Annotated in this window: 62 protein-coding genes and 1 pseudogene (2 of these 63 running past the window's edge); 29 read left to right on the top strand and 34 right to left on the bottom strand. The window is 65.6% G+C overall.

Annotation, left to right across the window (positions count from 1 at the left end; translation table 11 throughout):
- From NDN01_RS25200 to NDN01_RS25220, 5 genes are all read left to right on the top strand, one after another.
- On the top strand, positions 1-323 hold the 3' portion of the coding sequence (locus NDN01_RS25200; RefSeq protein ID WP_272624966.1) for a DUF2946 family protein. 82 nt of this gene lie to the left of the window's left edge; only the last 323 of its 405 coding nucleotides appear in the window; its start codon lies beyond the left edge, outside the window; it ends in the stop codon at positions 321-323.
- Positions 324-391: 68 nt separating this feature from the next.
- Positions 392-2,746: a TonB-dependent receptor family protein gene (locus tag NDN01_RS25205; RefSeq protein ID WP_272624967.1), complete on the top strand. Its 2,355-nt coding sequence runs from the start codon at positions 392-394 to the stop codon at positions 2,744-2,746.
- Positions 2,747-2,759: 13 nt separating this feature from the next.
- Entirely contained in the window at positions 2,760-4,130 is a 1,371-nt protein-coding gene (locus tag NDN01_RS25210; RefSeq protein ID WP_272624968.1) for a PepSY-associated TM helix domain-containing protein, read from the top strand.
- Between the two features lie 233 nt (positions 4,131-4,363).
- Positions 4,364-4,627, top strand: coding sequence for a hypothetical protein (locus tag NDN01_RS25215; RefSeq protein WP_272624969.1), 264 nt, complete (start codon positions 4,364-4,366; stop codon positions 4,625-4,627).
- Between the two features lie 127 nt (positions 4,628-4,754).
- Complete coding sequence (locus NDN01_RS25220; RefSeq protein WP_272624970.1) at positions 4,755-4,901, top strand: hypothetical protein; 147 nt, start codon at positions 4,755-4,757, stop codon at positions 4,899-4,901.
- 404 nt (positions 4,902-5,305) lie between these two features.
- On the opposite strand, the gene NDN01_RS25225 is transcribed toward NDN01_RS25220, so the two are convergent.
- The 6 genes and pseudogenes from NDN01_RS25225 to NDN01_RS25250 form a co-directional block, all read right to left on the bottom strand.
- Complete coding sequence (locus NDN01_RS25225) at positions 5,306-5,989, bottom strand: hypothetical protein (protein WP_272624971.1); 684 nt, start codon at positions 5,987-5,989, stop codon at positions 5,306-5,308.
- Between the two features lie 93 nt (positions 5,990-6,082).
- Positions 6,083-7,810, bottom strand: a complete 1,728-nt coding sequence (locus NDN01_RS25230) for a M23 family metallopeptidase (protein ID WP_272624972.1) — start codon at positions 7,808-7,810, stop codon at positions 6,083-6,085.
- A 79-nt stretch (positions 7,811-7,889) separates the two neighbouring features.
- Positions 7,890-8,283 (bottom strand): annotated as a pseudogene (locus NDN01_RS25235) (AIM24 family protein); the annotation flags it as partial.
- A 134-nt stretch (positions 8,284-8,417) separates the two neighbouring features.
- Complete coding sequence (locus NDN01_RS25240; RefSeq protein ID WP_272624973.1) at positions 8,418-8,615, bottom strand: hypothetical protein; 198 nt, start codon at positions 8,613-8,615, stop codon at positions 8,418-8,420.
- Positions 8,616-9,042: 427 nt separating this feature from the next.
- Positions 9,043-9,744, bottom strand: a complete 702-nt coding sequence (locus NDN01_RS25245; RefSeq protein WP_272624974.1) for a DNA alkylation repair protein — start codon at positions 9,742-9,744, stop codon at positions 9,043-9,045.
- A 433-nt stretch (positions 9,745-10,177) separates the two neighbouring features.
- Positions 10,178-10,318 carry a hypothetical protein gene (locus NDN01_RS25250; protein WP_272624975.1) on the bottom strand — a complete coding sequence of 47 codons (141 nt, stop codon included), beginning with the start codon at positions 10,316-10,318 and terminating at the stop codon, positions 10,178-10,180.
- 471 nt (positions 10,319-10,789) lie between these two features.
- On the opposite strand from NDN01_RS25250, the gene NDN01_RS25255 reads away from it, so the two are divergent.
- The 3 genes from NDN01_RS25255 to NDN01_RS25265 all read left to right on the top strand — a co-directional run bounded on the left by NDN01_RS25255 (position 10,790) and on the right by NDN01_RS25265 (position 12,973).
- Positions 10,790-11,914, top strand: coding sequence for an aldose epimerase family protein (locus NDN01_RS25255; RefSeq protein WP_272624976.1), 1,125 nt, complete (start codon positions 10,790-10,792; stop codon positions 11,912-11,914).
- 512 nt (positions 11,915-12,426) lie between these two features.
- Positions 12,427-12,744, top strand: coding sequence for a PilZ domain-containing protein (locus tag NDN01_RS25260; protein ID WP_272624977.1), 318 nt, complete (start codon positions 12,427-12,429; stop codon positions 12,742-12,744).
- A gap of 94 nt (positions 12,745-12,838) precedes the next feature.
- The gene (locus NDN01_RS25265) at positions 12,839-12,973 is read left to right on the top strand and encodes a hypothetical protein (protein WP_272624978.1); all 135 of its coding nucleotides are present in this window, start codon (positions 12,839-12,841) and stop codon (positions 12,971-12,973) included.
- A 315-nt stretch (positions 12,974-13,288) separates the two neighbouring features.
- On the opposite strand, the gene NDN01_RS25270 is transcribed toward NDN01_RS25265, so the two are convergent.
- On the bottom strand, positions 13,289-13,687 hold the full coding sequence (locus NDN01_RS25270) for a MerR family transcriptional regulator (protein WP_272628417.1): 399 nt from the start codon (positions 13,685-13,687) through the stop codon (positions 13,289-13,291).
- 81 nt (positions 13,688-13,768) lie between these two features.
- On the opposite strand from NDN01_RS25270, the gene NDN01_RS25275 reads away from it, so the two are divergent.
- A complete protein-coding gene (locus NDN01_RS25275; RefSeq protein ID WP_272624979.1) occupies positions 13,769-14,533 on the top strand; it encodes a glutaredoxin family protein in 765 nt (254 codons plus the stop codon).
- A 24-nt stretch (positions 14,534-14,557) separates the two neighbouring features.
- Here NDN01_RS25275 and NDN01_RS25280 read toward each other — a convergent pair whose 3' ends face one another.
- The 3 genes from NDN01_RS25280 to NDN01_RS25290 all read right to left on the bottom strand — a co-directional run bounded on the left by NDN01_RS25280 (position 14,558) and on the right by NDN01_RS25290 (position 16,137).
- Complete coding sequence (locus NDN01_RS25280; protein WP_272624980.1) at positions 14,558-15,043, bottom strand: SRPBCC family protein; 486 nt, start codon at positions 15,041-15,043, stop codon at positions 14,558-14,560.
- Between the two features lie 119 nt (positions 15,044-15,162).
- Complete coding sequence (locus NDN01_RS25285; protein ID WP_272624981.1) at positions 15,163-15,792, bottom strand: retropepsin-like aspartic protease family protein; 630 nt, start codon at positions 15,790-15,792, stop codon at positions 15,163-15,165.
- A gap of 117 nt (positions 15,793-15,909) precedes the next feature.
- Positions 15,910-16,137: a hypothetical protein gene (locus tag NDN01_RS25290; protein WP_272624982.1), complete on the bottom strand. Its 228-nt coding sequence runs from the start codon at positions 16,135-16,137 to the stop codon at positions 15,910-15,912.
- 370 nt (positions 16,138-16,507) lie between these two features.
- Here NDN01_RS25290 and NDN01_RS25295 point away from each other — a divergent pair, with 370 nt between their 5' ends.
- Positions 16,508-16,696 (top strand): hypothetical protein, encoded by a 189-nt coding sequence (locus NDN01_RS25295; protein WP_272624983.1) that lies wholly within the window; start codon positions 16,508-16,510, stop codon positions 16,694-16,696.
- 61 nt (positions 16,697-16,757) lie between these two features.
- On the opposite strand, the gene NDN01_RS25300 is transcribed toward NDN01_RS25295, so the two are convergent.
- The 3 genes from NDN01_RS25300 to NDN01_RS25310 form a co-directional block, all read right to left on the bottom strand.
- Entirely contained in the window at positions 16,758-17,027 is a 270-nt protein-coding gene (locus NDN01_RS25300) for a GlsB/YeaQ/YmgE family stress response membrane protein (RefSeq protein WP_272624984.1), read from the bottom strand.
- Positions 17,028-17,139: 112 nt separating this feature from the next.
- Positions 17,140-17,343: a DUF6771 family protein gene (locus NDN01_RS25305; RefSeq protein WP_272624985.1), complete on the bottom strand. Its 204-nt coding sequence runs from the start codon at positions 17,341-17,343 to the stop codon at positions 17,140-17,142.
- Positions 17,344-17,410: 67 nt separating this feature from the next.
- Entirely contained in the window at positions 17,411-17,722 is a 312-nt protein-coding gene (locus NDN01_RS25310; RefSeq protein WP_272624986.1) for a hypothetical protein, read from the bottom strand.
- Positions 17,723-18,046: 324 nt separating this feature from the next.
- Between NDN01_RS25310 and NDN01_RS25315 the strand changes: the two genes are divergently transcribed.
- Both NDN01_RS25315 and NDN01_RS25320 read left to right on the top strand, forming a co-directional pair.
- A complete protein-coding gene (locus tag NDN01_RS25315) occupies positions 18,047-19,090 on the top strand; it encodes a potassium channel family protein (protein WP_272628419.1) in 1,044 nt (347 codons plus the stop codon).
- 317 nt (positions 19,091-19,407) lie between these two features.
- Positions 19,408-19,743 carry a hypothetical protein gene (locus NDN01_RS25320; RefSeq protein ID WP_272624987.1) on the top strand — a complete coding sequence of 112 codons (336 nt, stop codon included), beginning with the start codon at positions 19,408-19,410 and terminating at the stop codon, positions 19,741-19,743.
- Here NDN01_RS25320 and NDN01_RS25325 read toward each other — a convergent pair.
- Positions 19,676-20,233: a TIGR00645 family protein gene (locus tag NDN01_RS25325; protein WP_272624988.1), complete on the bottom strand. Its 558-nt coding sequence runs from the start codon at positions 20,231-20,233 to the stop codon at positions 19,676-19,678. The genes NDN01_RS25320 and NDN01_RS25325 overlap by 68 nt on opposite strands.
- A gap of 184 nt (positions 20,234-20,417) precedes the next feature.
- Between NDN01_RS25325 and rarD the strand changes: the two genes are divergently transcribed.
- Positions 20,418-21,353, top strand: a complete 936-nt coding sequence (gene rarD / locus NDN01_RS25330) for an EamA family transporter RarD (protein WP_272624989.1) — start codon at positions 20,418-20,420, stop codon at positions 21,351-21,353.
- A 183-nt stretch (positions 21,354-21,536) separates the two neighbouring features.
- On the opposite strand, the gene NDN01_RS25335 is transcribed toward rarD, so the two are convergent.
- Positions 21,537-22,718: a serine hydrolase domain-containing protein gene (locus NDN01_RS25335; protein ID WP_272624990.1), complete on the bottom strand. Its 1,182-nt coding sequence runs from the start codon at positions 22,716-22,718 to the stop codon at positions 21,537-21,539.
- A gap of 142 nt (positions 22,719-22,860) precedes the next feature.
- On the opposite strand from NDN01_RS25335, the gene NDN01_RS25340 reads away from it, so the two are divergent.
- Entirely contained in the window at positions 22,861-23,973 is a 1,113-nt protein-coding gene (locus tag NDN01_RS25340; RefSeq protein WP_272624991.1) for an extracellular catalytic domain type 1 short-chain-length polyhydroxyalkanoate depolymerase, read from the top strand.
- 16 nt (positions 23,974-23,989) lie between these two features.
- On the opposite strand, the gene NDN01_RS25345 is transcribed toward NDN01_RS25340, so the two are convergent.
- Positions 23,990-24,889 (bottom strand): LysR family transcriptional regulator ArgP, encoded by a 900-nt coding sequence (locus tag NDN01_RS25345; RefSeq protein WP_272624992.1) that lies wholly within the window; start codon positions 24,887-24,889, stop codon positions 23,990-23,992.
- A 73-nt stretch (positions 24,890-24,962) separates the two neighbouring features.
- Between NDN01_RS25345 and NDN01_RS25350 the strand changes: the two genes are divergently transcribed.
- Positions 24,963-25,592, top strand: a complete 630-nt coding sequence (locus NDN01_RS25350) for a LysE/ArgO family amino acid transporter (RefSeq protein WP_272624993.1) — start codon at positions 24,963-24,965, stop codon at positions 25,590-25,592.
- A gap of 42 nt (positions 25,593-25,634) precedes the next feature.
- Here NDN01_RS25350 and NDN01_RS25355 read toward each other — a convergent pair whose 3' ends face one another.
- On the bottom strand, positions 25,635-26,564 hold the full coding sequence (locus tag NDN01_RS25355) for a hypothetical protein (protein WP_272624994.1): 930 nt from the start codon (positions 26,562-26,564) through the stop codon (positions 25,635-25,637).
- A 278-nt stretch (positions 26,565-26,842) separates the two neighbouring features.
- On the opposite strand from NDN01_RS25355, the gene NDN01_RS25360 reads away from it, so the two are divergent.
- The gene (locus NDN01_RS25360) at positions 26,843-27,283 is read left to right on the top strand and encodes a VapA/VapB family virulence-associated protein (protein WP_272624995.1); all 441 of its coding nucleotides are present in this window, start codon (positions 26,843-26,845) and stop codon (positions 27,281-27,283) included.
- Between the two features lie 240 nt (positions 27,284-27,523).
- Complete coding sequence (locus NDN01_RS25365) at positions 27,524-29,107, top strand: Na+/H+ antiporter (RefSeq protein ID WP_272624996.1); 1,584 nt, start codon at positions 27,524-27,526, stop codon at positions 29,105-29,107.
- Positions 29,108-29,215: 108 nt separating this feature from the next.
- Here the strand turns inward: NDN01_RS25365 and NDN01_RS25370 are convergent, their stop codons facing one another.
- The 3 genes from NDN01_RS25370 to NDN01_RS25380 all read right to left on the bottom strand — a co-directional run bounded on the left by NDN01_RS25370 (position 29,216) and on the right by NDN01_RS25380 (position 31,104).
- Positions 29,216-29,476, bottom strand: a complete 261-nt coding sequence (locus NDN01_RS25370) for a hypothetical protein (RefSeq protein WP_272624997.1) — start codon at positions 29,474-29,476, stop codon at positions 29,216-29,218.
- A gap of 424 nt (positions 29,477-29,900) precedes the next feature.
- Complete coding sequence (locus NDN01_RS25375; protein ID WP_272624998.1) at positions 29,901-30,416, bottom strand: hypothetical protein; 516 nt, start codon at positions 30,414-30,416, stop codon at positions 29,901-29,903.
- Positions 30,417-30,495: 79 nt separating this feature from the next.
- Positions 30,496-31,104, bottom strand: a complete 609-nt coding sequence (locus tag NDN01_RS25380) for an FMN-dependent NADH-azoreductase (RefSeq protein ID WP_272624999.1) — start codon at positions 31,102-31,104, stop codon at positions 30,496-30,498.
- Positions 31,105-31,224: 120 nt separating this feature from the next.
- On the opposite strand from NDN01_RS25380, the gene NDN01_RS25385 reads away from it, so the two are divergent.
- Positions 31,225-32,139 carry a LysR family transcriptional regulator gene (locus NDN01_RS25385; protein WP_272625000.1) on the top strand — a complete coding sequence of 305 codons (915 nt, stop codon included), beginning with the start codon at positions 31,225-31,227 and terminating at the stop codon, positions 32,137-32,139.
- A gap of 4 nt (positions 32,140-32,143) precedes the next feature.
- Positions 32,144-32,542, top strand: a complete 399-nt coding sequence (locus tag NDN01_RS25390) for a thiol-disulfide oxidoreductase DCC family protein (protein ID WP_272625001.1) — start codon at positions 32,144-32,146, stop codon at positions 32,540-32,542.
- Positions 32,543-32,613: 71 nt separating this feature from the next.
- Here the strand turns inward: NDN01_RS25390 and NDN01_RS25395 are convergent, their stop codons facing one another.
- Positions 32,614-33,102 carry a protein-tyrosine phosphatase family protein gene (locus tag NDN01_RS25395; protein ID WP_272625002.1) on the bottom strand — a complete coding sequence of 163 codons (489 nt, stop codon included), beginning with the start codon at positions 33,100-33,102 and terminating at the stop codon, positions 32,614-32,616.
- Between the two features lie 29 nt (positions 33,103-33,131).
- Here NDN01_RS25395 and NDN01_RS25400 point away from each other — a divergent pair, with 29 nt between their 5' ends.
- A complete protein-coding gene (locus tag NDN01_RS25400; protein WP_272625003.1) occupies positions 33,132-34,811 on the top strand; it encodes an SDR family oxidoreductase in 1,680 nt (559 codons plus the stop codon).
- On the opposite strand, the gene NDN01_RS25405 is transcribed toward NDN01_RS25400, so the two are convergent.
- Positions 34,789-35,328 carry a GNAT family N-acetyltransferase gene (locus tag NDN01_RS25405; protein WP_272625004.1) on the bottom strand — a complete coding sequence of 180 codons (540 nt, stop codon included), beginning with the start codon at positions 35,326-35,328 and terminating at the stop codon, positions 34,789-34,791. The genes NDN01_RS25400 and NDN01_RS25405 overlap by 23 nt on opposite strands.
- Before the next feature lie 126 nt (positions 35,329-35,454).
- Here NDN01_RS25405 and NDN01_RS25410 point away from each other — a divergent pair, with 126 nt between their 5' ends.
- Positions 35,455-36,468, top strand: coding sequence for a M28 family peptidase (locus tag NDN01_RS25410; RefSeq protein WP_272625005.1), 1,014 nt, complete (start codon positions 35,455-35,457; stop codon positions 36,466-36,468).
- A 2-nt stretch (positions 36,469-36,470) separates the two neighbouring features.
- The gene (locus NDN01_RS25415; RefSeq protein ID WP_272625006.1) at positions 36,471-36,905 is read left to right on the top strand and encodes a nuclear transport factor 2 family protein; all 435 of its coding nucleotides are present in this window, start codon (positions 36,471-36,473) and stop codon (positions 36,903-36,905) included.
- An 88-nt stretch (positions 36,906-36,993) separates the two neighbouring features.
- On the opposite strand, the gene NDN01_RS25420 is transcribed toward NDN01_RS25415, so the two are convergent.
- The 3 genes from NDN01_RS25420 to NDN01_RS25430 form a co-directional block, all read right to left on the bottom strand.
- Positions 36,994-37,284, bottom strand: a complete 291-nt coding sequence (locus tag NDN01_RS25420) for a hypothetical protein (protein WP_272625007.1) — start codon at positions 37,282-37,284, stop codon at positions 36,994-36,996.
- 96 nt (positions 37,285-37,380) lie between these two features.
- The gene (locus NDN01_RS25425; RefSeq protein WP_272625008.1) at positions 37,381-37,599 is read right to left on the bottom strand and encodes a hypothetical protein; all 219 of its coding nucleotides are present in this window, start codon (positions 37,597-37,599) and stop codon (positions 37,381-37,383) included.
- An 85-nt stretch (positions 37,600-37,684) separates the two neighbouring features.
- Positions 37,685-37,969, bottom strand: coding sequence for a hypothetical protein (locus NDN01_RS25430; RefSeq protein ID WP_272625009.1), 285 nt, complete (start codon positions 37,967-37,969; stop codon positions 37,685-37,687).
- Positions 37,970-38,199: 230 nt separating this feature from the next.
- Here NDN01_RS25430 and NDN01_RS25435 point away from each other — a divergent pair, with 230 nt between their 5' ends.
- Together NDN01_RS25435 and NDN01_RS25440 are read left to right on the top strand one after the other, a co-directional pair.
- Complete coding sequence (locus tag NDN01_RS25435; RefSeq protein ID WP_272625010.1) at positions 38,200-38,655, top strand: hypothetical protein; 456 nt, start codon at positions 38,200-38,202, stop codon at positions 38,653-38,655.
- A 76-nt stretch (positions 38,656-38,731) separates the two neighbouring features.
- Positions 38,732-39,121, top strand: coding sequence for a hypothetical protein (locus tag NDN01_RS25440; RefSeq protein WP_272625011.1), 390 nt, complete (start codon positions 38,732-38,734; stop codon positions 39,119-39,121).
- A gap of 117 nt (positions 39,122-39,238) precedes the next feature.
- Here NDN01_RS25440 and NDN01_RS25445 read toward each other — a convergent pair whose 3' ends face one another.
- The 5 genes from NDN01_RS25445 to NDN01_RS25465 form a co-directional block, all read right to left on the bottom strand.
- Complete coding sequence (locus NDN01_RS25445) at positions 39,239-39,709, bottom strand: FKBP-type peptidyl-prolyl cis-trans isomerase (protein WP_272625012.1); 471 nt, start codon at positions 39,707-39,709, stop codon at positions 39,239-39,241.
- Between the two features lie 104 nt (positions 39,710-39,813).
- On the bottom strand, positions 39,814-40,182 hold the full coding sequence (locus NDN01_RS25450; protein ID WP_443025174.1) for a type II toxin-antitoxin system VapC family toxin: 369 nt from the start codon (positions 40,180-40,182) through the stop codon (positions 39,814-39,816).
- A gap of 23 nt (positions 40,183-40,205) precedes the next feature.
- Positions 40,206-40,463 carry a type II toxin-antitoxin system Phd/YefM family antitoxin gene (locus tag NDN01_RS25455; protein WP_272625014.1) on the bottom strand — a complete coding sequence of 86 codons (258 nt, stop codon included), beginning with the start codon at positions 40,461-40,463 and terminating at the stop codon, positions 40,206-40,208.
- Positions 40,464-40,597: 134 nt separating this feature from the next.
- Entirely contained in the window at positions 40,598-41,299 is a 702-nt protein-coding gene (locus NDN01_RS25460; protein WP_336298331.1) for a DUF4142 domain-containing protein, read from the bottom strand.
- A gap of 3 nt (positions 41,300-41,302) precedes the next feature.
- Positions 41,303-44,203, bottom strand: coding sequence for a sensor domain-containing protein (locus NDN01_RS25465; protein ID WP_272625015.1), 2,901 nt, complete (start codon positions 44,201-44,203; stop codon positions 41,303-41,305).
- Between the two features lie 375 nt (positions 44,204-44,578).
- Here NDN01_RS25465 and NDN01_RS25470 point away from each other — a divergent pair, with 375 nt between their 5' ends.
- The 5 genes from NDN01_RS25470 to NDN01_RS25490 all read left to right on the top strand — a co-directional run bounded on the left by NDN01_RS25470 (position 44,579) and on the right by NDN01_RS25490 (position 48,688).
- Complete coding sequence (locus NDN01_RS25470; protein ID WP_272625016.1) at positions 44,579-44,836, top strand: DUF6894 family protein; 258 nt, start codon at positions 44,579-44,581, stop codon at positions 44,834-44,836.
- Positions 44,837-44,920: 84 nt separating this feature from the next.
- A complete protein-coding gene (locus NDN01_RS25475) occupies positions 44,921-45,547 on the top strand; it encodes a YbhB/YbcL family Raf kinase inhibitor-like protein (protein ID WP_272625017.1) in 627 nt (208 codons plus the stop codon).
- Entirely contained in the window at positions 45,547-46,146 is a 600-nt protein-coding gene (locus NDN01_RS25480) for an alpha-ketoglutarate-dependent dioxygenase AlkB (protein ID WP_272625018.1), read from the top strand. Before NDN01_RS25475 ends, NDN01_RS25480 begins: the two co-directional genes overlap by 1 nt.
- Before the next feature lie 269 nt (positions 46,147-46,415).
- A complete protein-coding gene (locus NDN01_RS25485; RefSeq protein ID WP_272625019.1) occupies positions 46,416-46,805 on the top strand; it encodes a c-type cytochrome in 390 nt (129 codons plus the stop codon).
- An 80-nt stretch (positions 46,806-46,885) separates the two neighbouring features.
- On the top strand, positions 46,886-48,688 hold the full coding sequence (locus NDN01_RS25490) for a diguanylate cyclase (RefSeq protein WP_272625020.1): 1,803 nt from the start codon (positions 46,886-46,888) through the stop codon (positions 48,686-48,688).
- 110 nt (positions 48,689-48,798) lie between these two features.
- On the opposite strand, the gene NDN01_RS25495 is transcribed toward NDN01_RS25490, so the two are convergent.
- The 4 genes from NDN01_RS25495 to NDN01_RS25510 all read right to left on the bottom strand — a co-directional run.
- Positions 48,799-49,425 carry a 2-dehydro-3-deoxy-6-phosphogalactonate aldolase gene (locus NDN01_RS25495; RefSeq protein ID WP_272625021.1) on the bottom strand — a complete coding sequence of 209 codons (627 nt, stop codon included), beginning with the start codon at positions 49,423-49,425 and terminating at the stop codon, positions 48,799-48,801.
- A complete protein-coding gene (locus tag NDN01_RS25500; protein ID WP_336298332.1) occupies positions 49,415-50,296 on the bottom strand; it encodes a 2-dehydro-3-deoxygalactonokinase in 882 nt (293 codons plus the stop codon). Before NDN01_RS25500 ends, NDN01_RS25495 begins: the two co-directional genes overlap by 11 nt.
- 120 nt (positions 50,297-50,416) lie before the next feature.
- Positions 50,417-52,885: a DUF5117 domain-containing protein gene (locus NDN01_RS25505; RefSeq protein WP_272625023.1), complete on the bottom strand. Its 2,469-nt coding sequence runs from the start codon at positions 52,883-52,885 to the stop codon at positions 50,417-50,419.
- A 163-nt stretch (positions 52,886-53,048) separates the two neighbouring features.
- Positions 53,049-53,902, bottom strand: partial view of an amidohydrolase gene (locus NDN01_RS25510; RefSeq protein WP_443025269.1) — the 3' portion only. The gene runs 739 nt beyond the window's last position; only the last 854 of its 1,593 coding nucleotides appear in the window; its start codon lies beyond the right edge, outside the window; its stop codon occupies positions 53,049-53,051.

Raw genomic sequence — 53,902 nt, forward strand, 5'->3', positions numbered from 1 at the left:
TGGTTCCCGCCGGCTATATGCCCATGGCGTCGGGCGGCAGCATCATCATCCAGATCTGCTCCGGCTATGGCCCGATGACGATGGCCATGCCGATCCCGGGCAAGGAAGACCAGTCAGGTCAGGACGGACAGCAGGGCAAGGCTGAGATGCCCTGTGCCTTTTCGGGCCTGTCGACGCCCTCGCTCGCGGCCGCCGATCCGCTGCTTCTCGCCCTTGCCATCCTGTTCGTCATGGTCGCGGCGACGCGTGCCGTGGTTCCTGTTCCGACGGCACCGCCACCCCATCTGCGCCCGCCTCTTCGAGGACCGCCAATCACCGCCTGATCTCGTCATTTTATAGCGCGCTTCCGTCGACGCGACGGCGCGCGCGTGGATCAGGAAGACATATTCCCATGAAGAAGACCTTGATCGCGGCTGCGTCCGCCATCGCCTTCTCGTCTGTGGCATCGGCCCATACGAGTGCGCCCGAACAGCGCCGCGCCGAATTGCTGCGCCAGCGCGCCGACATCGACGCTCAACTGGCGCTGCTCGACCAGCCCCAGCCAGAACCGGCAGCGGCCATCGGCCGGACCGAACCGGCCACCGACGACATCGTCGTCACCGGCAAGGCCCTGTCGCTCACCACGCAGGTCATCGGCCAGACCGTCACCACCGTCGATGCCGCCGCCTTCCGCAACACCCCAGCGACGACGGTCGCCGATATCGTCAGGCTCTCGCCCGGCGTCGCTGTCATGCAGGGCAACGGCCCGCGCGATGTCAGCGTGTCGGTGCGCGGTTCCAACGCCCGCAACGGTTTCGGCGCGCGCAATATCCAGGTGTTCGAGGATGATTTCCCCGTCACTCAGCCCGACGGCCTGGCGCGCTTCGACCTTACCGATCCGCATGCCTATGGCGCGGTCGACGTAGTGCGCGGGCCATCGTCGGCGCGTTACGGTAATTATGCGCTGGGCGGCGCGGTCAATTTCCGTACCCGGCGCGGGCGCGACATCGACGGGGTTGAGGCGGGCGCCGATGTCGGCGGCGACGGCTATGCCAATCTCTACGCCACGATCGGCCATGCCGGCCCGGGCTATGACTATGCCGTGTTCGGCAGCTTCGTCCGCGCCGACGGCGCGACCGGCCACACCGGATATGAAACCGGCACGATCAACGCCTATGGCACTTTCGCGCTGGGCGACCGCGACCGGGTCGCCGCCAAGCTGATCTACAATGAAGGCGAATTCCGCCTGTCGACCCGCCTTTCCTACAACCAGTATCTCGCCAATCCCTATCAGCAGGGCTGCGTTGCGGCGGCGAGCGCATCGCCCGGTTGCGGTACGATCTCGGTGCTGGTCAACGGCGTCAACGGCGCGCGCGTCGCGCAGACCGCCGATGAAGGGGATCTGGCACGCAACGACCGCCGGACGATCGTCGGCGTGCGCTACGAACATGATTTCGGCCCGAATACGACCTGGCGGACCCAGGCCACTTTCGACAGCCGTGTTGTCAACCAGCCGACCAGCGCGACGCCGTTCAAGGGCACGCTGGACAGCTACAACATCACGTCCGACATCACCGATCGCGGCACGCTGTTCGGCATGGAAGCGACGAGCTTTGTCGGCCTGTTCTACAATTATCTCGATAACCAGAGCTTCAGCTTCAACAAGACTCGGGCCGGCCGCAACGGCTTCGGCGCGCTGACTCAGACGGTGTTCGGCGACATCCGCAACATGGGCGCGCGGGCGCGGGAAGAATTGCAACTCACCCCGCGGCTTCGCTTCGTCGCGGGGATCGGCGTCGAGCGCTCGATCATCGACGTCCGGCAGACCGCTTACGCCTATCCCGTCGACGCGACCCCGATTCTCGGCCTGATCCCGGCGGAACGCCACTTCTCCAACGTCGCGCCGGAGGCGGCGCTGTTCTGGCAGGCGATCGATGCCGTCCGGCTGCACGCCCGGATCGGTACCGGCTATGGCATTCCGCAGGCGGGTAACCTGTTCGTCACCGCGGCGGGCGTGCCGGGCAACAATGCTGGCCTCAAGTCGCAGCGGAACACCGGCGTCGACATCGGTGCCGAGATCGCGCTCGGCGGGAACCTGAAGGCTGAAGTGACGGGCTATTACGAATGGTTCTCCAACGAGCTGGTCTCCCAGTCGGCCGGGATCGACCTCCTTGCCTATACCTCGAACGTGCCCCGCTCGGTCCATCGCGGCGTCGAGATCGGGCTGAGCTGGCGGCCATTGCCGGGGTTGCTGCCGGGCGCGAAGCTGGAGGGCAGCTACAGCTATAACGACCACCATTATACCGATTTCAGCGAGCGCCTGAGCGCTGGCCGCTTTTCGACGCTGCTCGATCGCGACGGCAACGCCATCCCCGGCGTGGTCCCGACCTTCGTCAACGGGCGGGCCGGCTACGACCAGCCCGATGGCCCGTTGCGCGGCCTGGGCGGCTTTGCCGAGCTGACCTATCGCGGCCGCTATTTCATCGACAACAGCAACCTGCTCGCGATGCCAGGCTACACGCTGGTCAACCTCAACCTCCATTATGATCCTCCCCAAAGTGGGAACTGGTTGTCGCGATTCAGTCTCTATGCGTCGGTGCAGAACCTGTTCGACCGGACCTATGTCGGCTCCGCCTCGGTGATCTCCAACAGCCTCAATCCGGCGACGGGGCTCGAGAACCCGGCCTCGGCGCTCTCCGCCACGACGGGCACGATCTATGCCGGCCAGCCGCGCACGGTCTATGCCGGCGTGAAGGCGCGGTTCTAGGGGGATGCGAACGATGAATGATTCCGTCCGCCGCTGGCCGGGCTATAATGCCGTCTGGCGATGGCATTTCTATGCAGGGCTGTTCTGCATTCCTTTCGTACTGTGGCTGGCCGTCACCGGATCGATCTATCTGTTCAGGCCGCAGATCGAGGCGCTTCTCGATCGGCCTTATGCCCGTCTGACAGTCGATGGCCCTCCCGCCACCGCCGCCGCCCAGGTCGCCGCGGCGGTGCGGGCGGTGCCGGGGTCGGTGCTCCATCGCTACCAGCTTCCGGAGACGCCGACCCAGGCGGTGCAGGTGATCGTGGGGGCAGGAAAGGAGGAGACCCGCGTCTATGTGCATCCTCGCACCCTGGCGGTGCTGGCAAAGGTGGATGAGGACCAGCGCCCGATGCGCATCGTCTTCCGCCTGCATGGGGAACTCCTCGCGGGCACGCCCGGCTCCTATCTCGTCGAGCTGGCTGCCTCCTGGACGATCGTGATGATCCTGTCCGGCCTGTTCCTGTGGTGGCCGCGCGGTGGCGGGCTCGGTGGGGTCGTCTATCCCCGGCTTCGATCGGGGGGGCGGCGTTTCTGGCGCGACCTTCACGGCGTCACCGGTTTCTGGGTGTCGGCTTTCGCGCTGTTCATGCTGCTTTCCGGCCTGCCCTGGGCGAAGAGCTGGGGCGGCTATCTCAGGACGATCCGGACCGTCGCCGAGGGGCAGGCGGTCAGGCAGGACTGGACGACGGGTCGGTCAGAGGAACTGAAGGCGCGCGCCGCCGCCGACGCCGGCACCCGCGCGATGATGGGCGAGCACGCCGAGCATGGTGGCATGGCGATGGCGCATCCCGCGGGCTCCTACGCGCCGCTCGACCGGCTGGTCGCGACGGTGGCGCCGCTCGGCCTTGCCGCCCCGGTGCTGATCGCCCCGCCGACCGGCATGGGGGCGCCCTGGACCGCGAAATCGGACGCTGCCAATCGTCCGCTGCGCACCGACCTGACCCTCGACGGCGCAAGCGGCCGGATCCTGTCGCGACGGGATTTCGCCGAACGGCGGTTGGTCGATCGCGTCGTGGGTTATGGTGTCGCCGTGCATGAGGGGCAGTTGTTCGGCTGGCTGAACCAGTTGATGAACCTGGCGACCGCGCTCGGCCTGATCCTGCTGTCAGTCAGCAGCGTGGTGCTCTGGTGGCGGCGACGGCCCGGCGACGTACTGGGTGCGCCCCCTGCGCTGACGCGACGACCCGCTGCGATCGGTTTCTTCGCCCTGCTGATCGCGCTGGGCCTGTTCCTGCCGCTGCTCGGCGCCACGCTGGTTGCCGTCCTGTTGACCGAGTGGCTGGTGCTGCGCCGATTGCCGCGGGCGCGGCTCTGGCTCGGCCTGCCGGTTCGTCCGGCCTGATGTGCGAGGAAGCGGGGCCGTCGCGATCGGGCGACGGCACCGCTGGCTTCTGATGATCCGTCCTGAGCGGCAATCCGGTCGGCAGAGGAGTCCCAAATCGGGTATCGCACCCCATTGCAGGTCCTTCCTTTCGGCCGCATCTTCAGCGAAAGGAGTAGCATGTTCGTGCGTACCCACTTCCAGGCCGGGTCGAGTCGACCGGCCCTCTCTCCCCTCCTTCGGATGCCTGCGGCATGAGCGGCACTGATCGCAAGGCAGCCTCCGGCCGCGCCGCCGCCGAAGCCGATCTCGCAGCGCTGATCCGCGCCGCGCTCGCCATCGCCGACGACATGGGCCTTAGCGGCGTAGGGCTCAGGCTCGACCAGGCGCTGATCGAGCTGACCGGCGAGGGCTCGGCCCCGGACATGGACGACGCGTCGCTCGACGATATCGCGCCACTCACCGGCTTCCACCGCCCCGGCCCGGGCGGCAATGGCGAAAGCGCTCTGCTGGGCTGACGCCTGTCCGGTCGTCCGCCTAGAACGCGTTCGACCGGATCATCCGGCGCATCACGTCATCCAGCCGCGAAGCGCACCGAGGCACCGGATATTTGATGCAATCGGCATTGCGGATCGCTTCCCAGCGATGTGTGGCCGAGCGGGCGGTGATATCTCCATCGCCTGGTTTGCCGCCAGCCAGCCGAACATCGGTCGCGGCGATCGCCTGGTGATCTCCCGTACCGGTGTGGCTCCGGTCAGCACCGCGGCGCGGGCGATGGCGAAATCGGTATAGTGGGCGCTTATTGTCCCTGTGCCGCCAGCGCATCATGCCGCTCATCTTCCGGGGTCAGAATGACCGTCAACGGGTCGAAGATGTCGGAAAGCAGGTCGTTCAGGTGGTCGTTCTGAGCTGATAGGCGAAGCACCCTGTCGGTAGCCCGCGAAGCCTCGTTATTACAGGCCTGCAACTCGTTCGGGCCGTGGTAGGGGGGCGCACCCTGGCATTTCTCACGCTTCCAGCGAATGGCCGCGATGACGCGCGCGGCCCGTTGCGGCGTTGCGGCGCTGGTTTCGGAGGAAGTGGCTGTCTGGGTCTGCGCCGGCTCCGCTGAGGGTTCCGCTCGGATTCCCTCGGTGACGAATGGCAGGACGCGAGCCCCATGGTGATGCGCAGCGCGCTATGCCGGCCCGTTATTCTCAACCTTGGCTACCCTTCGTACAGTGATCGCGTTCCGGCTTCGGCTCCTCCGACGCCAGGAAGAAGACGACGGAGCCACTTTCGGTATAAGATGCTGAGCCATCCTTCTCCGCGATGAACGGCTTGCCGATGATGCGTTCGAAGACGGCGCGATCCATTGAGCAATAATAGGACGCATATTCGCGGCCATTCGCGATTCTGATGATCTCATATTCCGGAAGGCCGCTCTCTACTCCATGATAACCGAATATATCGATCGACCCAGGTGTCTTCCTGATACCAACATCATCGATAAAATTGGTGAAATTGGCAATTACCTTGCCTTTATCATTATTGATTTCGGCATATTGGGAATCGTCGTTCATGAAGACATCGATCTTATAATATCGGGAGGCCGAGTCCCCGGGAAAGCGAAACCACGTCATTCCCGGGGCAGGGATGGTGCCGTCCCCCGAATATGTGACCCACCCGTCGGCGCCCGGATTGGGATAGCGCTGGACGATGTCGCTTGTGGGTTTGCTGGCTTTCGGCCTGGGCGTCGCAGCCGCCGCAAGAGCTTTGTGCGCAGGCGGTACCGTCGCCGCTTTCGGGCCAGCCGCATTGCTCGAAGCACCGTCACCCCCACAGCCGGCACAGGCGAACAGCGCCGCTACCAGGATAAGACGGCCCAGCCCATGTTGCATGATTCAGCCCCCCGCGCGATGCGCCAATGCTCCCCTTTTGTTCTCACAAAGTCAACCTGTGTGTTCGGCCCCATTCGGTGGTGGGGCGCCTCGTCAGCGCCCGTGAGCGGGCAACTTCCCTGTGAGCCATAGAGCAGGATCATAGGTCTTCTTCATGTCGAGACTGCGAACCTCGAAATGAAGGTGGCTGCCTTTGCCGGCGGCGTTTCCCGTCACACCCAGTCGACCGATCTCCTGGCCGCGACGAACCGGCATTCCCTCCTTCAAAGGTGGTCGCGCGTCCAGATGCGCATAGAGAGTAAGATATCCATCGGGATGACGGATGATGACATAATTTCCCCAGCCATCCATTGTCTTTCCATCCACCATTTGGGGCTTCTTCGTTTTCGGATCGATCACCGCCTTGCCGGTTTTTTGGTCGATGAGCGGGATTTTCTTGCGCTGCGTCCTAACGCCGAGGACCACGCCATCGGCAGCAGCCCCGATTGGCGTGCCGATTTCCCCAGGCAGATCATTGCCCTTATGTTTGCGTCCGCTTCTCTTCACTCCGCTCAAATCATAACTGCCGTTGGAATAGTATTTCCCTCTGGAATCCTGCTCTCCTTTGCGAGCAGTTCGCCCACCGCCAGGCACAGGCCAGGCTCTTCCTGGAGCCTGCCCACCAGCCGGCGGGGCCGTGGGGTCCGCCGGACGCTTACCCACGACGACGACATCATGTTTGGGGTCGATATAGTCGGATAGTCTTTTGACGAATTCCCTAGTGCGTTCCAGTTCGCCATCCTGCGCTGCGAATTCGGCAGCCCTGTCTCGTACGGCAGCAATCTCGTTGTAGTCGCCGGATCGCGTGAAGTTCTCGAGGACCGAATCTATCGTAAATTCGCGCAGATGACCCTCAAGCCAAGCTGGCGCATCTGGCTTGTCGGCTGCGTCGAGGAAACTGCGCGCGATATCGCCACCCCCATCGGGAGCGAGTTCGATCAAATCCCTCGGATAGCCTTCATTGCCACCTGCCTGAGCGGATGGTGCGTCAGATTCGGGAACGGGCCTTTCTGTCTGGCCATTTTCTTGCTGCGGAGGTGGCGCCGCCGCTTCGTCCAGCGCGGAATCGTTGGTCGTGATCGTCTCGCCGGGGGCGCCCCTGAGGAATAGAGCCGGACTCGAGGACGACGAAGCCTGACCGTCCGGACCAACCATGAACGCGGCATTCGAAAAATGCGGCGCACCCGCGGGATCGTCATTGTGAAGATTGGGGGCAAGATTCCGATTAGCATCGGATGGCGCCGGTCGGGCGCCGACAGAGCCACCCCCCAGCACCTTGTATCCACCCGACTTCCACCACCAGATCGCCTGGTCGGCGGTGTAGGTGAACGGCACCAGCCCCTCGGCGATCAGCGCATGGCCGAGATATTTGTCCACCTCCTCATAGGTCGCGGCGCGCTCGCCTTTGGTCACTTCATCGAGGTCGTCCATCGTGCGCGACATCAGCGCCATCGCCATATAGCCGCCCTTGGGATGCCGCATGCTCAGATGGTCGGGCACCTTCCAGCTTGAGGGCGGTCCGTCCCACATCGATGGCGGCGGGGCGGGCGGCCGCTCAGGGCGTGGGCGGGCGAGGTGTGCGTTCTCTTCCAGGAAGCGATGCATCCATTGCTCGTCCGTCTCCTCCTCCTCCTCCGGCGCTGCCCTCACCTCGGGGGCTGGCGCATCCGGGATCGCTTCCTGCGGCTCGGGCGCCGCGCCGACCGCCTCCGGCATCGCGGCGGGCACGTTGACGGGATCGCCGGCATTCTCGCCGTCGGTCGAAGGGGTAATTGCAGCCATGGGGTACCTCCTGGTTCAGGAGGTGGCTAGTCCGGTTGGCCGGCGGTTTGAATCAACTGCCTGCCGCCGCCTAGTTGTTCCCGCCGAACAGCCCGGTCATCATCCGCCGCTGGAACTCGACGCCGATCGATAGCGCCCTTGGCGGCTGCAAGGAAGCTGTCCTTCTGGCAGATCAGGCGACCGCCATAGTCGGAGAGTTTCAACGGCAGGATCGCGCCCGGCGTGGGCGAGGCGAAGGCCACACGCGCCTTGCCCGATCCATTGACGAGGCGCTTGCCCGCACCGAATAGCTTGCCCATGAAGCCGCCATCCCCGCCGCCGCTGCCGTCACCTAACACCGCTGTCATGCCGACCGCCGCGTCCTTCCAGGCCAGCGCGCCAGCCTCGGCCATCACGCTCTCGCCCGGATCGAGCTCGATCTCAAGGAACTGAAGTTCCTGCCCCTTGATCTCGAAATCGATGTCGTCGGCGATGCCCGCGCTGCGGTGATGCGTCCAGGGGCTTGGATTGGTCGTGGTGGAGGCTCCCGATGGTTCGGCGCAGCCCTAGCCTGGCCCGCACGCGATTCGCGAATGCGGCCTGAGGCACCCCGGCAATTCGGTCGCCCTCAGAGCTGACTGAGTTCCTCGCGCTCCCGGTCAAGGTCGGCGCTTGCGGCGCGTACCGACTGCACATCGAACGACGGTATCTTGCCTGGCTGGTCGGCTTCCTTGCGGACGACCGCGACCAGTTTAGGCGCGCTGCTCAGCAACAGTGTCGCCATTCCCTCTTCTGCGCTGCCGAAAATCAGATAGCGACCGGCCATGATGGCCTGTTCCGCTGCCGTTCGAAGGTCCGGCGCGATGCCCGCACGGAAAGCGACGCGGGCCTCGACCCTTCGCCTGAAAACCTGCACTGATGCGACCCTCCCTGGAGTTCCTGCTCCTGTCCCCCGTATAGGTCCGATGCGGTACTGAACACAAATCGGGAAACACCCAAAAAGGAAATAATTCCGCGAGGCTGATACCGGGCCGGACGATGGCGGTGCCGCCCGGCAGCCCCAGGCGGCCAGCCGCCGTCGATGGTTGATGCCACTGTAACGAAGCCGGATTTCGGCCCGCCGGCCATGCCATGGGGCTGGCAGTTTCGACGTCCCCGATCCATCCGACTGGTTGCCGTCAGGGGGTTGATCAAACTCACGCCGGCCCGCCACGTCGTCGATATCGCCTGGCTTGATCCGGGATGGACATTGTTCAGGGCGACGTTTCACTCGTCCGATCATCCGCCCTCGCGAACGCACGCATTGCGTCCTTCCCGTTCCACCGCGCCGTCCGATCCGTGGAGGCTGCCAGCCGTGCCGCGGTCTCGCGTGCCGCCGTCTGCAACGCCGGGCTCGCCTTCAACCCGATCGCGCGCAACGCCCAGTTGACCGCCTTCTTCACGAAATTGCGCTCGTCGGTCGCGCACGCCTCGATCAGCGCCAGCCCGTGCCGATATTCCGCGTCGTCCCCGCGTCGATGGATCGCGCGGCACGCCAGCAGCGCAAAGGCCGCCCGCCGCCCGAATTCGTCGTTCAACGCAGCCCATTGGTCGATCTTGGCAAAGGCATGCGGCACCCGGTCGAACAGCTTGGCGCAGACCGTGTCGACGATTGCCCAATTGTCGAAATCAAGGCGCCACGCGTCCATCTGCTCGGGGGACACCAGCGCCGGATCGTCGACCATCGAGGCGACCATCCGCGCCTCGTACCAGCCGGTCTCCCACAACGCGCTGGCCAACGCATGATCCGGATAGAGCGGCTTCGCGATGGCCTGCATCGCCGCCATCTGCACCCCTATCGCCTTGTCGGCATGGATGCCGAAGCGGGGACCCATCTCCTCCCGGACCCGGGCTGATGTCGCGCGCTCCAGCGCGTGCAGCACATCCGCGACCCGGTCCTTGATGTCTGCCGTCATGGTTCAGCCGGCCTTGTTCTCATGATCTCCGGGCTCCGGTCATAGCGACGGGTGATTTGATCGCGAAGAAGAACGACTCGCCGCGGTCGATAATGTCCCGACATCTGCCATCGGGGCCGCGGCTACCGGGGTTATCCGGAGTTGGGCTGGCCCCGACTCGGGCGGTTACCGTGAAAACACCTAGTTTACGATCGCGGCGAAAGGGATTCTATGACGCCTCAGCCAACCGATTTCGGGGTCTCCCGTTTTGCGGTGGCATGATTGGGCCGAGGGCCGCGAAAGCGGTTTTGCGGGCCAATTTCTCGATCAAGCCGTTACAATGCGTGTCTGCGAATTCCGAAATTGCGGGGGCCACCGAACTTTGGGATTCGCAGCCGTATGTCCCACGCACTGAACCAGGCAGGCTGGCGGAAGATCGCGGCAAGCGACAGCATCAATGCTGGAAGAACCGCTCTCCCGCGCCGCGTTTGATCGTCATCTTCGCTGCCTTGGCCTGTTCGCGCGGCACGCTTTCCGTATAATATCTGACGCGGTGCCTGGGCGGATCGCTCCAGAACTTCCATGCGAACAGCACGACGCGATCGGCAGCTTTTATTGTTTTTCTGAGTAGTAGCGCGGTCAACCACAATGGCATGGATATGGGAAGGAATAGTAAGAATATTCTTCGCGTTGTTCGGCGCCAGGATCTTGGTGATCCTAGCCCAGGCCATAAAGGTCGAGTCATTTCAACAATTCCTCGAAAGATATGGTGGACCATGCGCTGCTGCGGCTGGCCATCGACAGTATCAATTCGTCTTCTATATTTGAGAGAGTGTGACCAATCGCGGTAAGGGCAGATTTAACGGCTTTATAATTGGCTTATATTTGAACCATTTCGGTCCATTTGCTGTGGGAAGGAACGTGAAAGGGGGCCCCGTTCCGATGCTGCTGCCCAGCGTCGGAATATGAAGCGCGTGCCCGCAGATGCCGACCCGGCTGTGCCTTCCCATTGGTCAGGGTCATCGACGGACGGTAAGAAGGGTCCGCATAGAGGGAGAAAGCCGTCTTGATCCAGGCAAAGCATCTGCTTGTCCTGCTCGCCCTGCCGTTCGGCGTCGCGGCGGGGCAGGGCGGCCCCGAACGCAGCGCATTCGGCGTCACCGCCGACGGCCAGCCGGTCGAGCGCTATGTGGTGCGCAACGGGCACGGCACGCGGCTGGGCGTGCTGACCCTTGGCGCCGCGATCGACGAGATCAGCGTGCGTGACCGTGCGGGGCGTATCGCCAATGTCGTGATCGCGCTGCCCGACGTAGCGGCCTATGAGGCATCATCGACCGTCGGATCGGTGATCGGGCGCTATGCCAACCGTATCTCGCATGGTGGCTTCTCGATCGACGGCGTGCGCTATCCGTTGTCGCCCGATCCGACCGCCATCGTGTCGCACGGCGGCAGGAAGGGTTTCTCCACGAAGCTGTGGAAGGCGGAACCCTGCGCCACGCCGGACTGCCGCAGCATCACGCTGCGCTATCACAGCGCCGACGGCGAGAACGGTTTCCCCGGTGCGATGGACGTGGCGGTCACTTATGCGCTGACCGAGGATGACGCGGTGCGGATCGATTATGCCGCGACGACGACCAGGCCGACCGTGATCAACCTGACGAACCACAGCTATTTCAACCTGGGCGGCGACCGGGTCGGTGGCACTGATGACCAGTTGATCCAGATCGTCGCCGACAGCTTCACCGCGATCGACGACAAGCGCAACGCGACCGGCGAGATCCGTCCGGTCGCCGGTACCGCGTTCGACCTGCGCAAGCCAGTGCGGATCGGGGAACGTGTCGCGTCGAGCGACCCGCAGATGCTGTTGGGCAATGGCTTCGACCATAATTTCATTCTGTCGAAGCCGGCAGGCGACCCGATCCCGGTCGGCGCGCGCGCCTGGGACCCGGCGAGTGGCCGCACGCTGGAGATGCGCACGACCCAGCCGGGCGTGCAATTCTACACCGCCAACCACTTCAACGGGCGGCAGGCGGCGCGCGACGGACGCATGTTACGCCAGGGTGCCGGCTTCGCGCTGGAGACGCAGCATTATCCCGACAGCCCGAACCAGCCGGCCTTTCCATCCACGGTGCTGCGACCGGGCGAAACCTTCCGGTCGACGACGATCTACCGCTTCGGCGTGCGACGCTGATCGCCGCGGCTCGAACCCCGGGGGGTTAGCTCCAGCGCCGGATGCGGCGCCAGTTGCCGTCGACGCGCGCCATGCGCCGTTCGCAACCGAGGCAATGCGAATGCCACTCTCCGGAAACCTTGCGTGCGCCATACCGATCCGGCTGATGCAGGCCAAACAGACATTTCAAGCGCGTGAAGACGCTTGCCTTGAACCACCCCACGAAACGGCAACTCCCTCTGGTGCGACGGCCTGGCGGCGGATATTTCCCGCCACGGGCCGATCCGGCTGATGGCGGGCCCCCTAGGCGACGGTACCGCTCGCCGCAACATCGGGGTGCGGCGGGCTTCCCTGGGGCAGGCAAGGGTCCGGGTACGAGACGGACGAGAATTCCGGCTGGTTTTCACGTGATCACCGCGATTTCCATGGTCCTCATGCGCCGTCGCCAAATCGACGTTGCCGCAACGTTAGGGATTCTTTCCGCGCGACCTTCGTGTGCGAAGCCGTCATGAACGGCCGAACCGGCGGGGCCTATGGCTGAATCGATCAAGGGGAAGGATGGACCGCATGCGCGCCTCGCGCCGCGGTTCAAGACGTTCCAGCCGGCCTCGATCGAATGCAACGGTACGAAGCGGCGCGCCCATGTCCTCGATGTTTCTTCCCGGGGCGCCCGGCTCTATTGCGCCGACGCGCTCACGGTCGGCTCCTATCTCGCGCTGAAATGCTGCGATTTCACGCTCTGCGCCCGCATCGTCTGGGCGAAGGAGCAGCGCTTCGGCGTCGAGTTCCAGTTCCCGCTGCCCGATGCGCACATCCGCCGCATCATGGATCCTGCCGCCCGCAACCGTTAGCGACGCCCCCTTTTCGTCGACAGGAACGACGCGGAAGATGGCGCGTTTGGCCGGTACTTCGCTCGAGCAAGCGAAACCTCATGGGAGAAGGGTCATGGCCGAGATCAACAGCGACGAGAAAGTCGTGGTCGCCAAGAGCAGCATCAATGTCGCCAACATCATCATCGCCATCGCTGTGTTGATCGCGGTGCTCGGTTTGTTGAAATATATCGGCGCATCGCCGTTCTGACGGTGTTTAAGCCCCGGCTGAGGGGTTTTCTTCAGGGTCGCAACTTGCTGGAATCCGGTCGGCTTGTCCGGTTGTCCACAGGATTCCGTTTCGATGCCGGAACGCGCGGACGCCCTTGTCGTTGATCCGGACGCGAAAGCGAAAAGGGGAAGCGATGAACTACGCTGTTGTGGCCGCCCCCGCGGCCTTCAGGTTGCGTCCGGGTTCCACCTGCCTCCGCGCCGTCGGAGCCGGCCCAGGCGAAAGCCTGTGCACCAGGCCGCGCGGTCATCTCGGGCCGTGCCGGCACATGCCGGCGCACATGATCGAGATAGCCTAACCGCGGTCGAACGCGTCGATGATCGGGCAGGGGCCGGCCCCGCTCGCGTCGCAGGCTTGTGCCAGTCGCGTCAGCGCGCTCCGTGCGCGCTGAAGCTCGGCGATTTTTTCGTCAAGCGCGGCAAGCCGCTCCGTTGCCAGCCTCCGCGCCCGATCGCGGTCGTCGGTTGCATCGAGGGCGAGCAGCTCGCTTATCTCCTCAAGCGTGAAACCGGCGCCCTGCGCCGAGCGGATGAAGCGCAGCCGCCGGACATGATCAGTGCCATAGCGGCGAATGCCGCCGGCAAGGCCCGAACCACCGGTGCGTGCCGGCTCGTCGATCAGGCCGCGGCGCTGGTAATAGCGTACCGTCTCGACCCCGACGCCGCCTTCGCGCGCCAGCCCCGCAATCGTCATGTCAGTCAACGCTTGACTCCGTACCGTGGTCCGGACCCCATATGGGCCGGGTTCGATCGCGCACAAGCTGGAGATGCCAAGATGACGACCCCGCCGGCCAGGACGGCCATCCTCCATCGCATGGTCATGCAGGACCATGTCTGCCCCTGGGGGCTGAAGGCGAAGGACCTGCTTCGCCGCCAGGGCTATGCTGTCGACGACCGCTGGCTCACCACGCGCGAGGAGACCGACGCGTTCAAGGCCGAGCATGGCGTGAAGACCACGCCGCAGACCTTTATCGATGGGCGGCGGATCGGCGGCTATGACGATCTGCGCCGCTTCTTCGGCAAGAAGGTGCGCGACCCCGGCGCGACCAGCTATCGCCCGGTGATCATGCTGTTCGCGATGACCGCGCTGATGGCGCTGGCGGCGAGCCAGGCCGTGTACGGCACGCCCATCACCATCCGGGCGGGCGAATGGTTCATCGCCTTCAGCATGTGTGTGCTCGCGCTGCTCAAGCTGCAGGATGTCGAGCGTTTCTCGGCGATGTTCCTAAACTATGATCTGCTGGCGAAGCGCTGGGTGCCCTATGGCAGCATCTATCCCTATGCCGAAGGGCTTGCGGGCGTGCTGATGGTGTCAGGCGCGCTGACCTGGCTGTCGGTGCCGATCGCCCTGGTGATCGGCGGGATCGGCGCGGTGTCGGTGTTCAAGGCGGTCTATATCGACAGGCGCGACATTAAATGTGCGTGCGTCGGCGGCGACAGCAAGGTGCCGCTCGGCTTCGTATCGCTGACCGAGAATGTGATGATGGTGGCGATGGCGCTGTGGATGGCGCTCGGGGCGGGCGCCATGGCGACGATGTGAAACGGGGCGTGTGCGCCGAGACGGTTATTCTTTCGCCTCGGCCAGCGCCTTCATCGTTTCGATCGCGCCCTGGAAGCGCGGGTTGATACGGTTGAACTGCGCCTTGCGAACCTCGTCCGACGGCATCAGGGCCGCGTCGTAGATCAGCGTGTAGACGATCCGCGACGTGGCCGCGCCGGCAGGCTCCACCGCCAGCGTGCCGTTATAGGCGAAGCCCGCCATGCCGCCCGCCGTCTGGCTGTAGGTGTAGGAATGCGGCGTGCTGGCGACCATCGGTTCCAGGGTCGTGTCGTTGAGGCGCCGGATCGTGCCGACATCGCCAGTGCCAGAGACGATCTCGCATTTCAGCTTCAGCCATTCGGCGATGGCGCAATAGCCGCCGACCCGTTTCCACACCGCATCGGCCGGGCGATCGACCAGGATTTCCTTGCGGATCACGACATAGTCGGATGCCGAGGAAGGCGCGGCGGCCATCATCAGGGCGGAGGCGAGGGCAGCGCGTGCGATCATCGATCATCCTGTCCGGTGGTGCGCGCTTTCCTATGGCGATTGCCGGAGGATGCCAAAGTGATTGTTCGGGAAAATTGCCCGTGCGCACCGACATTCCTTCCGGGCGAAGGGAAAAGGGTTCACGCCGTATCGGGTTTTACCGGCTGGGGATGATTGGGTTCAAGGATCAGCGTCCGCCCCTCGACCCGCCAGGATTTGAGGCGCGACAGGAAGTTCATGCCGATCACGTCGGTATCGCCGAACGCGGGCGAGACGACCACGGCCAGGCGTCGCGCGACAATCGTGCCGAAGCGCAGCTCCGGAATCGTTCCGGCCTGGGCGTTGACCATGCCGTTGGCGGTGCGCAGCACGATGGGGAAGGGCGTCTCGTCCACCTCGATCCCAGCCTCGGCCGCGGTCTGGGCGGAAAGCGCGGTCACCGTCGCGCCGCTGTCGACCAGCATGCGCCGCTCGACCCCGCCGATCCGCGCGCGGATCCAGAAATGGCCGTCGTCAGCCATGCGGATGCGGACCTCCTTGCCCACCACTTCCTGTTTGTCGGTCTGGAGCAGGCCGGCAACCTTGGTCAGATAGGGGTCGAAGCGCCCACGATCGCGCACCAGCATCACGACTACCGCGCCCAGCACGCCCCAGATGACGAGCGTGGTCAGCGTCCGCATCACCGGCAGGCGCCGCCCGATCACCGCCGCGACGATCAGGCCGGCCAGCAACAGATAAAGGGGCGTGGTGGCGCCAAGATAGGGGAACATTCTGCCTCTTCGTCCAGGCGGGCAGTCGGGCCGCCACGTGTGAAATGTCTATCCGGCTTTCCATGTATGAAGCCTGACCGCCAGGAAAAGACCCGGAGCGATTGGAGGCGGTGCCCTTTATCGGGCGTTGCCGATATGAAGGTTCAGGCTGATGTCGCGCGGCTGTCCATTTCCGGACGGGGTCGTTCGGAAATGGACGGGGTCGCCTCCCACTGACAGCGACAGGCGCAGCGACCGGAACTCAAGCCCCGCGCTGAGCCGCGGGGCGGGTGCGATGCAGAGTGTCAGGGCGAGCACGCACAGCGCCGCTACCTTCAGTAAGGTGCCGCGTGTCATCCGGGTCATGGCAAGGGGTTCCGCATTGGCCATTGTTCAGCAGGAACCGTGCCACATGACCCGGCGTAAAGAATCGTTTCCGGCGACGATTGTGCGACGAAATCGACGGAACAGGGTGGAACTGTTTCACATTCGGGACGTATAGAGCCCCGCCAACCGCATCAGGCTCACACCTAGTCGGGGGTAAAACCAGGCCGGATCGGACAGCATCCTCCGGCCTGGTTTTCTCGTGCCCGCTTCTTTCGGGTGCGTAACGTCCCGCCCGCGCCGCGCTTCGCCGAACATATACCGCCTGCCGCTTGATGGGCCGGCCCGCCTGTGATTTGGGCCTCGGCCACCGGGCCCGGGGCCCGTGGCGAAACCATGAGCGGGACAATCGATGTTTGGTGCGATCGCGTTTGCCTATGGCTTGCTGACCAGCTTCGTCCTGTCGGGCGCCAGCCGGAACCACAGGCTGAGGCGGCCCAACCCGCCTATGCTGGTCTATGTCGGCCATGTCTGCTTCGGCTGCTCGGCCGGGCTTTCGGCAATGCTCTTCCTGCACGCCGCGCAAACCTTGATCGAGTGAAACGCGAACGGGGCAGCCGCTGCCGCCCCGCCCCTGTGCCTGACCCTCTTCTAAGGGTCGGTTAGCGGATCGACCCGCGACGTACCAGGTTGACGATCGCGAGCAGCACGACCGCGCCAAGCAGCGACACGAGGATCGTCGCGATGCTGTATCCGCCGCTGGTAATCGGCGGCACGCCAAGCAGCGGCGACAGCAGGAATCCGGCAAGGACCGCGCCGACGATACCGACGACGACGTTCAGGAAGACGCCCTGCTGCGCATCGGTACGCATGATCATGCTGGCGACCCAGCCGATTACGCCGCCGACGATCAAGAGAATAATGAGACCCATCTTGCTCTCCATGGTTATGGAACAGCGCGGAGGCTTTCGCGGGCGCGCAGGCCTCGCTTGCGGGGCCTTGATATAGAACGGTCAGGCGCGCGTGACGTTCCCCATTTGGTTGCTACAACGCCAGCGAAAGCTGGTTTGCGTCGCGCCCTGGCGAATCCCGGTCCAGTTCCTCCAGGATCGTCCTGGCAAGGGTTTCGGCCGCCCGCGCGCGCAGGCGCGGATCGCGCACCGTGATGTCGATGCGCGCCCAGGCCGGTGCCGCCAGGATGACGGGGGCGATGTCGGCGGCGGCAAGATCTGGGGCGAATCGGCTCATGGCGGCATCGTAGATCAAAACGAGAACATCGCAAAGGCACGAAATGCTCTGCCAGCCCCCGAACCGGTCATGCGAATTTGGGTGACGGGCCGGGATCAGTGCTGGTGATCGTGACGTCCTGCTCGCCGAGCGATACGGCGACCACTGAAGATGCCTCCTCCAGGCTGGCGCCGGCAAGGTCGATATGGACGGGTGCCATGCCAAGCTCGGTGCGGTTCTCCTTCAGCGCGGCGAAACATTCGGGCAGGGTCGGGTAGAAATCGCCATGCGCCACCGGCGCGCCGGCACGGCCGATGCGCTGCCATGTCCAGGTGCCCGATGCAGGCGCGCCGGAAACCGCGCGCGCGCGGAATACCTCGTAGAAATGCCTACACGCCATAACGACTGTAACCGGGATCGATCCGGATGGTTCCTGTGCGCGCCGACATCGCTTCTCTCTCGGATCGGCCTGTGGCGGCCGGGATGACCAAGGTTCAACCGCCGAAAGCGCCATCCGCGCCATCCGCCGTCTCCGGCCGTTCGGCGGGAAGGGGCGTCGCACCCGCGCGCGGTGGTTTCAAATGAATTGCGTGTCATGACAGTTCGATCCGCCGCGGGATCGACGACGCCGACGCGGCCATATCTGTGGTTCCGCCTGGCGGGCAAAGTCGCCGCGGCGGCGTTGGTCCTCGCGCCGACGACGCGGTCGCGCTACACGGCCGGAATGTCGCGCGGTCCAGCCCCAAGGGATAGTTTTCTAGGCCTGCGCCGCAAGAGTGGGACGCCCGTCTGGCTGTCGCTGGTCTGGCGGGTGCTGCTCGCGCTTGGGCTGATCGGCATCGCGCTGGCGGTCCACTGGCTCGACCGCGACGGGCTGCGCGACAATATCGATGGCTCGATCACCTTTGTCGACGTGCTCTATTTCACGATGATCACCATCACCACGGTCGGTTACGGCGATATCGTGCCGGTCACGCCGCAGGCGCGGATGTTCGACACCTTCGTCGTCACGCCGATAAGGCTGTTCGTGTGGCTGATCTTTCTTGGCACTGCCTATGATTTCCTTCTCAAGCGCGTCTGGGAGAAATGGCGTATGAGCGTTATCCAGCGGCATCTGAGTGGCCACATCGTTGTCGCCGGCTACGGCACCAGCGGTACCGAGGCGGTGTCCGAGCTGATCCGACGCGGCGCGGATGCCCAGACCATCGTCGTGATCGACGAACGCGCCGCCGCGCTGCGCCATGCCGAGGAACGCGGCGCGGCCGTGATCGAGGGCGACGCGACCCGCAACGCGACGCTTGAGGCGGTGAAGATCGACCGGGCAAAGGCGATCATCATCTCGGCCGGGCGCGACGATACCTCGATCCTGATCGTGCTGACCGCGCGCCGCCTCGCGCCCCATGTCCCGATCAGCGTCATCATCCGGTCGGAGGACAATGAGGCGCTGGCGCGCCAAGCCGGCGCGACGACCGTGATCAACCCCGCCAGCTTCGCCGGGCTGCTGCTCGCCGGCTCTACCCATGGTCCGCACATCGCCGACTACATGGCCGATCTCGCCGCCGCCGATGGCCGGGTCGCGCTGCACGAACGGCCGGTGACGGCGGACGAGGTGGGCAGGCCGCTGGCTCAGATCGGAACGGGGCTTGGCGTGCGCATCTATCGCGGCGATCGCGCCTTCGGCTTCTGGGAGATCGAGGCCGGGCATCTCCAGCCGGGGGATTCGATCCTCGAAGTGGTGCCGCGCTCGCCCGAGGAATCGCCGGGCTGAGGCCCTGCACGGAACTCCGGCGACTCTCGCGCATTGATTGATCGGAGAGCGTGGGTGCCAGAGTGTGCCAGGATGCGTAGAGTAAAGCGGACGCCGCCACGCGGGTTGTTTCACGATGATAGCCGTTTTCCGGGCGGCGTCGCCTTTTTGATCCTGATCGTCCTATCGGTCGCTCTTTGGGCATGGCTGATCTTATCTCTCGCCTGACATCGTGAAGATCGATTCCGGCGATACGGATCGCGCCGGCAGCTTGAGCCAGATCATTGCGCGCCCGTTTCCATCGGCCGATGCTGCTCCCGACAAGGAGTGATGCGCGCATGGCTATGTCGGTTGATATCTCATGGAACGAGGATGCGGTCGCGGCGATGCGCCCGCGCGACTGCGACAGGGCGAGCGGTGACCTGGAGGTTGTGGCGCAGGGGCCGCTGACACGGGTGATCGACGCTATCGCGGCAGGCTTCGCCAGCGATATCGGGCGGATGCGGATATCCTTCCCGGATCGGCGCCAGCCGCCCTATCGCTATGAAGGCGTCGAGATCGCGGCGCTGCTGGCGGAGCGCGCGCGCGTCGCGGCGGTCGCCCGGCTCAATGCCTCTGCTGCGCCTGCTGCGACATCCGGTCGACCCAGGCGATCCCGATCGCGGACAGGATGAAGGCCATGTGGATGATGGTCTGCCACATCACCCCGGTCTCGGTGACCCGGCCGGTGGGCAGGCCCAGTGAACCCGCTTCGATGAAGGTTCGCAGCAGGTGGATCGACGAGATGCCGATGATCGCCATCGCCAGCTTCACCTTCAGGATGCCGGCATTCACATGGCTGAGCCATTCGGGTTCGTCGCGATGGCCCTTCAGCCCGAGCCGCGACACGAAGGTCTCGTAGCCGCCGACGATCACCATCACGAGCAGGTTGGAAATCATCACCACGTCGATCAGGCCGAGGACGACCAGCATGATCTGCTGCTCGGTGAATTCCCACGCGTGCATCACGAGGTGCTGCAGTTCCTTGAGGAACAGGAACACATAGACGCACTGGGCGAAGATCAGCCCGACATAGAGTGGCAATTGAAGCCAGCGCGAGCTGAAGATCAGCATCGGCAACGGCTTGAGCTGGATGGAGCGTCGGTCGGTCGGATCGGGTGTCATGGGCGGAGCATATGGTTGCCCGGCCATGGCGGCAACCTGAACGGGGGTGTTAACGGCGCTATCCGGACCCCAGGGAAAATTGCGAGCAGGCGGCTTGCCATGGCGCCGCGAGCGGACCATTTCGCTGCCTCGATCCTCCATCATCCGTCTGCGGCGTCATGCCCGGGCACAACCGGGCAGAACCGTGACCGACCGCGCACCGTCCCGACCCGCACTTTCCCCGGAAGGCACCGGCGTGATGCTGGGGGCTGCCGCCTATGTGTTCTGGGGCGTCCTCCCCTTGTATCTCAGGCTGCTGCGGCATGTTCCGGCGGGCCAGATCCTGGCGCACCGTGTCCTGTGGTCGGTGGTGATGCTGGTGGTGGTGACGCTGCTGTTCCGCCGGGTGCGGACGATCGTCGCGTCGGTGACCTGGCGGACCCTGTTGCTGCTTTCGGCGAGCGCCTCGCTGATCGCGCTCAACTGGCTGGTCTATATCTGGGCGGTGCAGAATGCCCATGTGCTCGACGCGAGCCTCGGTTATTTCATCAATCCGCTGGTCAATGTCGCGCTTGGCGTGATCGTGCTCAGTGAGCGTGTGCGACGGACCCAGTGGGTCGCGATCGCGCTGGCGGCGCTGGGCGTCGCGGTGATGGCGCTCTCCAACGGCGGCAGCATCTGGATCTCGCTGGCGCTCGCGCTCACCTTCGGTTTCTATGGGCTGATCCGCAAGGTCGTGGCGATCGACGCGCTGGGCGGCCTGCTGATCGAGACGATCCTGCTGGCGCCCTTCGCCTTCGGGCTGCTGCTCGTCGCGCATGGCGGGGGCGAGGGGGTTTTCGGCCGGGAGGTGGCGACCGACCTGTTGCTGATACTGGCCGGGGCGGTCACCGCAGCGCCGCTGCTGTTGTTCGCCGGCGCGGCGCGGCGCATGCCTTATGCGGCGCTCGGCCTGCTCCAATATATCGCACCGACCCTGCAGTTCCTGATCGCGATCTTCGTTTTCGGCGAGCATCTGCGTCCGCACGATCTCGCCGCCTTCGGGCTGATCTGGATCGGGCTGGCGGTCTACGCCGCCGACGGTATCAGGACGGGCCGCGCGGCGCGGGCAAGTGCCGCGCCGGAGCCGGCGGCGCGCTAGACGCTGGACCGGGGTGCACGGCGGCGGCGTGAGCCCAAGCTGTCGAAGAATTGGGACCGCCGCCGTGCACCCGCGCGTTAGCATCGCGATCGAGGCAGTTCCTTTACATCCGCGGGAGAAATCGCGCCGCCCGCCCGGTTTATTGTGCTGCGGTGCAGCAAATCATGACGCAGGCGTATCGAATCAGGATTTGCCGGCGTGATCCCCATATTCCCAGTCATAGGGAACGCCCGTATCGCCAAGGATGAACCCGACCAGGTCGGTATAGCTCGCCTCGGCCCGCACGTCGTTGGACAGGATCAGGACGCAGCGCTGGCCCCGTTCGATACAGACCATCGTATTGGCGGTCTGCTCGTCATGGCCGCCCTTGAAGAAACCATGGCCCTGCGGCCCGTCGAACACGATCACGCCGAGGCCCGCCGCCAGACCTTTGCGGCGTTGCCCGACAGGCAGGTCGGGCGCGAGGTTGGGGAACTGGTGCGCGGTGGCGATCGGCAGGCTCGGCCTGACCATCTCGGCGCGCGACGCCGGGGACAGGCCGTCGCCGCGCGCCAGCGCAGCGACGAATAACGACAGGTCGGCGATGGTGGTGTCCATCGATCCGGCGACGCGCACTTTCGATCGCTGGTCATGCGTGACCGGTTCGCCCTTGTCGTTCCAGCCATCGGCCAGGTTGGGGCTGAAATCGGGGCGCCATTTCAGGCTGGTGCGGACCATGCCGAGGCGCGCGAAGATCGTCCCGGTCAGGTCGCCGACATCGACACCGAGCCCTTGCGCCTTGCGGCCATTCTCGATGGCGAACTGCAACAGGCTGAAACCCTCGCCCGAATAGCTGAAGCGCGTGCCCGGATCGAAATGGATGTGCAACTTCTCGTCGGGTTCGAGGAACCAGAAATTGCGGAAGCCGGTCGAATGGGTCAGCGCCATACGCGGCGTGATCCGCCACCAGCGGTCGTCGCCGATAAGGTCCTTGTACGGGCCGTATTTGCCCGGGGCGATCGCGTTGCTGTCATACGCAGTCAGCGGCTGGTCGAGATCGGCCGTGATGGGCGTGTCGAGCGCGATGGCGCCCCGATCGACCAGGGTCAGCGTCGTATAGGCCATCACCGTCTTGGTCAGCGAGGCGCCGTACATCACCGTGTCGGTCAGCAGCGGATCGCCCTTGGCGTTGCGGGCGCCATAAGCCTGGACATAGGCCACCTTGCCCTTGTCGATCACCGCGATAGCCATGCCCTTCGCGCCGGTCTTCGCCATGGCGGCGTTGACCTGCGCGTCGATCGCCGCGGGTGGCGGGAGTTTCTGGGCGGGCCTGGCACTGGCGGAGGTCGCGACAAGCAGCATGAGGCAAAAGGCAAAAGGGCGCATGCCGTGAGCCTAGCCGCCGCCCGGCGGTTTCACCATCGGACATGGCACCATCATCATGTTTATTGTGCAATGCAGCAACAATCGGGGCTATGATCCGTTGATGATCATGCGGACGAGTCGTTCGCCCCAGGGGAACCGATCCATGCGTACGCTTTCCGACACGATCACCCGGCTCGCCGCCGCCCAGTCGGGCATGGGCCTGCCAGGCGCCGCGGGCAAGGACCGGTTGACAGACATGGCGATCACCGGCGCCAATCCGGGCCAGCTCGTGGCACGCGCTTATGTGCCGGAAAGCCTGGAGCCCGGCGCACCGCTCGTCGTGGTGCTGCACGGCTGCACTCAGAACGCGGCGGGCTATGATCAGGGATCGGGCTGGTCGACGCTTGCCGACCGCCATGGCTTCGCCCTGCTCTATCCCGAACAGCAACGTGGCAACAACGCCAACCTCTGCTTCAACTGGTTCGTGCCCGAGGATATCGGTCGTAACGGGGGTGAGGCGCTGTCGATCCGTTCGATGATCGTGCAGATGATCGCCGAACAGGATCTCGATCCGTCGCGTGTCTTCGTGACCGGGCTGTCGGCGGGTGGCGCGATGACGGCGGTGATGCTGGCGACCTGGCCTGAACTCTTTGCCGGCGGCGCGATCGTCGCCGGCCTGCCCTATGGTTCGGCCACGACCATGCCCCAGGCGTTCGACCGGATGCGCGGCCATGGCGCTCCGGCGGGGCCGGACCTGGCGACGCGCGTCAGCCAGGCATCGGGCCATGAGGGGCCGTGGCCGTTGCTGTCGGTGTGGCATGGGAGCGCCGATATGACGGTCGCTGTCTCCAACATGGACGACATCGTCGATCAATGGCGCCTTCTCCAGGGAATCGACGCCGAGCCTGCCCGCAGCGAAACCATTGGTAATCATGGCAGGCGCATCTGGACCGACGCCAAGGGGAAGGTCCGGATCGAGGCGCACACCATCGCCGGCATGGGCCATGGCACGCCGATCGCGCCGGACGAGGGCTGCGGCGCTGCCATGCCGCACATGCTCGATGTCGGGATCTGCTCGACCAGCCACATCGCCGCCTTCTGGGGTATCGCCGATCCGGCCGCTGCGAAGGCGCGAATGGCAAAACCAGCGCCCCGCGCTGCCCGCGCGGCGGATGCCAGGCCTCCGCTCGCGCTGGCCGGGACACCGCAGGTCGAGATATCCGGCGTAAAGAAGGTGATCGAGGACGCGCTGCGCGCTGCGGGGCTGATGCGCTAGACGAAAGGCATGGCCGTCAACGATCGGCGCAGAGATGCTCGCTTGCTGCCGTTCGTATGGCGTCGGTCAGATAATGGAGCGAGGTGGCGTGCAGACGCGCCGCCGTCCAATAGAGCTTTACGTCAAGCTGCAATCCCGGTGGCAGTTCCATCAGTCGATTTTCGGCGACATGGGGCCGGACCAGTGAAACAGGCTGCATTCCCCACCCGATCCCGGCCAGCGCGAAATCCACAAAGCCATTCGTTGATGGCACCCGATGGGCCGCGGCGTTCAGCGACACGCGGTACGTTTCTTCGGCCCAGCGGGTCTGGAGTCTGTCGCGTCGGTCGAAACGCATGCAAGGCGCGCGCGCCAGGGAACTGGCGTTCACGCCCTCGGGGAAATGCCGGCCCATGAAGGCGGGACTCGCATAGGCGCCATATCGCAGCGCGCCCAGCAGGATCGTTTTGCAACCTTGCACCGGCTCGGGATCGCTGGTTACGGCCGCCAGCACCTCTCCTGAGCGGAGCCGGTCGGCGGTGTGCGCCTCGTCCTCGACCGTCAGGTCGAGCAGCAGGCCAGTTGCCAGCGTGAACGCCGCAGCGGCACACGGGAACCATGTGGCCAGGCTATCCGCGTTGATCGCCACCTTGAGTGGCGGTCGTGGTCCGGCTTGCCCGGCCATCGGGGCCAACGCCGGCGCGAGATCGGCTTCCAGCAATTGTACCCGATCGAAATGGGCGCAAAGCGCCAGGCCGGGTTCCGTGGCGGTACATGGCTGGCCACGAACGATCAGAATGGCCCCAAGCCGTTCCTCAAGCCCCCGGACGCGTTGCGAAACCGCCGAGGGGGTGATGCCAAGCCGGTTCGCCGCGCGTTCGAAGCTGCCTTCGAGCACCACTGCCGACACGGCGGCCAGGGCGGGATAATCAAGCATCGATGAAGCAATGCTTCATCGGGGTTAGAAGAACAAGCTGTCCTAATGTCGATGCCGCGGCCACATCGCTGTCATGATCAACAGCTTCAATGCCTTTTTCAGTGGTTTTGCCCTGTCGGTGGCCCTCATCATGGCGATCGGCGCCCAGAATCTCTTTGTGCTGCGGCAGGGCCTGAGGCGTGAGCATGTCGGCCCGATCGTCCTGTTCTGCGCCTGCGCGGATGCGATGCTGATCGCCGCCGGGGTCGGCGGCGTGGGGGCGTTTCTCGCCGCTCTGCCGCAACTGGCGAAGCTGCTGGCGATCGGCGGTGCGGGCTTCCTTGGCTGGTATGGCGTGAAGGCGCTGCGCCGCATGGCAGCGCCTGATGCGATGTCGGTCAGTGTTGGCGGAGGGCTCACGCTCGAACGCGCGCTTGCCGCCACGGCCGGGTTCACCTTCCTCAATCCGCACGTCTATCTCGACACCATATTGCTCATGGGCGCGGCGGGGTCGGCCCAGCCGGCCGGCTTGCGCCCGATCTTCGTGGCCGGTGCCGCAACCGCCAGCTTCGCGTGGTTCGCAGCGCTTGGTTATGGCGCGCGCATCTTGCAGCCGCTGTTCGCGCGCCCGGCGGCGTGGCGCGTGCTGGATGCCATCGTGGGCGTTACGATGCTCACGCTCGCGGCGTCACTCGTCCTGCGTGCCGTCTATCCGTCCGGATAATCGCGGCGGGCGCAATGTCGCCGCATGTGCCGCTCGATCCCGTCATGGCGAGCCCGTGATCCTGGCAAGGGCAATACGCGTATGGTGCTGAAAATAGCCGAGGAACGAGGCCATGAAGGCCAGAAACGCGCACGTCATGCGTGATGACGGGAGGATGTGGCTGCCCCCGCGCGGAGGCGCGTCGAGCAGGCCAAGGTGATAGCCGCTCTCCAGCGTTCGTATCAGGTTCGAGCGCGAGCCGCCGAACTGTTTGGCCGTGGCGCGCATGTTGAGCGAGACCGGTTCGATACAGGCACGGCTTTCGGTGTGCATCGAACGCAGCACCAGATTCTCCATCATCAGCCATCCACCGTCGGTCGAGGCGAAATGGAGGACCTCCGGGAAAGGGCCGAGAGCGTCCCATCCGTCAAGCAGCCCCTCAGCGCCGCTGGTGCGCATATATCGGCCAAGCTCGGGGTGGCGTGCACGCAGCGCGAGCAGTGCGCCTTCGGGCGCGGCCGAATCTATCGAGGCAAAGATCTGATCGTTCCATTGCTCGACAGTCGCCATGAAGCGCGCCGTGGGTTCAAGATGGACCACCCGGGAGTCGATCGGGGAGCGCACCGCCGATAGATAACCGCCCAGCTTCATGATGTTCAAAAAGGCATAGACCCGGCCGGGGCTCGCCAGTTTCAGCCGGGCGCAGCTCTTCTGCAGGTTGGTGACGGTCAATCCGGTTCGCGGATCGAGCGCGTCGCGGGTGTCGTGAAGATAGAGCGTGATCACCAGCATCTGAAAGCGCCAGACCTCGGTCACCACCCGGTTGAGGATGAGGTTGTGCGCGAAGAAGGGCTGCATGGTGCCTTCGTGGCGGCGGACCCCGTCCAGAAAGGCCGGACGATCCCGAAAGGCGACAATCCGGGCCCAGTCCTCCGCCGTGGTGCGGCTGGCGAACAGCGCGTCATGTGCACGGATATCGAGATATTCGGTCATGGATCCCACCCGCCTAGCGAACGCCCGGCTGAGGCAGGTTGGAGATCCGTCAACTCAGCGTTTCTGGTGGAAATCACAATACATACAAATTTGGGCCCGAAGAAGCCGAATTGCCCCAAAATTGGGCCAAAATATCATTCTCGTTTCTGCTTAGTAAATCGGAGCAGCATTGATGTTTCCGGCTGAAATGCGAAAATATTATGGCAGTTGCCGTGACAAAAGTGCGTGCTGTGTTTTGATTTTCATTCTTCAAAATGAGAAAATTCGGAGATGGTGAAATGACGAAGCATCAGAGCCCGCGGGATTTCGTTGCGGCGAGCGGCAGCGATATTTCGGAGAAAGAGGCTGAATTCGCAGTGGAATTTCTTGGAGGACAGGAAGAAAGGTACAATATTGAAGTCACCGTTGCGGGTATCGGAGGCTATCTGAAGGTGACGATAAATATGGATGTCAATGGCAGGAGCTGGTTCTTCGAAGGGAATGCCGGGGCAACCACCCTTGTCGCGGTCGGAAAATATTGGGGCCATTGCTACACGAAAGATGTGGGGCGGCTGACAAAAGACTCTCGCGGCTTCAATATAAATGCGGTCAGCATTTTCCCCGCGGGCTATGTGAACGTCAATTTCTTTGATGGGAGCAGCAACTTCCTGGGCCATGCGCACGCTGGCGGGTTGACGAACCTGACCTGTACGGGCGGCGGTACCGGTTCCTGGAGGTAGATCTGCTTTCTTACCCCATGCCTGCGAAGTGGTCACGTTCGCTCGAGCGTGGCCAGCCTGGCCGGGTGGTCCTGCCGCCCGGCCAGATCGTGTTCCGCAGCGTACCGGAATAGCCGTCGGGCCTCAGGCAGGAGGATCATCGACCGGGGTTTTGCTCCCGGTCTCCAGCGGTGGCACAGTGGGCGCCGGACCAGGCAATGCCATGCCGGCGCATCGGTCCGATGATGTGTGGGAGGGCCGATGCATCCTGTCGAGACATTCGAACTCGTCCTCGCCCTTCTTGCCGTCGTCGTGGCGTTGCATTGGGTGGCGCGGCGCATAGGCCTGCCGCCGGCCACGGCGTTGCTCGTCGGCGGCGGCGCGCTTGCCTTTGTTCCCGGGCTGCCCCCGGTGGCGCTCGACCCCGAACTGGCGCTGGTGCTCTTCCTCCCGCCGCTGCTGATGGACGGGGCCTATTACACCGCTTTCGGCCGCTTTCGGCGACACCTCCCGGGCATCCTGTCGCTCGCCGTCGGCGCTGTCGTGTTCACAACGCTGGCGGTCGGCTTCGTCGTGCATTGGCTCGTCCCCGGACTCCCCTGGGCCGCCTGTTTCGCGCTCGGCGCGATCGTGTCGCCGCCGGATGCCATATCGGCCCGCGCCGTGCTCCAGGGCGTGACGCTTCCCCGGCGGCTTTCGGCGCTGCTCGAGGGGGAAAGCCTGCTCAACGATGCGACCGGCCTGGTTCTCTTCCGCTTCGCCGTCGCGGCGACGTTGAGCGGCCTGTTCGATACGGGAGCGGCGGTTTCGAGCTTCTTCTTCCTCGCGCTCGGCGGGGTCGTCGTCGGTCTCGCTGTATCGGCGGTATGGATGTTCGTCGTCCGCCGCCTGCGCGACCAGACGCTGATCATCATGGCCAATACGCTCATGTGCTGGATCGCTTATAGTGCCGGCGAGGCGGCTCATGTGTCGGGCGTGATCGCGACGGTGGCCGCCGGGCTGGTGCTTGGCTGGTACCAGCATATCATCCTCCCGGCACAGGTCAGGCTTCGCGGCGGCGCCTTCTGGCAGACTCTGGTCTTCGTGCTGGAGGCGCTGGTTTTCATCCTGATCGGCTTCTCGCTTCGCGGCGTGCTTGATCGCGTCGGCGGAATCGAGGCCGTCTCGACGACCATGGCGGTTCCCGTGCTGGGCGTGGTGCTGGCGGTCACGGTGACGCGCTTCGCCTGGATCTTCGGCAGCGACGTCCTGCTCGCCGCGCTTCGGGGCATTGGGTTGAGGCGCGCGCGGCCCCTGGGCGTGCGCCAGGCGACGGTGCTGAGCTGGGCAGGCATGCGAGGGGTCGTGACACTGGCGGTCGCGTTGACCCTGCCTGAATCGATGCCGGGCAGGGACCTGATGCTCGTCATCGCCTTCGCGGTGATCTTCGCCACCGTGGTCATCCAGGGGACGAGTCTGGGCTGGCTGATCAGGCAGGTCCGCCCGGTCGACCGGGACCCCCCGGCAAAAATGAGCATGGCTGAATCGGAAGCGGCCATCGCCCGTGCCAGGAATGAAATGGTCGAGGCGCATGCCCATGCGCCGGACGGAACGCTGGTCCATCCGCAACTGCTGGCGCAGTCGCAAAAGCGCCTGGAAATCATCGAGCGTTACGCGGCCGACGCCGACAGGTTCATGGAGGGTGCCCGGACTCATTTCGAGGTCGTGCTGATTGCCCTTGCCGCCGGGCGTGCTGAACTGATCCGTATCCACCGCGCGGGACTGATCGAGGATGAAGTGCTTCACGAACTGGAGCGCGATCTGGACGTCGAGGAACTCGGCATCATCCTTCAGCGCGGCGATTAGAGCCTGTTCAGCAACGCTGAAAAGGTGCGGGAGCGGGCCGGCACCGATTGCGAGATTGAAAGCCTCCCGCCAACTTCATTCGCGGCGCCTCGATCCACGCAACTCTCCTTATCCCGGGCGCCTTGTCGCACTGTCGCCGGATCGCCGGCCGTTGTCCGCCGGAGGCGGTGGCTCGGTCCCTTTGACGATCTCCTCCTTCGTCGCGATGAGGTCGATGCGCTGGCGCGGGCCATGGGAGCGCTTCCTCCGGTTCTTGGACCGGCGCCGTTTCTGCGAGTGGGTGACGGCGGCCTTGATCAGCGGCAGCAATATGGTCGCGCTGCCGGCGATGACGGCGATAGCCCCGAACCCGATGACGACCGGAATCATCGTGGGCCGCTTGTCATGGTGAATGCCGGCGCGGGGCAAAGGCCCCGGCCCGAAGCAGAATAGGTCATTGGTTCTCCCGCGCGATCCGCTGACGCTCCTGGCGAAGACCGTGCCTTCCCCCGAAAGCGATTCTCGTCATTCGTCGCCTTCTTTCCACAAATCGCGGGGCTGCGCGAGGGGAGCGATGCCGCCTTGCGCAGCGAGTCGCGTCAGGGCGGGAAAGAGCCCCGGCCAAAAAGGGGGGAGGCCGGGGCTCCGCATGGGCGCGAAAGGGGGTACCCACACTCGAATTGATTAACTAAAATTAATTAATTTTTGGTTAATTTCCCGTTCGCTTTAGCGGAAAACCGCCAATTTGGCGTCAGAACGGATTAAAATCGGGGTGGATGCCCGGCGCATGAAGAGCGGCATGGCGCTCTCGTTTTCAGGCCGGCTGCCGCGGATCAGCGACCCTGCGGCACGCGATAATTTTTTGTTCCGCTGAATCGGGTAGCGCTGCCTTAGGCCCCTCGATCAGCTTCGCCTCGTCCCCCTTGGTCTGCCACATCAGGCTCCGGCCTGGCGCCCGGCCGGTTTCGGACCGGTATTTGTTGTCCGTATCGGAAAGCATGTTGGTCAGCTCGAACGTCGCGGTGCCGATCGTCAGGTGCATCACGTCCCAGGCCAGGTCATGATCGACCAACACCGCCAGCCCGCCAGCGCAGCTATAGCGCGCCGTGCCTTCGACCTTGCTGGTATCGCGTGTCGGGGCTGCGGTGCCGCCATTGGCGGTGGCCGGCAGCGCCAGCAGAGGGTCCGCCGGTATTGCCGGCGTGTCCATCGCACCATGGGGTCTTGAGTCGCGTTCGCGGTTTTGCGTGGCGGGCTGTTCCGGCGTCGGGGCGCTGCAACCGGCCATGAACAAAGGTGCCGCAACAATCATGGCCAACCGGAAACGCATTCAAATTTCCCCGAGGGTCGGCACCTTCCTGACGAAGAAGCCTTGCCCCGGGGCGCTAGCACAGCCGTGCCGCGATATTCTAGGCGGCCAGCTTGAGGATTTCCGCCTCGGCGCTGTCGATCGCCTGTTGGCGCTGCGGCTCGCCCATGGCGACACCCTCCGCGCGGATGAAGCTGATGTCGGTGATGCCGAAAAAGCCGAACACGCCGCGCAGATAGGTTTCCTGATGGTCGAGGAACGCCGCCTGGGTATCGGCGCCGTAGAAGCCGCCGCGCGACGACGCGACGATCACGGTCTTGCCACCGGCAAGGCCCTCGGCGCCGTTCGCGCCATAGCGGAAGGTACGGCCTGCGACCGCGAGACGGTCGATCCATGCCTTGAGCTGGCTCGGGATGCCGAAATTATACATCGGCGCGCCGACCACGATAACATCCGCATCGAGGAATTCCTCGAGCGCTGCCTGGCCGGCCGCGAGATCGCGCTGCAGTGCTTCGGCTTCGGGCACGGCACCCTGCGCCGCGGCGAGGTGAAGGCCGGAAAGGTGATCGACCGGATCGGTGGCGAGGTCGCGGCGGACGATCCCGATGCCGGGGTGCAGCGCCTGTTGCTGGGCGACGATCGAGGCCGAGAGGTGACGGCTCACCGAGCCCTGGCCGAGAATGCTTGAATCGACGTGGAGGAGCTTCATGATGGAATCCTTCGCAACGGAGTGCTGAAAAAAGGTCTGGTTGCGAAGGTCCAGATATGCCCTGGCGATATAGCGCAAAAGCCTATATGTTACGATGCATTCCATCTGGGAATACGATAGATGCTTGACTCAGTCTCGCTGGATCAGTTGCGGACGTTCCTCGCGGCGGCGGAGGAGGGAAGCTTCTCCGCGGCTGGTCGCCGGCTCGGCCGGGCTCAATCGGTGGTCAGCCAGACGCTCGGCACGCTTGAGCGGCAATTGGGGGTCCAGCTGTTCGACCGCAGCACGCGCTATCCGGCGCTGACCGAGGCGGGCAGCGCGCTGCTGCCCGAAGCGCGGGCGGTGGCTGGCCGGATGGATTCGTTCAAGGCCCGCGCCCGCGATCTGGCCGGCGGGCTTGAGCCTGAGCTGTCGGTCGCGCTCGACGTGATGTTCCCGATCCATGTCTTCGCGCGCGCGGTCACCGATTTTCAGGCGACCTTCCCGCACACGCCGCTTCGTGTCCGCGTCGAGGCGCTGGGCGCGGTGATCGAGCCGGTGTCCGGCGGGCGCGCGGCTTTTGCCGTGGTCGGCACCCTGCCGCTCGTCCCGGCCGATTTCGTGCAGGAAAGGCTCCTGTCGATACCGCTGGTGATGGTCGCCGCACCCGCGCATCCGTTGGCGCAGCGCACCGGGCCGATTCCGCGCGCTGATCTTGCCGAACATGTCCAGCTTGTTCTTACAGATCGGTCCGATCTGTCGCTCGGCAAGGAATTCGGGGTGCTTTCGCCCAGGACCTGGCGCATCGCCGATCTCGGCGCCAAGCATGCCTTTCTGCACGCCGGGCTCGGCTGGGGCAGCATGCCTTCCCCGATGGTCCAGGCCGATCTCGCCGCGGGCCGATTGGTCGAACTGCTGCTCGAAGACGGCTGGCCCGAGGGCAATCTGCTGCCGATGCTCGCGGTCCATCGCAAGGACATGCCGCCCGGCCCAGCCGGACGCTGGCTGATCGAGCAACTGAAGGACACGGTCAACCGCTGTCCCGGGCACGGGTGAGGGGATGGCGGAGCATCCGGTCATCGTCTTCGACGCGCTCTGCGTCCTGTGCTCCGCCAATGCCCAGTTCGTGCTGAAGCATGATCGCCGGGAGCATTTCCGCCTGGCATCGATGCAGGGGGAGGCCGGCGCTGCCCTGTACCGGCGGTTCGGCATCGACCCGGCGAATCCGGAGACGATCATCCTGGTCGATGGCGATGCTGTCAGGCGGGACAGCGACGCAGTGCTGGCGATCTATGCGGTACTGGGCTGGCCGTGGCGCGCGGCGGCGGTGTTGCGCCTGGTCCCGCGGTTCCTGCGCGATCCCGTCTACCGGTTGATCGCGCGCAATCGCTACCGGCTGTTCGGGCGACGCGCGACATGCTGGCTGCCGACGGCGGAGCAGGCGCGGCGGGTGCTGTGAGCTCGATACCCGATCTCGCGCCAGGTGGCAGCGACCGGACGGCAGGCTTCACCCTGTGCCGCGAGTACCTGTCATTCGCGCGCCAGACGGCTCCGCAAATCGATCACCCATTGGCGCTGGTCCTCCGTGTCGGGCACCGCGATGCCGCGTGCCGACCTGATCAGGGCGAAGGCCCGGTCCGCATCCATGCCCTCCAGCACCAGCAGCGAGGCAGCCATCAGCGACGACCGGCCGACGCCGGCGCGGCAATGCAGGACGACTGGCTTTCGCGTTTCGCTGACTTGCCGCAGGAATGCCAGCGCTTCACCGCTGTCGGGCACGCAGCGGTCCGGGATCGGAAAGGAGCTGAAGTTGATGCCGCGCGCGATGCACAGGTCGTGCTCCCGCTGAAGGCCGAGCTCGGTCACTTCGTCGGGTTCGAGCAGGCTGACGACGAGCCGAACCCCGGCGCGGTGCCAGTGATCGATCTCGTCCTCGATCCAGTCCCCGGCGCGGGGACGCGCGGCGATGGCGATCGGTTGCAAAAAGGGGTGTTCGATCCAGTAGATGTCGGATGCCATGCATGTCTCCTGACAAAAGGAATGCCGGGATGAGCCGGATCCTGATCCTGGGGGGCTATGGGGGTTTCGGCGCGCGGCTGACGCGCCGGCTCGCCGGGCGTGGCTATCATATCCTCGTCGCCGGTCGCAATGCGGAGAAGGCGCGTGCCTTTTGTGCCGGGCTTGGCGGCACGGAGCCGGTGGTCGCCGACCGCGACGGCGATCTCGACCGGGTGCTCGCCGGGCATCGCCCCGACCTGCTGATCGACGCGGCCGGGCCGTTCCAGAACAGCGGCTATCATGTGCCGCTCGCCTGTGCGCGGGCGGGGGTGCCGTATCTCGACCTGGCCGATGCCCGCGATTTCGTGACCGGGATCGGTGCGCTCGACGCCATGGCGATCGAGGCGGGCGTGGCGATCGTTTCGGGCGCGTCGAGCGTGCCGGCGCTGTCAGGCGCGGTCGCGCGGTACCTCGCGGACGGGATGACGCGGGTAACCCAGGTCGAGGTGGCGATCAGCGCGTCCAACCGCGCGACCGCCGGTCCGTCGGTCGCCGCCGCGATCCTTTTCTATGTCGGCAGGCCGGTGCGGCTCTGGCGCCATCGCCGCTGGACGCGCGGATGGGGTTGGCAACAACTGCGACGGGAGACCTTCGCGATGGCTGGCGTGCCGGAGGTGCGCGGCCGCTGGGTTGCGCTGGCCGAGGTGCCCGATCTCGACCTGATGCCCGATATGCTGCCGGGCCGACCGGCGGTGATGTTCCGCGCGGGCACCGAGATTGCGCTGCAGACGATCGGCCTGTGGCTGCTGAGCTGGCCGATCCGCTGGTTGGGCCTGTCAGCCGCTCGGCTCGCACGGGTCCTGCTGCCGCTGCAACGCCTGACCCGTGCGCTGACCAGCGATCGTTCGGCCATGTCGGTGCGGCTGGCGGGCGAGGGCGCGGAGGGCTTCATCGAGCGTCGCTGGACGTTGATCGCCGAACGTGGAGACGGGCCGGAGACGCCGACGCTGGCGGCAGTGCTGCTGGCGGAGGCGATGCTGGCGGGCCGGTTGCCGGCGGGCGCGCGGGACGCCGGGCGGCTGCTTGAACTTGTCCAGTTCGAGCCGTTGTTCGCCACGCTCGCGATGCGGCACGAGACGGTCGAGGTGCGTCTGCCGGACCCGCTCTACCGGCGCGTGATGGGGCCGGCGTTCGACGCGCTGCCGGGTGCTGTCCGCGCGATTCACCGGGTCTGCCGCGATGGCGGCGCCTCGGGCGAGGCGCGGGTGGAGCGCGGTACTGGTCTGCTCGCGCGGATCGTCGCGCGGATCATGGGTTTTCCGCCGGCGGGCACGCACAGGCTGCATGTCGGGTTTGCCGAGCGCGATGGAGTGGAAACCTGGACGCGTTCCTTTGGCCGTCATGCTTTCACCAGCCGGCTGAGCCAGCAGGGCGGACGGCTGGTCGAGCGGTTCGGGCCGCTGCGTTTTCATTTCGATCTGCCGTCCGACGGGCAGGGCTTGCGGATGGTGATTCGGCGCTGGACGTGCCTCGGCATTCCCCTGCCGCGCGCGCTTGCGCCCCGAAGTGACGCGCGGGAGTGGCAGGAGGGCGGCCGCTTCCGCTTCGACGTGCCCATCGCGCTGCCGCTGATCGGGCTGGTGGTGCATTATGACGGGTGGCTGGTGCCTTCGCCGTCTCCCCTCCCTGTCAGGGAGGGGGACGGATTCAGGCGAGCGGCCCGTCCGTAAAATCCCGCCTGGCAATCGCATAGGTCACATGGCGCATCACCGCATCGCCGATCCGGTATTCCTGCACCCGGTCGGTCAGTACGCCGCCGATCTTCTCGACCGCCTTGCGCGACCGGAAATTCTGGTCGCCGATGCGAAAGATGACGGTGTCGTAGGAGCCGAACGCATGAGTCAGCATCAGGCGCTTCATCTCGCGGTTCCAGCCGCCGCCCCAGCGGTCGCAGGCGACGAAGGTCCAGCCGATCTCGACTTCGCCCGGGTTCGCAAAGAGTTCCGAATAGCGCGAGAAGCCGAAGACACGATTATCGGCGCGGTCGCGCGCGACCAGCCCGCCGCGATCGGCCAGCGCCTCCTCGAAGAACTTCCTGAACACCGGCTCGCGATAGCGTTCGCGCATCGGGTGCATCGCCCAGATCGCCGGATCGGACGCCACCGCGAACAGCGCGTCCCAATCCTCGTGCACCTGCGGACGCATTGTGAGCAGATCGCCCGATAAGGTCGGCTGGAAATCGAACATGCAGTGCTCCCTTCTTGGCGATTCGTCTGGCGCCGGAAAAAGGCGATGTCGTGGCGCTGATCGGGCGCCCCGTTGGCACGGACCGGAAGCGCTGTTAGCCTTCCGCTCCTGGGGAGGTGCGCGCCGATGATGGACGACACAGGCATCTGGCGGACCCGGCTGATCTCGCTCGCGATCGTCACCGCGATTTTCCTTCTCCCCGTTCTGGCCCTTCTCTGGCTGACGGCGGTGCCGGGTACCTCCCATGCCGGCCCGCTTCCGCCGCTTACTCCTGCCGAAGCGCAGCTCGCGGCAAGGCTGCGCGGGCACGTGACCGCCATTGCCAGCGTGCCGCACAATGTCGAACATCCGGTCGAGCTTAAACGCGCGGCGCGGCATATCGAGGGCGCGCTGGCCGGTATGGGCTATGCCGTGCGCCGCCAGAACTTCAGCGCAGGCGGGGAGCGGGTGCGCAATATCGAGGTGGCGATCGATCCCGCCACGCCCGATGCGCCGACCCTGGTGGTCGGTGCCCATTATGACAGCGCGTTCGACGCGCCGGGCGCGAACGACAATGGCAGCGGCACCGCAGCCGTGATCGAACTGGCGCGGAGTCTTGCCGATCTGCGCGGCAAGGCGGCGCTGCGCATCAGGCTGGTACTGTTCGTCAACGAGGAGCCGCCCCGGTTCAAGACTCCCCTGATGGGCAGCGTCGTCTATGCGGCGCAACTGAAACGCAGCGGCGAGCCTGTATTCGGCATGATCAGCCTCGAAACGCTCGGCTATTACAGCGACCGGCCGGGCAGCCAGCATTATCCCTGGCCGCTCGGCATGCTCTATCCGCAGACCGGCAACTTCGTCGCGTTCGTCGGCACGACTGACGCGCGGGGCTTCGTGCGTCGAACGGTCCGGTCGTTCCGGGAGGTCGCGCGCTTTCCGAGTGTAGGCGGGACCGCGCCAGGTTTCGTCCAGGGTGTCGACTGGTCGGATCACTGGGCCTTTTCGGCCGAAGGATTTCCCGCCCTGATGGTCACCGACACCGCGCCATTCCGTTACCCCTATTATCATGATGTCGGCGATACGCCGGACAAGGTCGATTACGACCGGCTCGCGCGTGTGGTCACGGCGCTCGACCTGACGATCAGAAAGATGGGGAGATGACGATGCGGTTCCCGGTCCTGGCCCTGTTGTTGGCCGCGATGCCCCTTTCGGCGGCCACGCCGCCCGCGGGGGACAGCGCGGGACTGGTCGCGTTTGCCGATGCCTTCGACCGGGCGCAGCTCGCCAAGGATGGCGCGGCGCTCGAGCGAATGGTGGCGGACGACCTCGTCTTCATCGACGGGTCGGGCAAGCGGCTGGACAAGAAGGCGTTCATCGAGGGCTGGACGGCGCCCGGCGATCGCTTCGAGCTGATCGTCCTGCGCGATCGCACCGTCGTCATGCTCGGTCCCGATGCCGGCGTGGTGGGCGCCGAAACCACCCTGCGCGGCGTCTCGGGTGGGGATGCCTTTGTCAGCCATTTCCGTTTCGCCGACACCTTCCGCCGCACCGGCCGCCGCTGGCAGGCAGCGCATATCCAGGTCACGCGCATGCCCTGATAGCGGTAACACATGCAGTTTACGTATGCTGCAATGCAATATTTGCACTTGCGAGCGAATCTGTTGCAGTGCACAACGACTGTGCCTTTCAGGCATCCTCTCCTAAAACTTTCACGGCCGGTCTCGTACCGGCCTTTTTTTTGTCCGCGATCCGGCTATGAAGAGTCGCCGTCGTATCGCCCGACACGAGAAAAGAAACGCCCAGGAGCGGAAGAGCCGCCGGAAAGACCGGCACCGGCGAAACGACAGCGCGGGGGATCGAGCCGCCACAGGCGCTCTCCCCCGCATCTTCCTCCATCACGTTGTCCCTGGGGAGATCTACTTGCCGGAAGCGGGTCGCGATGCCGTCGGCGCCGGAGTCATTGTCGTTGACCAGCAACAAGGTGCGTGGCGACAGCGGGCCGCATTTTTCGGAGGCGGAGCCTGCCAGGTGTCGGGCCTCGCCCCTGCCTGCGGATTGTCGTCTGCCCGAGGGTCACCCTCGCTTTGGCCGATCGACTGGACCGAAAAGCGCCGGACCTTCGACCAGCATCGCCAGTCCGGAGAGGCCGACAAGGACGATGAAGGCAGCGAACAGCAGTTCGACGGCGGTTGCAGGATGATTGTCCGGCGGTCGCGTCTCCAGCAGCCGCAGCGCGATCATGGCAGCCGCGCTCGCCATCACCATCAAGGCCCCCGTCAATCGGGTCCGCATCGCTTTCGTCCTCGCGCCGGGCTGGCGCGAAGCCGACATGGGCGAAACGGGCGTTAAGTTTCGAGAGCGAAGCGGGCCGGCCGCGTTAAGATGATATTGGTGTCCCGGCCGCGTCGACGGCGTCCTCGCGGCAGGAGCCATCGAAATTGTCGACCGCAAGCTGGTCGCGGTGATCGGCGCTTGCTTCGCAAACCCATTCGACGAGCATCGCCGCGCGGCCCGATGCGTCAGCCTGCCGAAGCACCGATGCGACAAGGCGAGGGGTGGTGCCGAGCAGCAGGACGGCACGGCCGTCCGCCACTGGCGCGAACACCAGATAGCGGCCCCTTTCGATCGCTTCCTTCGCGTGGCCGCGATAGTCCGGTCGCACGTCTGCCGCAAAAGTCAGGGTTTCCGTCGGACGCTTCTTTCCGAAAATGCCGCTCAACAATCGTAGGTCCCTCGAGATCGACTTATGCATATGTCCGACACGGTCCAAACACGCCGGCGTGTTTGATCGAGCGCAAGCAACCGGCCCCCTAAAGACGTCACCGACCTTGATTCACCGCAGCGCCAAATCGCGCGATAATCGACAATCTTCGCACATCCCGGGAGCAGCGCATGGCCGACGCCGATTCGATTGTCCGCTGGCTTCATCCAGCGGTCGTGCGCCAGGCCGGTTTTGCCGCCTGGACCGCCGATCCCGCCATCGCGACGCTGTTCGCGATCCTGCGCGATCTGGACAAGGCGGGGGCGCGGCTGGAGGCGCTCCAGCACGATCGCCCGGATCTCGGCGCGGATGCGGCGCGCGGCGATATCGGCGGGGTCGTCAGTCTTTATGAGCGATGCCCGGCGCATTTTTTCGGCCATGGCTGGCGCACCCGCGCCAATGGCGGTGCCTGTGCCGGCCTGTGGGAGTTGCTCGCCGCGCGCCGCGATGCCTGGATCGACGCGCGGCTGGAGGCGGAGGGATTCAGGCTCGATGCGGCGAGCGTGGAAAAGGACGAGCGGACCATGGCGCTTGGCGACGAGGCGATTCCGGTAGAGCTGGCCTGGACGCGGTTTCAAGCTGGCTGATCGGAATCGCGCGTTTTCATCTTCACGGCGAAGGCTGATTGGCCGAGACTGAGGGGATCACCTCGGAGTCGTCGCGATGAAGTTCCTTATGCTCGCTTCCGGTCTTGTCCCGGTGCTCACCCTGGCGCTTTCAGGCTGCGGCCAGCCCGCGTCGCAGCAGAATGCGACCGCCCAGGTGCCGGCCCAGGCCCCAGCCAAGCCGAACGTCGATTATCTCGCGCGGATCAATGCGCTCGCGCCGAAGCAGCGTGACGTCGTCTTCTACCGTGCGCTCGACGATTCGGGCAGCGATTGTCAGGCGGTCTCCAGCTCGGAACCGCGCGCGCCGGTGGAAGGCCACCCCGCCTGGACCGCGCATTGCGAGGACGGGCGTGCCTGGGTCGTCATCCTGCAGGACAGCGGCCTGTTGCAGATCGCGACCCCCGAGGGACTTGATCGCGCGACCGGCAACAAGACCGCCCCCTGAACGGCCCGGCGTCGTTGAGATCCGCCACGCACTCAGGTCGGTCGCACGGCGCACATGATCGGAAAAGCTGCGGGTCGCGCCGTGCAATGCCTGGCTATTTGGTCTCGCCTGACGGAATCATCCGCCGGCCGGCGCCGTGCCGAACAGCTCGATCGTGAACAACAGGGTGGCGCCGCCAGGGATCGGCCCGGTCGCTTCCGTGCCATAGGCGAGGTCGGCCGGGATCGCGAATTCGAAGGTGTCGCCGACGGCCATCAGCGGCACGCCTTCCTGCCAGCCGCGGATCAGCCGGGGCAGGGGGAAGGTCGCGGGCGCGCCGCGGCCGACCGAACTGTCGAACTCGGTGCCGTCGATCAGCCGGCCAGTATAGTGGATCGTCACCACATCGGTTCGCGTGGGATGCGGTGCGCCCGCCGGCCCGGCCTTGATCCGCCGATAGCGCAGGCCGCTGCTGGTATAGTGCCATCCATCGGTCGCCTTGAGACCGAGCAGATAGAGCATCTGGCGGTTATGCCAGCCCGGGTCCTGGCTGTTGGTCGCGTCGGGCTTGTCCTGCGCCAGTGCCGCCGGGGCGTATGCCAACATCATTGCGGCCGTCATTGCCGTTGCCCACATCCTCGAACCCATCGTCATCCTTTCATGCCCGGTCTCGTGCGCGCTCTATAGCGCACAGCATGGGCAGGGGAATTGGGTCACGTCGCGTCGGGGAGCGCACTTTCGATATCGGTTCTTGCGAAGTCGTCGCCGACGTAAAGCAGGCGGCACTCATGCTCGCGCGCCGTTTCATAAGCGAAGCAATCGCCGAAGTTGAGGCCGGCCGGGTGCACCCCCTTGCCCCATCGTGCATAAGCGTCCGCGATCCGCCGCGCCGACGCCGGTGTCACCGGCACGATATCGAAGCCGAGGCCTTCGATAAGCCCGGTCAGCTCTTCGCCGACGTTGCGCCGTGCCGCGACGATCAGCGCTTCCGCCACGGTTCCGGCGGAGATGACAAGGTCGCCTTCATCTTCGAGCACCGCGATGCAGGCATTTGCCTGGGGCTCGTCAAGCAGAATTGCCATCAGGGCCGACGTATCGACCGCGATCATTCGGGCAGGCCGTCATCACCATAGAGGAAATCCTGGCTTCGCGCGGCCATGGACCCCGAAATTTTCTTCGCTGCCCCGGATGCCCGCATCGCTTCGAGCAGGATCCGGCGTGCCTTGCGGTCCGGCAACGGATTCACCGGTACCAGACGGACGGCCGGGTGACCGTGGCGGGTGAGCACAATCTCATCGCCAGCTTCGGCGCGGCGTATCAGCTCGGTCAGTTGCGCTTTGGCCTCAGTCACCGATATACGCACCGCATAACCCCTTCTGGTCCATCCAATGGTCTATTGTCTGGCAATATAGACTATCAAATGGTCCATTTCAACGATCCGCGCATCGAATCATCCGGTGGCGTTCTTTGACGTGACTCAGGCTCCCTCGGCAGAAGTCAGGGTTTTTCGAGCGCCTTGGCCATATCGAGATGCTTCTTCACCACTGGCACGATCTCGCTGGCGGCAGTCTTCAGGGAAGGGACGTCGCCGTCCTTCGCGAAGTTTTCCATCAGCTCCAGGGCATCGTCATGCGCGTCGATCTGGCCCGCGATATAGGCCTTGTCGAAGTCGGCGCCCTTCAGCTTGCCGAGATCGGTGAGATCGTCGTTCTGCCCGCCGGTCAGCGCCGGATCGGGGGTGATCGCCGGGCGGGCCCTGGCGGCGGCCGCCTCGATCTTCGCGGTCGACGCGGCATGCGCCTTGATCATGTCATTGGCGAAGGCCTTGACCCTGGCCGACGACGCGTTGGTCAGCGCCAGCTTGGCCGCGGCGATCTCGAAAGCGTCACTCTTCGCCGCGCTGTCGGCGAAGCTCTGGCCGTTCGGCGTGGGCTGGAGCGCGTCGCCCGCCGCATCGAGCGCGTTGGAGGCGGCGTTCCCGACATCGGTTATCGTCTCGCTGGTGGTGTTGATCGTTTCGTCGGCCGCCTGCTCGGCCTTCGGACCGCAGGCGGCGAGGCTGAGGGCGAGGACGGCCACTGCGAGCGGTGTGACGGCTTTCATCGGGATATTCTCCGTTGGGTGCAGGCGGTTCGAACGCGTGGCCACGCGCGCTGTTCCCGCCTTGCCGACCATCGGGCCGACCATCGGGCCGACCATCGGTCAGTCCCGGTAGAGCCCCTCCCGCCACTGCGGGAAGATCTGGTCGGCGGTCGCCGGATGGCCGAACAGGAAGCCCTGGCCGACCGCGCAGCCGCGCTTTCGCAGATGTTGTGCCTGGGCCCTGGTCTCGACGCCCTCGGCGACGATCGTGATGCCGAGATTGCGGCCGAGATCGATCACCGCGTCAGCGATCGCCGCATCGTCGGGGCTGTTTTCCAGGTTGCTGATGAAGCTGCGGTCGATCTTCAATATGTCGACCGGATATTGCTTCAAATGACTGAGCGATGCGTAGCCGGTGCCGAAATCGTCAAGCGCGATGCGGATGCCGGCGGCGCTGAGCATGCGCAGCGCCCGTTCGACATAATGCGCGCCGCGCCCGAGAAAGACCGTTTCGGTCACCTCGATCTCGAGCATGGAGGAGGGCAGGCCGCACCGCTCCAGGCTCTCCAGCACGCGCTCGGCGAAATTATCGTAGCGGAAATCATTGGCCGAGGTGTTCACCGCGATCGAGACCGGGTCGTATCCCTGGTCGAGCCAGCGCCTCAGGTCGCCCGTCACCTTGGTCAGGATATGATCGGTGATCTCGATCGACAGGTCCGGATCGTCGAACGCGGCGCGGATATCGGCCGGCATATGCGTGCCACCCTGCTGGTCGTGCCAGCGCAGCAGTGCCTCGAATCCGACCAGGCGGTGGCTGTTGAGGTCTATCTTAGGCTGATAGAAGGCATCGACCCGCGCGTTGGCCAGTGCATCCTTCGCCAGGTTGATCATGGAGAACTGGCGCTGCAGTTCGGACCGCATTTCCGGCCGGAACATCCGGGTCCGCCCCCGGCCCGCCGTCTTCGCCGCGTACAGCGCGAGATCGGCCGATTTGAGCAGTTCGGTGGGCTCGTTGCCATGTTCGGGGAAGATCGAGGCGCCGATGCTGGCCGCGCAATCCAGCGTCCGGCCGTTGAACGCGAAGGGAGCGCGCAGGCTCTTCAGCAGCGATGCGGCGCAGCGCATGAGATCCTCCACGCCGCCGACCGCCGGCATCACGATCGCGAACTCGTCGCCGCCGAGCCGGCCGATCGTGGCGCCATCCGGCGCGACCTCGACCAGGCGCCGGGCGAAGACGCGCAGCAAGGCGTCGCCCGCGTCATGGCCAAGCGTGTCGTTGATCCGCTTCAGGTTGTCGACGTCGAACAGCATCAGCCCGATCCGTTCCTGAGTCCCGGCCGCCAGCGCGATCGCGCCGTCCAGTTCCTCCTGCAGCGCCAGGCGATTGGGCAGCAATGTCAGCGGATCGTGCGTCGCGGCCCAGCGGATTCGCTCCTCGGCGTCGCGTTCCTCCGTCACATCTTGAAAAGTGACGATCATCCGGCTCAGATGGCCGGAGCCGCTGACCGATTTCCAGCCAGTCGATTTCAGCCAGCGCTGCGCGCCACTGTCAGCGCGGCGGATGCGCAATGCGACCTCGAACGCCTCGGGCAGGAAACCGCCGGTCACGGCGGTGACGATCGAGCGGAACTTGTTGCGATCATCGGGGTGAACGATCTCGAGCGCTTCCGCCATGGTCGGCTCGGCATCGGCAGGCAGGCCAAGCATGCCGAGCAGTTCCTCCGACCAGCGCCGGGCACCGGTGATGGTGTCGTAATCCCAGATGCCGAGCCCGGCCGCCTGCACCGCCAGTCGCAGCCGCTCCTCGCTTTCGCCCAGCGCCTGTTTGGCTGCCTTGCGGTCGTGGATATCCTCAAGCGATCCGTACCAGCGGATCACCGCGCCATGCTCGTCGCATCGGGGTGCGGCGCGCGCGCGCATCCAGCGATAGGCGTCGCCGCAGCGTAGCCGATATTCGATGTCGACCGGCCGGCGCTGGCGCACGGCTTCCTGCCAGGCCCGCATCGTCGGGGCGACATCCTCGGCGTGGAGTGCCTCGATCCAGCCATTGCCGCGCGCCTGGTCGGGGCTGGTCCCGGTCAGCGAGATCCAGAGCGGGCCGACCTCCTCGATCGATCCGTCGGGCCGCGCGGTCCACTGGATCTGCGGGTTGAGCTCGACCGAATGGCGGTGATGCTCGCGGCTTTCGCGCAGGGCCTGCTCGGTGAGACGGCGGCGGGTGATGTCCTGGGCTACGGTGATGATCGACCGGATATGCCCCGCATCGTCGCGGACGAAGGAGATGTTCACTTCGCACCAGATCACCGAATCATCGGGCCGGACATAGCGTAGCTCGATGCGGAACGGCGTGCCCGTCTCGAGATGCTGGCGGTACCGCCCCTCGTTACGGGCGAGATCGTCGGGATGAAGATAGGCCTTGGCGGGCAGATTCTCCAGTTCGGCCAGGGAACGGCCAACCAGCGCGCAATAATGGTCGTTCGCCATCAGGACGCTGCCTTCCACGTCGCGCTGCACGATGCCGACCATCGCCTCGCGGAACACCGTGTCGAGCTGCGCGGCACGCAAGGGCGGGCGGGGCGCCGCTGTCCTGGAATCGGGCCAGCGTTCCGCGCCGGCCAGCGCGGCGAGGCCGGCGAGCATGCGCATCGCGCGGGCATCCGGGGTCTGGCGGGGCATGGTGTCGAGCACGCACAGCGTGCCAGCGTCCGCCTCTCCCGGCGTACCGATCGGCAGGATGACGGCAAAGCGGGCACCGAGCAGGTCGGCGGCGGGGATCAGGTCTTGCCATTCCGGCGCCCGGATATCCGGGATCACGATCGGGTCGGGCTGGCCGATCAGGCCGGCGGGCAACAGCGCGTCGGCCGGGCGCAACGGCCCGGCGATGCCGATCTGGACACGCACGAGCTGGCGCTCGGCGGCGGCGAAACTGATGAAGCCGATCGGCGCGCCAAGCGCGTCGATCGCCAGCGCGACGATGCGTCGCAGGATCGAATCCTCCACCGCGCCAGCGCCCGGCGGCATTGGCGTTGTGGACGGTCCTTCCGGTAAGCCCCCGGCCCTATCCCTGCGGTCTGCTAATGGGCGTGCGCCCGTGCGGTTCACGCGTTCCTCCCGGGCCATGCTCCCCTCGAGACGGCCGGAGCCTTAACTATATTGGAAAGCCTAACAAAAGATTGGGTCTGTGGCGGCGATTTCTGGTCCGTAACCGGTCCGAAATGGAGGTTTTCGGAGGGCGGCCGAATGGCTGGAAAGGGAGGTGCTAAGACACTGGAATCGGCTGCGACCTTCGGGCGCCGTTGTCGTGCCCGGTCGGCGCATCGCGATCGGCATGGGCAAGCGTATCGACACAATCAGATCGTTACGGAGCCAAACCGGTGTGCTCGGCGTTCGACCGACATGCCCCAATATTATTTTCACATCCACAACGGCTCCGAAGTGACGCCCGATGAGGAGGGGCAGGATTTCCCCGGCCCGCGCGAGGCGCATGCCGCGGCTGTTGCGGGCATCCGCTCGCTCCTTGCCGGTGGAGTCGATGAGGGCCGCCTCGACCTGGATGGCCGCCTCGAAATCACCGATGCGCTTGGCGAGGCCGTGCGCACCGTGCCGTTCGCCGAGGCGGTCGAGGTCACGCCGCCGGGCCGGGAGAATCAATAACCAGGGCGCTTTCGGGAAACCTCGCAACCTCCGCGAGTTCTTCCCATCTACTGCGTGCCATCTACTGCGTGAAGGAGGCAGGCGATGCTCGAACATGTGCCGCACTGGCTGGGCAGGATGCTGAAAGGCGTTCGCGCGGGCCATGTCCGGCTGGCCATCGCAGATCCCGATCTCGGCCTGACCGGCGTGTCGATCGACCTATCGAGCCCGGCCTTTGCCAATGGCGCGCGCCTGCCGGTGCGCTTCACCGCCGATGGGGCGGGGGTCTCGCCGCCATTGCTGTGGGGCGCGGTGCCGGGGGAGACAAGGAGCCTGGCGCTGATCGTCGAGGATCCCGACGCACCGTCGCTGAATCCGCTGGTCCATGCCGTGGTCTGGGGCCTCCCCGCCGACGGGTGCCGGCTGGCGGAGGGCGCGATCGCCGGGGATGGCGCGGGTGCGCCGGACGGGCGCGACCTGGGGCGGAACAGCTTCTTCACTCAGGGGTGGTTGCCGCCCGATCCGCCGACCGGCCACGGATCGCACGATTATGTGTTCCAGCTTTTCGCCCTGTCGGACACGCCCGAGCCCGGAGCCAGTCCCGGCCGTGCGGCGATCGTCGAGGCGATCCGGGGGCGGGTGCTGGCGGCTGGCATGCTGACCGGCACCTATTCGCGCGGGGAGCAGGCCCCGACTCGGTCCGCGGGTTTGGGCGGGGCGGCGCGGGTCTGATGGCGTCGGCACCGCGCGATCTGTTCGGCATGGCGCCTTCCGGCCTGCCGACGGGCCTTGACTATGCCGCCGACGTCATCTCGGCTGACGAGGAGCGGGTCCTGATCGCACGGCTCGAGGGGATCGAGGTCTCACCGTTCCGCTTCCAGGGCTGGCTGGGCAAGAGGCTGACCGCGTCCTTCGGCTGGCGCTATGATTTCGACAATGCGAGCTTCGGGCCGACCGAGCCGATCCCCGATTTCCTGTTGCCGCTGCGTGCCCGCGCGGCGCGCTTTGCCGGACTGGCGGAGGGGGATCTCGTCCAGGCGCTGGTCGTGCGGTACGACCTCGGCGCCGGAATCGGCTGGCACCGCGACAGGCCGGTGTTCGACCATGTCATCGGCATCTCGCTCGGGACTCAGGCGACCCTGCGGTTGCGGCGGCGCGTGGAGAAGGGGTTCGAGCGGGCGGCCCTCCCGCTTGCGCCGCGGTCGATCTACCATCTCCGGGGGGAGGCCCGGCATGGCTGGGAACACAGCATCGCCGCGATGGAAAGGCGCCGCTGGTCGGTGACGTTCCGGAGCCTGTCCGAAAAGGGAATGCGAAAGGTCGCTGGCTAGAGGCGTAAAACCAGGCCGGGGCACTCGCCTAAAGACCCGGCCTGGTTCCGCCGCCGTACAGCTACTCGATAGCGGCTGGCCGGGCCGATTAGGCTGGTAAAGGCTGGATCAACCATTCCGTAGTTACCCAGATAGGTAGTTTTCCGGAAAGGCGATCGTCCGGCCGCGAGCCACGCGAACAATCGTATTGCAAGCAAGGGAACGGGCCGCCTTAAAGGCAATCGGAACACGCGATGCGGGTTCGTCGTCTTGCGTATGGGAGCGTCCGAATGAAGTATCTTGCTGGCCTGACGTCGATCGCAATGCTGGCCGGTTCCGCCGCGGCGCCTGCCGCGCCGCCGGCCGATGCGGCGGCGGGGGCGGTGGTGTTCAAGAAATGCGCCGCTTGCCACAGCGTCGATCCGTCCGGCAGGAACGGCCTTGGCCCCAATCTTCGCGGCGTGGTCAATCGCAAGGCGGCCGAGGCGCCCGGCTTCAACTATTCGCCCGCGATGAAGGCGTCGGCCCTGGTGTGGAACGACAGGAACCTCGCCAGCTTCCTCGCCGCGCCCCGCCAGGCGCTGCCGGGGACGAAAATGATCTTCATCGGGCTTTCCAATGCGCAGGATCAGGCGAACGTGATTGCGTTCCTCCGGCAGAACGGCACGGCGAAGAAATAGCCGGGCTGCCGGGGCAACGGCGCGGGCGTCGTGGCCCGCCTTAACGGGGCGGCAACCATGGCGGTGCTAGCCGCGTCGCCATGCGTATCAGCACCATCACCAACTGGGCCTACGGCTTCACGCTGTTGCTCACCGGGATTTCCGGCATCGCTTTCATCAGTTCAGTGCGCGCCGCCGATGAGGAGCGTCTTGCGGTCCAGCAGCATCTGACTCTCGACGATTTCGGCGAGGAACTGTCGATCGCCGCGGAGAAGCGGTCGGACGAGGCGCGGCTCTACGCGATGCGCGGGGCGGCCCGTCACCTCAACGCCTTCCGCGCCGAGGAGCGGGATATCCACGCGCGCGAGCGGATCATCGAACGGCTTCACGCGCTCGATCTGGCGCCCGCCGAACGCTCCGCGCTGCAAGAGGTCCAGCGCAACCTGGAGGAGCTCGACGCGCTCGAACGCGCCGCGATCGCGAAGGTGCAGGCCGGCGACATGGCCTCCGCCCAGACGATGCTGTTCGGCCCCGATCATGAGCGGGCGCAGACCGGGGTGCTTGAACCGGTCAACCGATTCCGCGCGCTGGCCGCGACCCGCACCCAGGCGGCGCTGCGCGAGGCGCGCGAGCGCAGCGACTGGTTCGGTGGCGTCGCGCGGGGGATGCTCGGACTCACTGCCCTGCTATTCCTCGCGGTATTGTATTTCGTGCTGCGCCGGCGGGTCGCGCTGCCGCTGACGCGGATGACCGGCATCCTCGCGCGGCTGGCGCGGCAGGACTATAGCGTCGAGGTGCCGCAGGATCGCCGCCGCGACGAGATCGGCGACATGACCAACGCGATCCATGTGTTTCGCGACAATGGCCTGGAGCGCGACCGGCTTGAGGCAGAGCGTGCCGCCGACCAGCGCGCCAAGGACACCATTCTCCAGATGATGCACCGCCTGCAGGCGACGGAGACTCAGGGCGAGCTGGCCGAGGTGGTCGCCTGTTTCGCGCCGCAGACCTTCCCCAATCTGGCCGGGCACCTCTATGTCCAGAACCATACCCGCACGGGGCTGACCCTGGCGAGCAGTTGGCTCGATCCTGTCGTGTCGGTCGAGGCCTTCTCGCCGGCCGCCTGCTGGGGCCTCCGGCGCGGCCGACCGCATGTCAGCAACCACGATCATGTCGATATCGCCTGCCCGCATGTCGGCGAGGGGACCGTGGCTGCGTTGTGCGTCCCGCTGACCGCGCAGGGCGACACGATCGGCCTGCTCTATTTCGAGGAACGCCAGGATGGCGGCGCGATCGGCGGTGCCTCGCGTCTCTATCTGGAGCTGATGGCGGAGAATATCGGCCTCGCGCTCGCCAATCTGCGGTTGCGCGAACAGCTGACCAGCCTTGCGATCCGCGACGCGCTGACCGGGCTGCTCAATCGCCGCAGCCTCGACGGGACGATCAACCGCCGCCGCCAGGATGGCGACGCCGCTCCGATCGCCGGGCTGATGATCGATATCGACCATTTCAAGCGCTTCAACGACGAATTCGGGCATGAGGCGGGCGACGTGGTGATGCAGCAGGTCGCTGCGATCATGCTCGACGCAGTCGGCGATGCCGGCCAGGTCCATCGTTTCGGCGGGGAGGAATTCACCGTGTTGCTGCCGGGCGCGGACGAGGCGGCCGGGCGCGAGATGGGGGAGCGCATCCGCAGCCGCACCGCCGCCACCCCGCTTGCCTATCGCGGTCGGGTGCTCGGGCATATCTCGGTATCGATCGGCGTCGCTGCGTCGCCGCAGGACGGGCCGGTCGCGAATCTCGTGGCGCGGGCCGATGCCGCGCTGCTCGAGGCGAAGACGCGCGGGCGGAACCTGGTGATCGTTGCTTCGGGGGTGGACGGGACACAGAAGAGCGTCGCTGCCTGACTCTTTTCTCTTCCGTCTTCTCTTCCGTTCGTTTCGAGCGAAGTCGAGAAACCTTGTCCGGCGCCTGAGGCCTGTTTCTCGACTTCGCTCGAAACGAACGGAGAGAATGTTCAGCCGTTCCCCAATGCGCCGATGAAAGCGCGCGCGCGTTCACCAATGTCGGCGGGCGAGATGCCCGGCCGGTAAAGTGCCGAGCCGAGCCCGAAACCCCGCGCGCCGGCGGCACGCCATGGTGCCATCCCCTCGGGCGTGATCCCGCCCACGGCGAACACGGCCATCTCCGGCGGCAGCACGGCGCGGTGCGCGCTCAGCACGGCCGGGGTTGCCGCCTCGGCCGGAAACAATTTCAGGCCGCTCGCCCCGGCCGCGATCGCGGCAAAGGCTTCGCTTGGCGTGAAATAGCCGGGCAGCACGACCAGCCCGTCGCGGGCGGCGGCGGTGATGACGTCGATATTGGTGTTGGGCGAGACGATCAGCCGGCCGCCCACCGCGCGGACCTTCTCGACCTGGGCGACCGACAGCACGGTGCCGCCGCCGACCAGCGCCGCGTCGCCATAGCGTCGGGCCAGTCGCTCGATGCTCGCCAGCGGATCGGGCGAGTTCAACGGCACCTCGATCATCGAGAAGCCAGCCTCGATCAGCGCATCGGCGACGCCCTCGACCTCATCGGGTTTCACGCCGCGCAGGATCGCGACCAGCGGACAGCGGGCCATGGCCGCGGCGAAGTCAGCGTGCATCGATCATCCTCCACAGGGCGGTGATGCCCGCGATGAAGCCGGCCTGGCTGTCGATCGCGACCGGACGCCCGCCATAGGCCCCGATCGCGGCGGCATAGAGCGGGCCGAGCGCCGGATCGGCCAGGAGATGGACCGGCTGGCCCGGCACCAGCGCCTGTTCGCTGACATCGCTGCCGATCAGCAGGCCGCTGACATAGGAGGCAGCGTCCTCGCGCGGGCGCAGGTCGAGCAGCACGCTTGCCCGGGCACCGAACAGAGCGGTCAGCAGCGTGGCGTCGGCCGAGGCAGCGATGCCCGCATGAAAGGCGGGGCCCTCCACCACCTCAGCCGTCAGGAAATCGGCGAGCAGGCTGTGGCGGCGGAGCAGCGCGAACAGCTCGCCGGTCATCGCCGTGTGGAAAGCCGCGACGCTGCCGCCCACCATGCGCGCCCATTTGCAATGCGTGCCGGGCTGGCAGATCAACGCATCGGGCGGCGCGAGGCCAGCGGCCACGCTGCCGAGCAACTGAACCTCCTCGCCGCGCATCACGTCGCCGTACCCATCCTCGACAAAGGACAGGCCGGGCACGATCGCGGTCCGCGGTTCGACCCAGTGCAGCGCGTTTGCCAATGCGGTGAGGTTCGCCGGGCAGGCGAGATAGGGAAGCTCGACCCAGCCACGCACCGATCCGGCCATGCCGGCGATGAGGACCGGCAAGTCGCCAAAGCGGGCGCGGATGGCGGCGACCTCGGCAGGGAAGTCACCCGGCGCGACCGAGGTGACGCCCCGGTCGTCGCGTTCGCTTGCAACCAAGGTGCCGTGTGCGTCGATCGCGTAAATGCGGCGGTTGGTGGTGCCCCAGTCGATGGCGAGGAAGACCGGCTCAGCCATGGGCATTATTTCTTCCCCGGCGAAGGCCAGGGGGAGGGGAGGCGACACGCCGGATCATCCTCCCCCTCAATAGCATCCCGCGTGCGCTGTCGAGAACCGCTCGCTCGCGGGTTCTCTTTATCAGCCCAGCGGCGGCCCCGGCGGCTGTGGGAAGCGAGAACGTGGCCCCTTGCCCCAGGCCGGCGTCGCGGTCTTGGGCGCATTGGCCTTCGGGTCGTCAAGATAATGCGCGATGTCGCGCGCGGTCTGGCGATAGAAGGCGGTGGTCAGCGCATCGGCGCCGGCTTTCGTCTTCAGGGTGGCCGCCAGCGTCGAGAGCTTGTCGAGCACATAGGCCCGCGCCTCGGGCGCGGCGGCGTCGCTGCCGCCGAGGATCATCATGGATTCAAGCGCGACCTGCTGAGCCACCCGGCGCAACGCGCGGTCGGATCCGGTGCCGTCGGCCGGTGCGCTCCAGCTATGCGCGAAGACGGTATCGACCATCTCGGGGAAGGTCAGCGTGTCGGGCTGCCGGGCGGCAAGCGCGATCATGCGGGTCGACTTGGCGGCATCGAACAGCGCCTCAAGCACCATGCCGGCAAGGATGCGCGCCGCGCGAAGCTGGTCGAACACGTCGTCGGTCGACAGGTCCTCCAGATTATTGCCGGGATCTGGGGTGAGCTGCCTCAACAGGGATTCAGGCAGCGCCAGGTTCTTCGGCTCGATCGCCTCCATCAGCAGGCCGAGCGTGTCGCGTTGCAGTTTCACCGGGATGAACTCGGTCGGCGGCAGGGTCTCGCCCTTCACGACGATGTTCTCGTACAGGCCGCCGACATATTTGAGGCCGGATTCGATCGCGTAGCGGTGGTGGAGATAGGCCATCCACAGCCGGACATTGCGCAGCGAGCCGACCGGCTCGTCGGGCTTCAGCATCTGCGGCCCGTAATTGGCGATCATGATCGCGCGGGCGGCCAGGGCCTCGCGCAGATTCTCGGTCGGGGTGGCGCGGTCGTCATACCAGGTCCAGCGCGGATCGGTCTCGGGCACGTAGAGGATGCCCTTGGCGCGCATGTCGGCGATGATCGCGTCGAGCCCGGCCTTTTCCGACGTGGCGGGCAGGGGCGTGTAGGCGTAGCGCACCATATAGGTGTCGTAGGCGCCGATCTGTTTCTGGAAGGATTCGCTCAGGTCGAGCTTGCCGTTCACCACCTTCACCCGCGGCGTGGGATATTCCATCACCGAGGCGCGGTCGTTGAGGCTTGAGGCGAAGTTGTGGCCGAAACCCTGGGCGTGTCCAAGTTCATGCGCGGTGAGCAGCGCCTGGCGCAGCAGCACCATGTCGCGCTGCCCGGCCGGCATCGCCGCCATCCTGTCCTCGCTCAGCAGGCCGGGATCGGCGATGGTGATACCGCTGCCGTCCGCCGGCAAGCCGCCGCTATAGCTGTCCCAATAGTTGCCGACGGTGCGGATGCGGTGCGTGTCCATGCGCACCTTCGATCCGATCACCTCGCCTGTGCGCGGGTCGCGATAGGTGCCGCCCGAGGAGAATCCACGCTCGTCCCGGTTGATCCACAGGACATAGGCATAGCGGATGTCCATCGGGTCCATGTCGGCCGGCGCGTCCAGCGCGACGATTGCGTTGCTGAAGCCAGCTGCCTCATAGGCCTTGTTCCACCACAGCAGCCCCTGCTTCATCGCGTGGCGGATCGGCGCGGGGATGGCGGGGTCGAAATAGATGGTGATCGGCTTCACCGGATCGCTGACCGGCGCCGACGGGTCCTTCTTCTCAAGCCGCCAGCGGGTGATCCAGCTTTCCTCCGGGCTTTCGCTGAACGGCTTCGAATAATCCTGGAAGCGGATCGCGCTGACGCCGATGCGCGGATCGGCCTTGCGCGGGGTATAGCCCGTGGGCGCGCGCAAGAAACTGTGGTGGATGCGCATCGTCATCATGCGCGGATCCGGCGTCACGCCCGTCACCAGCGCGCCCGGATTGTCGGCGACGAAGGTCGCGCTCGTCTCGATCTCGGTATTGTCGGGAAAAGCCTTCATCCGTTTCGGGTAGAAGCTGCTCTTGCCGGCATCGAACTTGAAACTGCCCTGGTTGGCGCGGCGGAGCTGCGATTCCACATTGGCGGCATCGCGCATGAAGAGGGACGTCGCGTCGACGACGACCTTGCCGCCCGCCTCGGATTCGATCGGTAACGCCGCCAGGGTCGAGGTGGGAAAACTGTCCGCGACCCCGTCCGCATGCGCCGCATCTCCGCTGAGCGAACGAAAGCGCAGATTCCGCTCGTTGACCAGCACCTTGCCGCCGACACGGGTGAAGCGGATGACCGCGCTGTCCATCACGCCGCGATCGAACGGGAGCTCGACCGATCCGCCACCGGTCGCGGCGGAGACGTAATACAGCACGTCCTCGTCGAACACCGGGATTTCGAGCAGCACGCGACCCTTCGCCGCGTCGAAATAATAGGGGATGAAGCCGTCGACCCGTGCGGGCAGCGACGCACCCTTTGATGGCGGCTCGGCCGGTCGCGCCATGGCGGACAGGGGCAGGGCGGCCAGACAGATCGCACCTAGTGAGGAAGTAAGCAGCTTCGCCTTGTTCATTGACCTGTCCCCGATGTTTGAAGTGTGCGGGCAGACTTGCACCCCGATGTCACCCCGGACTTGTTCCGGGGGCCACCATGCCGCGAACCTGTTGACCGATGGTTGTGCGGCCCGGTGGATGCCGGAACAAGTCCGCCATGACGGGGAAGGTGCCGAAGGGCTTTTATTTCGTCGCGGTCGCTGGCGGGGAGGCGGGTGCCGGATAGGCGACGCCCATCTGCTCGAGATAGCTGGCATATTTGGCCGGGTCGTAATAGAATTTCTCCATCTGGGGCCGCATCTGCGCCATCAGCTGGGTGTTGAGGTCGATCGCCGGCTTGTCGGCCGCGGTCAGTACCGGATCATATTTCTGGTCCTTCTTCTGGACTGTGTTGAAATAGGTCTTGGCGTCGGCGATCAGCTTCGGCGTCGTCATCAGGTCGAGCACCGTCATCGCCACTGCCTTGGCGCCGGCCACCGCTCCCTTATGCGCGATCGGGGTCGCCATCGCGATCGCCGCCGTCACATTATGGCCGATCGTGCTTGGCACATTGGAGGGGAAGCGGATGGTGATGGTCGGCACCGCCCACATGATGTCGCCGATATCGTCGGAGCCGCCGCCATTGGACTTACCGCGCGTCTCGGGCGTCGAGAGCGGATCAACACTGGTGCCGAGCGGCTGGATCTTCAGGCCGTTGGTTTCCTGGATCGCCTTGGCGAACGCTTGGTCCTCCGGGCTCCATTTCGGCATGCCGACCGCCTTGATGTTGAGATAGGCTGCCTCGGCCATCGGCTTGTTGGCGAAATTGGGCGCGGCATAGCCGAGCACGCGCCGCGTGACAGTGGTGCCCGTCGCCATCGCCGCCGCCTGGGAGATGGTGTTGCCCGTCTCGTAGAGCTGGCGGATCGAATCGAAGGTCTGCTCGCGGAAATAATACCAGACCGCCGCCTCGCCCGGCACGACGTTCGGCTGCCCGCCGCCATTGGTGATGACGTAATGCGAGCGCTGGGTGAGCGGCAGGTGCTCGCGGCGCATGT

The organism is Sphingomonas sp. QA11 (assembly GCF_028473665.1).
Lineage (GTDB): Bacteria > Pseudomonadota > Alphaproteobacteria > Sphingomonadales > Sphingomonadaceae > Sphingomonas > Sphingomonas phytovorans.

Coding starts and splice junctions, on each gene's coding strand:
- NDN01_RS25365 (WP_272624996.1), top strand. CDS start 27,524: ATGCATCCTGTCGAGACATTCGAACTCGTCCTCGCCCTTCTTGCCGTC.
- NDN01_RS25325 (WP_272624988.1), bottom strand. CDS start 20,233: ATGACACCCGATCCGACCGACCGACGCTCCATCCAGCTCAAGCCGTTG.
- NDN01_RS25205 (WP_272624967.1), top strand. CDS start 392: ATGAAGAAGACCTTGATCGCGGCTGCGTCCGCCATCGCCTTCTCGTCT.
- NDN01_RS25220 (WP_272624970.1), top strand. CDS start 4,755: ATGTGTGGCCGAGCGGGCGGTGATATCTCCATCGCCTGGTTTGCCGCC.
- NDN01_RS25260 (WP_272624977.1), top strand. CDS start 12,427: ATGGCTGAATCGATCAAGGGGAAGGATGGACCGCATGCGCGCCTCGCG.
- NDN01_RS25390 (WP_272625001.1), top strand. CDS start 32,144: ATGGCGGAGCATCCGGTCATCGTCTTCGACGCGCTCTGCGTCCTGTGC.
- NDN01_RS25370 (WP_272624997.1), bottom strand. CDS start 29,476: ATGATTCCGGTCGTCATCGGGTTCGGGGCTATCGCCGTCATCGCCGGC.
- NDN01_RS25345 (WP_272624992.1), bottom strand. CDS start 24,889: ATGCTTGATTATCCCGCCCTGGCCGCCGTGTCGGCAGTGGTGCTCGAA.
- NDN01_RS25470 (WP_272625016.1), top strand. CDS start 44,579: ATGCCCCAATATTATTTTCACATCCACAACGGCTCCGAAGTGACGCCC.
- NDN01_RS25375 (WP_272624998.1), bottom strand. CDS start 30,416: ATGCGTTTCCGGTTGGCCATGATTGTTGCGGCACCTTTGTTCATGGCC.
- NDN01_RS25285 (WP_272624981.1), bottom strand. CDS start 15,792: ATGTTCCCCTATCTTGGCGCCACCACGCCCCTTTATCTGTTGCTGGCC.
- NDN01_RS25225 (WP_272624971.1), bottom strand. CDS start 5,989: ATGCAACATGGGCTGGGCCGTCTTATCCTGGTAGCGGCGCTGTTCGCC.
- NDN01_RS25245 (WP_272624974.1), bottom strand. CDS start 9,744: ATGACGGCAGACATCAAGGACCGGGTCGCGGATGTGCTGCACGCGCTG.
- NDN01_RS25360 (WP_272624995.1), top strand. CDS start 26,843: ATGACGAAGCATCAGAGCCCGCGGGATTTCGTTGCGGCGAGCGGCAGC.
- NDN01_RS25490 (WP_272625020.1), top strand. CDS start 46,886: ATGCGTATCAGCACCATCACCAACTGGGCCTACGGCTTCACGCTGTTG.
- NDN01_RS25380 (WP_272624999.1), bottom strand. CDS start 31,104: ATGAAGCTCCTCCACGTCGATTCAAGCATTCTCGGCCAGGGCTCGGTG.
- NDN01_RS25445 (WP_272625012.1), bottom strand. CDS start 39,709: ATGATGTTGGCATACGCCCCGGCGGCACTGGCGCAGGACAAGCCCGAC.
- NDN01_RS25385 (WP_272625000.1), top strand. CDS start 31,225: ATGCTTGACTCAGTCTCGCTGGATCAGTTGCGGACGTTCCTCGCGGCG.
- NDN01_RS25440 (WP_272625011.1), top strand. CDS start 38,732: ATGAAGTTCCTTATGCTCGCTTCCGGTCTTGTCCCGGTGCTCACCCTG.
- NDN01_RS25340 (WP_272624991.1), top strand. CDS start 22,861: ATGCGTACGCTTTCCGACACGATCACCCGGCTCGCCGCCGCCCAGTCG.
- NDN01_RS25355 (WP_272624994.1), bottom strand. CDS start 26,564: ATGACCGAATATCTCGATATCCGTGCACATGACGCGCTGTTCGCCAGC.
- NDN01_RS25300 (WP_272624984.1), bottom strand. CDS start 17,027: ATGGGTCTCATTATTCTCTTGATCGTCGGCGGCGTAATCGGCTGGGTC.
- NDN01_RS25475 (WP_272625017.1), top strand. CDS start 44,921: ATGCTCGAACATGTGCCGCACTGGCTGGGCAGGATGCTGAAAGGCGTT.
- NDN01_RS25485 (WP_272625019.1), top strand. CDS start 46,416: ATGAAGTATCTTGCTGGCCTGACGTCGATCGCAATGCTGGCCGGTTCC.
- NDN01_RS25290 (WP_272624982.1), bottom strand. CDS start 16,137: ATGACCCGGATGACACGCGGCACCTTACTGAAGGTAGCGGCGCTGTGC.
- NDN01_RS25465 (WP_272625015.1), bottom strand. CDS start 44,203: ATGCCGCCGGGCGCTGGCGCGGTGGAGGATTCGATCCTGCGACGCATC.
- NDN01_RS25500 (WP_336298332.1), bottom strand. CDS start 50,296: ATGGCTGAGCCGGTCTTCCTCGCCATCGACTGGGGCACCACCAACCGC.
- NDN01_RS25405 (WP_272625004.1), bottom strand. CDS start 35,328: ATGTTCGATTTCCAGCCGACCTTATCGGGCGATCTGCTCACAATGCGT.
- NDN01_RS25415 (WP_272625006.1), top strand. CDS start 36,471: ATGCGGTTCCCGGTCCTGGCCCTGTTGTTGGCCGCGATGCCCCTTTCG.
- NDN01_RS25295 (WP_272624983.1), top strand. CDS start 16,508: ATGTTTGGTGCGATCGCGTTTGCCTATGGCTTGCTGACCAGCTTCGTC.
- NDN01_RS25425 (WP_272625008.1), bottom strand. CDS start 37,599: ATGCGGACCCGATTGACGGGGGCCTTGATGGTGATGGCGAGCGCGGCT.
- NDN01_RS25210 (WP_272624968.1), top strand. CDS start 2,760: ATGAATGATTCCGTCCGCCGCTGGCCGGGCTATAATGCCGTCTGGCGA.
- NDN01_RS25410 (WP_272625005.1), top strand. CDS start 35,455: ATGATGGACGACACAGGCATCTGGCGGACCCGGCTGATCTCGCTCGCG.
- NDN01_RS25460 (WP_336298331.1), bottom strand. CDS start 41,299: ATGGTCGGCCCGATGGTCGGCCCGATGGTCGGCAAGGCGGGAACAGCG.
- NDN01_RS25315 (WP_272628419.1), top strand. CDS start 18,047: ATGTCGCGCGGTCCAGCCCCAAGGGATAGTTTTCTAGGCCTGCGCCGC.
- NDN01_RS25495 (WP_272625021.1), bottom strand. CDS start 49,425: ATGCACGCTGACTTCGCCGCGGCCATGGCCCGCTGTCCGCTGGTCGCG.
- NDN01_RS25240 (WP_272624973.1), bottom strand. CDS start 8,615: ATGGCCGGTCGCTATCTGATTTTCGGCAGCGCAGAAGAGGGAATGGCG.
- NDN01_RS25230 (WP_272624972.1), bottom strand. CDS start 7,810: ATGGCTGCAATTACCCCTTCGACCGACGGCGAGAATGCCGGCGATCCC.
- NDN01_RS25350 (WP_272624993.1), top strand. CDS start 24,963: ATGATCAACAGCTTCAATGCCTTTTTCAGTGGTTTTGCCCTGTCGGTG.
- NDN01_RS25265 (WP_272624978.1), top strand. CDS start 12,839: ATGGCCGAGATCAACAGCGACGAGAAAGTCGTGGTCGCCAAGAGCAGC.
- NDN01_RS25450 (WP_443025174.1), bottom strand. CDS start 40,182: ATGGCAATTCTGCTTGACGAGCCCCAGGCAAATGCCTGCATCGCGGTG.
- NDN01_RS25395 (WP_272625002.1), bottom strand. CDS start 33,102: ATGGCATCCGACATCTACTGGATCGAACACCCCTTTTTGCAACCGATC.
- NDN01_RS25215 (WP_272624969.1), top strand. CDS start 4,364: ATGAGCGGCACTGATCGCAAGGCAGCCTCCGGCCGCGCCGCCGCCGAA.
- NDN01_RS25275 (WP_272624979.1), top strand. CDS start 13,769: ATGACGACCCCGCCGGCCAGGACGGCCATCCTCCATCGCATGGTCATG.
- NDN01_RS25435 (WP_272625010.1), top strand. CDS start 38,200: ATGGCCGACGCCGATTCGATTGTCCGCTGGCTTCATCCAGCGGTCGTG.
- NDN01_RS25270 (WP_272628417.1), bottom strand. CDS start 13,687: ATGACGATTGCGGGGCTGGCGCGCGAAGGCGGCGTCGGGGTCGAGACG.
- NDN01_RS25280 (WP_272624980.1), bottom strand. CDS start 15,043: ATGATCGCACGCGCTGCCCTCGCCTCCGCCCTGATGATGGCCGCCGCG.
- NDN01_RS25320 (WP_272624987.1), top strand. CDS start 19,408: ATGGCTATGTCGGTTGATATCTCATGGAACGAGGATGCGGTCGCGGCG.
- NDN01_RS25505 (WP_272625023.1), bottom strand. CDS start 52,885: ATGAACAAGGCGAAGCTGCTTACTTCCTCACTAGGTGCGATCTGTCTG.
- NDN01_RS25335 (WP_272624990.1), bottom strand. CDS start 22,718: ATGCGCCCTTTTGCCTTTTGCCTCATGCTGCTTGTCGCGACCTCCGCC.
- NDN01_RS25305 (WP_272624985.1), bottom strand. CDS start 17,343: ATGAGCCGATTCGCCCCAGATCTTGCCGCCGCCGACATCGCCCCCGTC.
- NDN01_RS25310 (WP_272624986.1), bottom strand. CDS start 17,722: ATGGCGTGTAGGCATTTCTACGAGGTATTCCGCGCGCGCGCGGTTTCC.
- NDN01_RS25400 (WP_272625003.1), top strand. CDS start 33,132: ATGAGCCGGATCCTGATCCTGGGGGGCTATGGGGGTTTCGGCGCGCGG.
- NDN01_RS25480 (WP_272625018.1), top strand. CDS start 45,547: ATGGCGTCGGCACCGCGCGATCTGTTCGGCATGGCGCCTTCCGGCCTG.